The sequence below is a fragment of the Bradyrhizobium sp. CCGE-LA001 genome, from assembly GCF_000296215.2.
GTDB lineage: Bacteria > Pseudomonadota > Alphaproteobacteria > Rhizobiales > Xanthobacteraceae > Bradyrhizobium.
In genome coordinates this window covers 2331712-2389382 of the sequence record NZ_CP013949.1, presented here as the reverse complement: position 1 = coordinate 2389382, position 57671 = coordinate 2331712, and the positions used below count along the sequence as shown (strand labels likewise).

Genomic DNA, 57671 nt, shown 5'->3' with positions numbered 1-57671 from the left:
TCATCCAGGCTGACATCGCCGCCGGTCAGATGCAGCAATGCATAGAGCAGCATCGAGCCATGGCCCGCCGACAGCACGAAGCGGTCACGGTCGGGCCAGTTCGGATGCGCCGAGTCGAATTTGAGGAAGCGCGAGAACAGCACGGTGGCGACGTCGGCCATGCCCATGGGCAGGCCGGGATGGCCGGACTGCGAGGTCTCGATGGCGTCGACCGCGAGGAAGCGGACGGCATTGGCGAGATCGGTGTGGCTGACGGCATAGAGGTCGGCTTCGGCATGAACCGAGATGTTCATCAGATCCTCCAATTGTTGGTCTTGCGGATCACTTCAGGCTCCGCTTGCGCTCGATCAGCTGCATGATCAGCGGCGTCAGGATCAGCTGCATCGCGAGGTCGAGCTTGGCGCCGGGGCAGACGATGGAATTCGCGCGCGACATCCAGCTCTGCGGCAGCATCGAGAGCAGATAGGGGAAGTCGATGCCGCGCGGATTCTTGAAGCGGATCACGACCATCGATTCGTCCGGCGTCGGGATCCAGCGCGCGATGAACGGATTGGAGGTGTCTACCGTCGGCACGCGCTGGAAGTTGATGTCGGTCTCGGTGAATTGCGGGCAGATGTAGTGAATGTAATCCGGCATCCGTCGCAGGATGGTGTCGGTGACGGCCTCGGTGGAATAGCCGCGGGCGCTGCGGTCGCGATGCAGCTTCTGAATCCATTCGAGATTGATCACGGGCACGACGCCGATCTTGAGGTCGGCATAGCGCGCGACGTTGACCTTGTCGGTGACGACGGCGCCGTGCAGACCTTCGTAGAACAGCAGGTCGGAGCTCTCCGGCAGCTTTTCCCAATCGGTGAAGGTGCCGGGAGGCGCGCCATGCAACGCCGATTCCTCGGCGTCATGAACGTAGTGACGCGTCACCGCCGTGCCGGTCTCGCCATAGTCGCGGAACGCGCGCTCCAGCTCCTCGAACAAATTGGTCTCGGGGCTGAAATGGCTGAAATGCTTGTTGCCGCGCTCGGCCTCCTTGGCCATCTGCGCGCGCATCTCGGCGCGGTCGTATCGATGGAAGGCGTCGCCCTCGATGTAGGCGGCGTTGACCTTCTCGCGGAAGAAGATCTGCTCGAAGGTCTTCTTGACCGAGGTGGTGCCGGCGCCGGAGGAACCGGTGATGGAGATGATCGGATGCTTCCTGGACATGCGTCACCTCGCTCAGAGCCGGAAGAATCCGCGCCGCGCGAATAGCGGCGCAGAGACGCTGGCGACCAGCAGCGGATCGCAATGCAATTCCTCGACGCGCCGCACCTCGTTGATCGAGCCCATGATCAGCGGCACGCGCTGGTGCAGGCTTTGCGCCGACAGTTCGAGGATGCGCTCGCGCCCGGTCGAGGCGGAGCCGCCGGCCTGCTCGATGATGTAGGCCATCGGATGCGCCTCGTAGACGAGGCGCAGGCGGCCGTCGCCGTAACCGGAACGTGCGTCCGAGGGGTAGAGGAACACGCCGCCGCGCGTGAGGATGCGATAGGCCTCCGCGACCAGCGAGCCGATCCAGCGCATGTTGAAATCGTGGTTGGCGGGCCCTTCGACACCGGCGAGGCATTCGTCGATGAAGGCACGCACCGGCTGCTCCCAGTGCCGACGGTTCGAGGCGTTGATCGCGAACTCCTCGCAGGCCTCGGAGATCTGCACGCCTCTGCGGCCGAGGCGGAAACAGCCGGCCTTGCGGTCGAGCGTAAAGACGTCGACGCCGTCGCCGAGCGTCAGCACCAGCGAGGTCTGCGGACCGTAGGTGACGAACCCCGCCGCCAGCTGCGCCGAGCCGCGCTGGTGGAAGGCGAGCGAGAGATCGTCGGGCGCGGGCAGGATCGAGAAGATCGTGCCGACGGTCATGTTGATGTCGATGTTGGAGGAGCCGTCGAGCGGATCGATCGCGATGCAGATGCGGCCTTCGCGATCGACGATCTGGGCTTCGCGCATCTCCTCCGATGCCAGCGCCGCGATCGGCAGCCTGCCGATGCAGCGGCGCAGGATCGCGTCGGCCTGCACGTCGAGATCGCGCTGAACGTCGCCGTCGCTGTTGCGGCCCGTCGTCAGACCCGAGGCGTCGGCGAGATCGCCGGAGGCGATAAGATCGGCGATCTCGATCGCCGCTGCCGCGATGGCATCGACGGCGGCCGCCACCGCGAGCGCATGGGGTGCGGTCTCAGAATACCGCTGAAGGAGGTCGTCCAGCCTGAGTTGCCCGATCATCTACGTCCATCCCTTGCAGGCGCCGCATCCGTTTCCCTCCCCAGTGGAGGTCGATGCGGTCAGTCCCAGCACGACGAGATTGACAGGCCCGGCTTAATAAGGAAAATTTCTATTCATAATGAGCGTCAAAGAATTTTCTTATAATAGCCCTAGCCATGGGGCGGCCCAGCTCCGGCATCTGACGATCCGGCAGCTGCGCTCGCTTGCGGCACTCTCGGCCAAGGGCAGCGTGACGGCGGCGTCCAGCCATCTCGGGCTGACGCAGCCCGCCGTGACCCAGCAGTTGCGGCAGCTTCAGGACCTTGCAGGTTTGCCGCTGGTGCAGCGGACCGGCGACGGGATGCTGTTGACCGAGGCGGGCAAGGAGGTCCTAGCGCTGGCCGAGCGGGTCGAGGCCGCCATCATGGACTGCCAGGGCGCGCTTGACCTGCTCGCGGGGCGGACCGGCGGCACCGTGCAGCTTGGCGCCGTCTCGACCGCGAAATACTTCGTGCCGCATGCGATCGCGGCGTTCTCGAAGCGGCATCCCAAGATCGAGATCAAGCTCACCATCGGCAACCGCGAGGAGATCCGCGAGGCCATGCACGGCTACGACCTCGATTTCGCGGTGATGGGTCGGCCGCCGGCCGACGTCACGGTGGACGTCCGCCAGCTCGGACGCAATCCGCACATCATCGTTGCGCGCAAGGGGCACTGGCTGGAGAAGGATTCCGGCCTCAACCTGACCGACCTCGTGCACGAGACCTTCCTCACCCGCGAGCCCGGCTCGGGGACGCGGACGCTGATGGAGGGCATGTTCCAGAAGTCGGATCTCGAGCCGATCATCGGCATGGAGATGAGCAGCAACGAGACCATCAAGCAGGCGGTGATCGCCGGGCTCGGCATTGCCTTCATCTCGGCCCACACCGTGGCGCATGAGCTCGCCGAGGGCCGGCTCATCGTGCTCGACGTCGCCGGCCTGCCGATCGTGCGGCAATGGTACGTGATCCGCCGCAGCGACAAGGTGCTGCTGCCGCCGGCGCAGGCGATGTTCGATTTCCTGGGCTCGGAAGGCTCGAACTATCTGCCCGATGTGCCTGAGCTCGGCGGACGCTAGCCCGCGCGCACTCAGCTCATCAGCTTCATGGCGAGGGTCGCCGCCAGCACCACGATGATCTGGAGCAGGCGCTCCGTCGTGAAGATGCGGTTGAAGGTGGTCATCGCTTGCCCCGGCCGGCGTGAAGGAGATGTGGGTCGGGCCGTGACTAGCACAGGCGGGGGGCGAGACAACTCCGTAATTGCCAGGGGTCTTATCTGCCGTCAGCCTGTTGCAAGCGGACCGCAACTCACGCCCTCCCCGACAGGCGATCGATCCACCACGCGAGAGCCCGCCCGGCGCCCGCCTCGAAGCCGATCATCGGCACGCCCGCGGCCACCTCGCGAAGGCGGCGAATGTCGGTGGCGATGATCGGCTCGGCGTCGACGCCGGTTGCGTCGATGGCCCCGAACCGGACCAGATGCCGCGCCCGGAGGCGATCGGCGACATGCTCGACCACGCTGCGCAGGCTGCGCGGCTCGCCACTGCCGAGATTGACTGCCCGGGTCAGATCGCTGTCGAGCACCGCGGCGATCATCTGCGCGAGGTCCTCGACATAGACGAAGTCGCGCAGCTGCCGGCCATGCGAACAGTCGAAGTTTTGGCCCGCGCGCAGATGCCGGATCAACGAGGGGATAAGACGCGCCTCCGGTTCGCGCGGGCCGAACGGGAAAAATACGCGGCCCCAGGCGGCACCGGCGGCGATGTAGGCTTCGGCTGCGCTGAGCTTGGCCTGTCCATACAGGGTCGTCGGACGGCACTCGCTCGCAAGTTCGTCGCACAAGCCGTTCTGCGGGCCGTATTCGAGACAGCTTCCGATGCCGAGGATGCGGCTGGTATCGCAGGCTCTGGCCCGCGCGAGCAGATCGATGCTCGCCTCCGCCCAGAGCCGATTGACGGGATCGTCGCGGTAACGGCCCGGCCGCGCTTCCCAGGCGAGATGGACCAGATGCGTCGGGCGCGATGCCGACAGCACCTGCACGCGGCCGGCTTCCGTGAGGAGATCAGCAGCGAGCCACTTCATGCCCGCGGTTGACGGTTGAGCCGAGCGCGCGACGCCATGGACCTCGAAGCCGCGATCGGCCAGGACAGGCAGCAGCGCACGGCCGAGGAATCCGGACGCGCCCGTGACCAGCACCCGCTTCATGCGAGAAAAGGCAGCGCGCGGTCGCGCGCGGACAGGATCGGATCGGGAAGCGGCCAGGCGATCGCCAGCGACGGATCGTCCCAGCGAATGCCGGCCGCGCCCTGCGGGTCATAGGGCACGTCGATGAAATACATCAACTCGGTGCCGCCTTCGAGCGTCTGGAAGCCGTGCGCGCATCCGGCGGGAATGAACACTGCATTATGCCGGTTGGCGGCGAGCTCGACCGCGCACCATTGCCCATATGTCGGCAGCGACCGGCGCAGATCGACGACGACATCGAAGGTGCGGCCGGACACGCACCGCACCAGCTTGGCCTCCGGCCGCCCTGCCTGGTAGTGCAGGCCGCGCAAGGTGCCTGCGCGCTCGTTGCAGGACAGGCTGTGTTGCGAAAAATGCGTTGGCAGACCCTGTGCGGCGAAGGCTTCCGCGTCGAACAGCCGGGCGAAAAATCCGCGCGCGTCGGTCTCCGGCTCGATCCCGATTTCGATGACTCCCGGCAGGGTCAATGGCGTGAACTTCATCTCCAAGCCCCCGCGCGGCGAGTTGCACACACCGCCATTGCGAACATCCGTTCACCGGAACGCGTTTTCGGTTGCATCATGCGCAACGTTAACGGAATTTGCGTGGCTTGAGGCAATTCAGTAACAGCCGCGGCACGACGGCACAACGGGGCGATCCGTCCATGGACAGGCATCGATGCCGCTTCTGCGCGGACGAGCTCGACGAGACCTTCATCGATCTCGGCCTGTCGCCTCTCGCAAACTCTTTCGTGCCGCCGGAGCGCGCGGACACGACCGAGCCGATCTATCCGTTGCATGCTCGAGCCTGCCGGGCCTGCGGGCTGGTCCAGCTGCCGCAATTCGAGTCTGTGGCGAGCATCTTCGACCAATATCTCTACTACTCCTCCTATTCCGAGAGCTGGCTGCATCATTGCGAGAGCTACGCCGCAGCGATGATCGCCCGCGCGAAGCTCGGCGTAACGTCCGTGGTGATCGAGATCGCCAGCAACGACGGATATCTCCTGCAATATTTCCGGCGTGCCGGCATCCGCGTGCTCGGCGTCGAGCCCGCCAGCGGCCCCGCGGCGGCCGCCATCGCCAAGGACATCCCGACCCGGACCTGCTATTTCGGCCGCGACGTCGCGCGCGCGCTGCGGGCCGAAGGACACAGGCCCGATCTGGTCGTCGCCAACAACGTGCTGCCCCACGTCACCGACATCAACGACTTCGTCGCGGCGCTGCGCATTCTCCTGCCCGAGACCGGGCGCGCGACGCTGGAGCTGCCGCATCTTCTGCATCTGATCGAAGGCATCCAGTTCGACACGATCTATCACGAGCATCTGTCGTACTTCTTGCTCGCAACCCTCGAGACCGTGTTTCGCGCACACGGCTTGCGCATCTTCGATGTCGAGGAATTGCCGACGCATGGCGGCTCGCTGCGCCTGCACGTCTGCAACCAGGCTGCGCCTGAAGGCCCCTCGCCCGCACTCGAGAGATTGCGCCGGCGCGAAGCTGAAGCGGGCATCCACCAGGCGGCAACCTATCGTGGTTTCCGGGAGAAGGTGGCGGCGAAGCGCGAGATGATCCGCGGCTTTCTCGTCGCGGCGCGACGTGCAGGCAAGACGGTGCTGGCCTATGGCGCGCCCGCGAAGGGCAACACGCTGCTCAATTATTGCGGCGTCACGTGCGAGCTGATTCCGTTCACCGTGGACCGCAATCCGCACAAGCAGGGGCTGCTGCTGCCGGGATCGCATCTGCCGGTCCGCGATCCCGCCGCGCTGATCGCGGCCAAGCCCGATTACGTCTTCATCCTGCCCTGGAATCTCAAGGACGAGGTCATCGCCCAGCTGCCGGAGGTTCGGCGCTGGGGCGGGCAATTCGTCGTGCCCGCGCCCGATCTCACGATCATATCGTGAGCGATGGTTAACGATCAGGCCGCGCGCGGAGCGGCGTAATCCGTGCGCGCCGCGAAATAGGCTTCGAGCTCCGACAGCGCGCGCGCTTCCCAATCCTTCGCCTGCTCCAGCAGCGACCAGCTCTGGCCAGGACGGAATGCAGCGGTCTGGCGATAGAGCGATGCGATGCCGCGGTAGCGACGCACGTTCTCCAAAATGGCGTGACCGGTGATGTGGCCGTTCATGTCCGAATACTCCCTCGTCATTCCCGCGGGAGAAACTGCGGCCAAATCTTTTTTGAAAAGTTAGCGGCGCGCGGCGAGCATGCGGATGGTTGCCGAACTGTTGCGCGCGCGCAACGCGCATGGTCGTGCACGGCCGAACTATTGCGGATTCAATGCCGCACTCTCGCCCGGATGCTTCAACCCGCCACGGCTGACCATCGCTATGGTCGCGCGGCAGAGATCGGCAAGGCCGATCACCAGCACGGCGAGCAGGCAGAACAGGTTGATGGAATCGGCATTCGCGCTGGTCAGCGAATTGAATTCGAAGAAAGGCGGCATGAACGCCCACCACACCAGCGGAACGGTCACCAGCGCAGCCAATGCAGCCAATGGCACGCCAGCGACGAGCGCGAGCACGAAGAGGCCGGGCAGGAATGCCGCGAAATAGAGCTTTGCGCCGAGGGCGACACAGATCCCCTGAAGCACGGCCGACGTCGCAACGACGACCAGCCCAAGCAGAAACGCCTGCCACGACCATGGCCGTACCCGCGGTACGCCAAACAGCCCCGCACGCCTCATCAGCCTCCCCCTGCCGCCCGTTAACCAGGTCCGATTGCAACCAAAGTACTACAGCCGCGCCCGGACCACGAGGCGGAAATTGCGCCCGCGCGACGGGTAGGTAAACGGGCCGCATCGCGCGATTCTCGGCCGTGCCGGGCGGCTACTCGGTCGCCGCATAGAGCAGGCCGGCAACCGGCAGGGCTAGGCCAATGGCCGATGCCAATGTCCAGCCGCCTTGCGCGAAGGCGAAGGCGCCGAGCGCGGACCCGGCTGCGCCGGCGGCGAAGAACGTCGCCATATAGAGGCCGTTGAGGCGGCTGCGGTGCTCGTGCCCGAGCACGAAGATGGCGCGGAAGCCGAGCACGACATTCCCCTGAACGCCGATATCGATGGCGATCGCCGCCACGACCAGGCAGGCCAAGTTCAGCATCGATCCGGGCGCGCCGATATGCGTGATCAGGAATCCGGCGCCAGCGAGCAGCATCGCGACCCGCGTCGCCATGCGGCTGTGGCCGCGATCGGCGAGCCGTCCCGCGATCGGGGCCGCGAACACGCCGGCAACGCCGGCGAGCGCGAACAGCGCAATGCCGCGCTGGGTGAAGCTGAACTCGCTCGCCAGCAGCAGCGGCGCCACGGTCCAGAACAGCGTGAAGCAACCGAACAGGCTCGCCTGGTAGAGCGCGCGGCGGCGCAGCAGCGGCGTGGTGCGCACGAGCTCCGGCATCGACAGCAGCAGCGCGCCATAATGCATGCGCGCGACCGGCTTGCGCTTCGGCAAGGTCATCCAGAGCATGGCTGCGAGCACGATCATCAGCGCGGCCGAGCAGAAGAACACCGCATGCCACGACAGCGCCGCCGTGACGAAGCTCGCCACCGGGCGCGCCAGCATGATGCCGAGCATCAGGCCCGTCGAGACGTTGCCGACGACGCGGCCGCGGCTGGCTTCCGGCGCCAGATGCGCGGCATAGGGAATGATGATCTGCACCGCGACCGAGCCGAGCCCGACGAACAGCGCGGCGAGCAGGAACGGCAGCGCGTGAGTCGCGAACGCGGCCGCGAGCAGAGCCGCGGCGCCGAGCGCAATAACCGAGCAGATCAGCAGGCGATTCTCGACGAGATCGCCGAGCGGCACGATCAGCAGCAGCCCGGTGCCGTAGCCGATCTGGGTCATGGTGACGATCAGCCCGCCGGCTGCATTCGAGAGGCCGAGCGCGGCGCTGATCGGCGCGATCAGCGGCTGGGCGTAATAGATGTTGGCGGCGACCATGCCACAGGCCGCGGCAAGCACGAGGGTCAGGCGCTGCGAGATCGCGTCCGGCTCGGGTGCGGTCTCGATCGTGGCATTCATCGTCATTCGCATCGACTCCAGATAAGATATAGGGAATGACAATTCCCTATTCTGACAAAAAATTCAGGTAAGCAGCTTCATCGCGACGCCGACGAGGCGCAGCGCCTCGAGCCGCAGGCGGGTCTTGCCGACGACGCGCAGACCTTGCATGATGCAGATCATCAGCCGCGCGGTGTCCTCGGCGTCGACATGGCGGGGGACCGAGCCGTCGGCCAATCCTTCGCGAATGAGGCCGGCGATGAAATCTTCGTTGGACTTGAGCTGCGCGTTGACGCGGGCGCCGACCACAGGATCGAGCGCCGACAGCTCGACCGCGCTGCCGACGACGAGACAGCCGCGCCGCCCTTCGCTGCCGCGAGAGTGCTCGACATAGGATAAGAGCACGTTGCGGATTTTCTCGCGGCCGTTTGCGCCGCGCGCCGCGGCCTTCTGCGTCTGCTCCTGGCGGAGATGGGTGTAACGTTCGAAGGCGGCGAGAAATATCGCATGCTTGTCGCGAAATGCCTTGTAGATGCTCCCCGTCGCCAGCCGCATCGCCGCGGCGAGGTCGCCGATCGAGGTCGCATGATAACCGCGCTCGCGAAACACCCGCACCGCCCTGTCGAGGGCGATGTCCATGTCGAACTCCCGGGGGCGGCCGGGCGGGCGAGCAGGTCGAGATCGGCGGGCGGTCTTTTGCATTGCGGGATAATAGGAAATGAACGTTTCCGAATAAAGACACGAGCTTGTGAGTGGAGGAAATGAAGCTGGTACGTCTATCACCAGTTCTCGTGTTCCGGACGCGCTGCGGCGCGCAGTGGTGCTGCGCAGAGCCGAGACTCATCCGATGCGGATTGCTCGGAGAGATGGGCCCCGGCTCTGCAGCGCATCGTCGAAGGGACGCTGCGCTGCGTCCGGGGCACGAGCGGAGTGGGGCGCGATACTCTCTCCACGTCATTGCGAGGAGCCCTTGCGACGAAGCAATCCAGAATCCATCTGTGGAACGACGCTGGATCGCTTCGTTGCTTCGCTCCTTGCAATGACGGCGTTTGAGACGATGGCTGGTTCTCTAACCTCCGCTGTCATTCCCCGCGGCAGGCGAGGAATCCAGTACGCCGCGCGTCTCGACTCAATCGCTACTGTCTCGGAGTACTGGATCGTCCGGTCAAGCCGGACGATGACACCGAGTGCGTGGCTACAGACACACCTTTGCGTTCTCGCGGCGCGTTTCGCCCGAGCTTTGCTTGATCGCTCCACCCTCTTTAGCCAAGAGGGCGCAGGGAAGGCCGGGTGCTGACATCGCACCCGCGGTCCGCTGCGCGAAAAGCACACGCAGGAAGAACCGCACAGCAGCATACAGGTGGTGCCGATCACTCGGCCTTCCCTGCGCGATGGTCGGACGGCTTATGCCGCGCTCTCCCGGGAGCCGAGTTCCTTCTGGCCTCCCTCACCCTCACGGAATTCACCGGCCCTGCGCCGGTTGACGCAGATGCCGCATCCGCAAGAGCTTGACCGTAGCAACGACGGCCAGGACCACACGGTTTTGCCGTACGCACGGCCCGCCATGTCGCCGCAGTATTCCCAGCCCTGTCGACGGAGCCGGAAACTTACAGACGAGACGAACCTGACAGCGCCGTCCGTCCGCGCGATGCGAAGGGTTCACGGAGAGCAATCCGCCCTGCCCCTGGCTTTCGCGCCCGACGCTGCTGCGTCCACCGCAAACCCGGCTCTGCGATCACACGACAACATGACCGCCCCTCAAGGTGAGCCGGGATGGACGACACATACGTCAATTCCGAATTTCGGTAAAGTGGAATATTTTTGCGCGGCGGGATTGACAGCGGGCGACACAGCCGCGCGAAGGATCGTCCGAGCGAGCGCAGCGCAATCCGAGGTTCTCGCGTCCGGACAAACAGATTCTTCAAGGCCAGTTGCTCGGATGAGGCTCCATGGCGCCGCTCCTTCGCTCAGCCGCGGCCCATGGAATAGAACTCCGCATTCGGACGCATGCTCGTCACGTTCGCAAGCCGGTTCGACATGCCGAAAAAGGCGGAGATCGCCGCGATGTCCCAGATGTCTTCCTCGGTGAATCCATGCTCCTTCAGCGCCGCGAAGTCGCTCTCAGACGTCTTGTGCGCTTCCGTCGAGACTCGAACGGCGAAATCCAGCATGGCCTTCTGCCGATCTGTGATGTCGGCCTTGCGGTAGTTGATGGCGACCTGATCGGCGATCAACGGATCCTTGGCGCGGATCCGCAGGATCGCGCCATGCGCCACCACGCAGTACTGGCACTGATTGAGGTTGCTGGTCGCAACGACGATCATCTCGCGCTCGGCCTTGGTCAGGTTGCCAGGCTTGTCCATCAGCGCGTCGTGATAGGCGAAGAATGCGCGGAACTCGTCCGGCCGGTGGGCGAGCACGAGAAAGACGTTCGGAATGAAGCCGGACTTCTCCTGCACGGCCAGGATGCGGCTGCGGATGTCGTCGGGCATATCGGCGAGATCGGGGACAGGGAAGCGGCTGACGGCGCGTGTTTCGGTCATGAGTTGAACTCCCGGGTTACTGCTCGTTGGAGATTGGCAAGATCGTCATTGTCCGTCACTTCGTGTCCGGATCATCGCAAGAAAGCCCGCAGCGAAGACGTCGAGCGCGTCGGGACGCCGTTCCAGCTTGGCGCGCAGCACCGCCCCCTCCCAGCCGGTCCAGAAGAATTGCGCGAGATTCTCGCAGTCGAGATGGTTCGATATCTCGCCCGCCCCTTGCGCCGACCGCAGGCAACGTGACGTTCGCGCTTCCCAATCCCGGAACACGGCGGCGAGGCGCTTGCGGAACGGCTCCGGCAGAACACCCATCTCCTGTCCGAGATTGCCGACGAGGCAGCCGCGCCGGTAGCGGTATCTCGCCATTCCCGAGCGAGCATCTGCGATGAAATCGTTGATACGGTCGAGCGGAGCACGTCCGGTGTCGTCGAACCAACGGTCCAGCTTGCGCGCGAAATAGCCGGCATAGGCGTCGATCAGCTCGAGGCCGAAAGCCTCCTTGCTGTCGAAGTAATGGTAGAATGAGCCTTTCGGCACCTCTGCCGCGTCCAGAATCTCCTCGACCCCGACGGCGCTAAAACCCTTCTCGGTCAGGATCGCGACGCCGGCGCGTATGAGCCGAGCGCGCGGCGCGTCGGGCCGTGTCTGGTCCCTGGGCGGACGGCCACGGCGACGCTGTTCGGCTGATGGCGAAATCGCTTTCACGACGATTTATTAGACCGATCGCCTTGCAAAATCAATCCGTCCATCGAAGCCGCCTCTTCGATGGCATCGCGATCGACCGGCCACCGCGAATCCTACGCGGCCATGAAGATCGCAGGCTCGATTGAGAAGACGGGATGGCTGGCCGGCGAAGCGCGCCGACCGGGAAGTCTCGTTCACGACACCTGGGCACGCGATCCACATCCCGCGCCAAAGCACCTTGACAGATAGCCCGGCTTCGTTGATGTAATGTTATAACATTACATCACGTCATCCGAAATGCCCAATCCCAAGCGCCGCCGCCCTATCCCCTTGAAAAGGCTCTTCGATCTCCATGCACAAACTCCCCGTCACCGTCTTGTCCGGCTTCCTCGGGGCTGGAAAGACCACTTTGCTGAACCACGTCCTGAACAACCGGCACGGCCTGAAGGTCGCGGTGATCGTCAACGACATGAGCGAGGTGAACATCGATGCGGATCTGGTTCGCGATGGCGGTGCGAATCTCTCCCGGACCGATGAGAAGCTCGTCGAGATGACGAACGGCTGCATCTGCTGCACGCTGCGCGACGATCTCCTGAAGGAGGTCCGCGCCCTCGCCGAACACGGTCGCTTCGATTATCTGCTGATCGAATCGACGGGCATCTCCGAGCCGCTGCCGGTCGCGGCGACCTTCGATTTTCGCTCCGAGGACGGCGAAAGCCTGTCCGACGTGGCGCGTCTCGACACCATGGTGACGGTGGTCGACGCCGTGAACCTGCTTAGGGATTATTCGTCGACGGACTTCCTGGAGCAGCGCGGTGAAGCCCTCGACAACGACAAGCGCACGCTGGTCGATCTCCTCGTCGAGCAGATCGAATTCGCCGATGTGATCGTCCTGAACAAGGTCGATGACGCCCCGCCCGAGCAGCGCGAGGCGGCGCGCAAGATCATCCGCGCCCTCAACCCGGAAGCGGACCTGATCGAAGCCAACCACGGCCGGGTCGCTTTCGACCGCATTCTCGACACCGGCCGGTTCGACTTCGAAAAGGCGCAAGCACATCCGCTCTGGTACAAGGAGCTCTACGGCTTCGCCGATCACGTCCCGGAAACGGAAGAGTACGGCGTGAGGAGCTTCGTCTATCGCGCACGCCGGCCGTTCGACCCCGCCAAGTTCGACAGATTCATCAAGGAGCCCTGGCCTGGCGTCATTCGCGCCAAGGGGCACTTCTGGCTCGCGACCCGGCCGCAATGGCTCGGCGAAATCAGCCAGGCAGGTTCTATCATTCGCACCGAAGCCCTTGGTTTCTGGTGGGCCAGCGTGCCGGCCGAACGATGGCCGGACGATCCCTTTTGGCGAAAGAAGCTTCGACAGAACTGGAGCGACATCTACGGCGATCGCCGCCAGGAAATCGTGTTCATCGGCGCCGGCATGGATGAAGACTCGATCCGCGCCCGCCTGGACGCGTGTCTCGTCACCGGAAGGCCTGCGATGGACGTCGCGGAATGGGCACAGCTCGCCGATCCGTTTCCGGTCTGGCGGCGCGCGGACGAAGCAGCCTAGCGGAGGTACACATGGCTGATGTCATTCGATTCGTCCCGAAAGCCGAGCTCGAGCGGCTTCGCCTCATCCAGGAAGCTCGCGCAATCTACGACAGCATCTTCCCGCCCAACGATCTGGACGGTGAGCCGCCGCATGGTTCAGCACGAAGCGCGCAAGGTGCATGCGAGTCCAACGGGAATTCAGTGCGCGAAAGCAACTGACGAAGATCCTTCTGCGCCGGGGAGTGGGATTGCGCTTTTGTCCCGAGGGGGTTGCTGGAGCAATTAGCCCAGTTTAAAGAAGCCCTTATGCGCAAACTCGACCCGATCAAGCACGAGAAAAAGCGGCAAGAGATCCTGGCTGCCGCGATGCGCTGCTTTCTCAGAAGCGGACTGAGCGGCGCCTCGACGGCTCAAATCTGCGCTGAAGCCGGCATCAGCCCTGGCCACCTCTATCATTATTTCGAAAGCAAGGACGCGATCATCGCCGCGATGGCCGACGCCCGGCTCGAGGGCGCTTCCGAGCGATTCAAGCAGGAGGTCCATTGCGGCGGCTCGGTCATCTCCGCGCTGCAGTCGGAATTCGAACAGCCTGCAAATCCAGCCCAGTCGGCGCTTTTCTTCGAAATGCTCGCCGAGAGCCGACGCAATCCCGCGATGGGGAAGATCTTGCACGGCCGTAGTCGAAGCATGCGCAACCTCATCGCCGAGGTGATCCGCCACGGACAAGCGCAGGGGGAGATCCAGCCGGCATTGCACCCCGAGACTGCAGCTATGGCGATTCTCGGTCTGATGGATGCGAGAAAGGCGGTATCGCTGCACGATCCGAAACAGGACGCCAAGAAGGTCACGGCTCTCTTCAAGCTGTTCATCAATGGGCTCCTTTCCTCGGACGAAAAGACAGCAAAGCCCTCGCGGCCACGGACGCCTGCGCAACGATCGCGCTCCGCCTGATCCAGGCTCGAATAGGGACGGAGCTCTCACCGTCACGAGCTCTCACCGTCACGCCGCTTGATAGAGCAACTCATCCGTCAAATGCATCGCCACGATGGGACTACATCTTAATAGATTAAATGGTCTATAACTGGACTTCTGGATGAGGGATGATGGTCCTGTCGGACGCTGACGCGACCCGGCAATGTGCGCGAACATGCCGCCCCCTCGCGCGGCAAGGCCGCCGGATCAATTCGCGGTTCGGTCAGACTGCGTTTGCAGTCCGCGCCTTTTTTCTGCGTGGCGAGGATGTTATACCATCATCCATTGGAACCATATCTTTAGCGGCCGGTTGGCTTGCTGTTGGGCCATCGCCCTCCAGGGCAGCCCGACAACCGGCGCGAGTTCTAGCCGAGCATCCGTCGGGGACCAATCCCATGATGGACCACGGGACTAGGGTTGGAAATCGGTTGTTAGCAGCGTTGCCGCCGGCGGATTTCGCTTTGCTTAAACCTCATTTGCGGAAAGTCGTGCTCGCGCGCGATGCCATATTGGTTCGATCGGGCGATCGGATCGAACACCTTCTCTTCCCCTGTGGTGGCGCGATAGCCTTCATCGTGGACTTGCCCAATGGGCAAACGGTCGCCACGGCGGTGATCGGCCATGAGGGTGCCATCGGTCTGTCGTCTGCGCTTGGCGTATCCCGCTCACCCGTCACAGCGGTCGTCCGCGTCCCAGGGGCAGTGCTGCAGATGCCGGCAGCGCAATTTCTGGCGGCTCTGCGTCGCAGCCCCGCGATCGCATCCATGGTGCAGATTTTCACGCGATCGCTGCTGACGCAATTGCAGTATGTTGCGGCCTGCAATGCCCTGCACTCCGTGGAAGCGCGGATGGCGCGCTGGCTGCTTCACATTCACGACCGGGCAGATGGCAGCAACCTCATCCCGCTCACTCAGGAGACTATATCTGAGCTACTGGGCGTCCGCCGCACCACCGTCACGCACGTCGTGAGTGCGTTGCGGGCGTCAAGGGGATTGAAATCGAATCGGCGCGGCCAGCTCGAGATTGACCGGCCGCGGCTCGAAGCCGTTGCGTGCGAGTGCTACAAGCTGATGAGCCGCAAGATCGATCGGATCGTTTCCCAGGGCGCAGCCGAGCTTCTTCACGCCACGACGGCGCGAGACGCTTGCCAGCTCCCCGGCTGACCATCCGGGGCAGGCTCGTGGACCCAGGCCTCTCTCGCGAACCACTCGTGTGTTGTCGCGCAGATCCGGCAATAGGTGCGCGAAAAGAAAACTGCACTGGATCGGAACCTCTCGCGATTGGTCTCGATACCCGTTGAAATGGCGCTCCCCGTTTCCGGGCACTTGATCATCACCATACCCATATTGATTTCCTGCAATCGTTTGCCGCCCCGGCTACGCGAACCCAGCGTCGGCTGGACCGCACCTCTTCTTCGCGAGATGCCTGTCCAGCCGATCCGCACGGCTGGTAGCCTCGATCAGACAGTCTTATGCGACGGTCCTGTTCAATACCCGGTTGAAGCCGGCCTTAATGGGATCGGTCGTGTCGATCGCGACCCGCTGCGCGAGCTGCCAAAGCTCCCGGTTCTGCGCGGAGGCGACTTCGAAGGCTTTGCGGCTTTGGGCAGTCGAAAGATGTACGACTTCCGGCAACGACCTGGTCTCAGCGAGCCGGGACAAGAATTCCAGACTGGAACTGGTATTGTCCTTGGAAATCTCCATGACCCTGGCGCCGTAATCGACAACACCCTTCACGTTCATGGAACAAGCTTCGCGGAGAACGTCGCTGATCTCCTCGGAAGTCGCCTTCATGCTCTCGATATTTTTCTTGGCCATGGCGGCGCCATGCTCGGCGAAATCGCGGAAAACTTCCTGGAAATTCATGATCGGGAAATCGAACCTCGGCTTTGCTCCATTCGCAATATCATTCACTGGATCAGTATGCGTTCCGACTTTCACATTGGCATCATTCACGAGCTTTCATCCCTTCAAGCGAAACTAGGTGATGGATTGAAGACCCCTACCGCTCCTGGCGTTTGCTGCGTCAGAAGCTCAGTGCCCCTGTTCTTGGCGTAGGGATGCCGCTGCGGATGAACCGCTCGCCCCCCGTACCGGCAACGACTATGATCGATTAAAATCGGGCCATCCGTTCGCTTTCGGACACTCGCCGCGATAATTCGATGGAATTGCGAACAAGCGGCGCAGGCTTGGATTTCAAATATACCAATTTGCAGCGCACGCTCGCTTGCCCTCTGAGCTGAATCGCTTTCCGCACATAGCCCGGCTTACACCGGCCGCGCTGTCGGTCTTCCTCCCGATCAACTCGATCTCTGAGACTCTCGAGTTCTGCGAACTGCGAGGCCAACGCTTCGAGACGTTGCAGAAGAACAGCAGCGGGGTTGTCCGACCGAGCGCGCATGGCAGGCCTCCTCTCGAAATGTCCTGGAAAATTCCCCAGCCTTGACGACCGGGAAAAATATGCAATCGATCGAGATGCCGCGCACTAACATTTGGCATGCTGCGTCGCCTAAACGATGTGGCGGCGCGTCGGGATCGCGCTCGGGTGTCGACGCGGTGCCCTCATGCTAAGATCCGGTTGCGCTCGAAACTCGAGTGGCCGGTCGCTCGCAATCGGGATTGCGCTTGCGCGCATTGTCATCTTCATCTGCACAATCGACGCTTCCGGCTGCGCTCGGATTTCCAGAGCTCCCCTCGGTCGCGACAGGACCGTTACCGCCCGATACCCCTCGACCACCGGATCCACCGCCGGACGTCCCGCCGGCTCTGGCTGACCCGCTCTGACGACCGCCGGACGCTCCACCACCTCCGGATCCGCCGCCACCTCCAGATCCCCCACCACCGGAGCCGGAGCCCCCTGACGATCGATCGTTGTCGAAGAATGACCGCCCGCCGTCATCGCCCCGCGTCGCGCCGCGCAAACCGCCTGAGCGTGCAATGGCTGTTGATGTGAGGGACGTGGACAGGAGTAGGGTCATGACCGGGGGTGTAACAGCCGCGAATCGTCCGCAGGTTTTCAAGAATGTCCGCCGATCGTCATCTTTATCGTCGTCGCGGGTCACAATGCGCACTCCTCTATTTAATAGCTTGCCCCCACAATATTATAAATTAAATAAATGCTCAACAAATATTTAAATGGCGCCGGTACCCGCGTGCAGCTTGGTGGAACCCTCCGGGCGCGCAGCGGCTTGCGGGTAGAGCGACGCCCCGTCCAACAAGGCGCCCGTCCCGGGTAATTCTGCCGCATTGAACCCCAGGGCATGCCCCAGGCGCCGGAAATTCAGCTTGCATCCCAGCTTGATATTATTTAATTATATAATCTCTTCGTCGAATTTAATGCCAACGACGGATCATTGCCACATGCCACTACAATTTCACCGTCCCGCTGCCGAGGGCATTGAGATCTGGAGCGCAAGCAGCGATGGCTTCTCTTTCGTGATCAGTTTCGGGAGCCCCACCGGTCCAGGCTTTCATGGACGCTCCGGCTACTTGGCGAGTTGGCGACCGCTTTTCGAGAATATTGGAGCCATCAAGATCAGCGGCTCGCCGTTTCAAACGCTGGCCGAGGCCGAAGGGGCCTGCCGCAGCATGCTTGAATGTCTGAGCGCGATCGCCGACGCTGACAGCACAAAACAATGACCAATATGAATGGAGCTACGCGCGTGACGCCCACGTCATTTTGCGCCGGCCGGATCTCGCTGTGGTAGGCCGGAAGCGTCGATTTCACGCGCCTCCAAATGCAGCTCGTTCCGCGAAATCGCCAGTGCCGCAAGAACAGTCCGGTTGCTGATATCCAGCTTCTGAAAGATGTGATGGAGATGCACTTTGATCGTACCATCCGTGATTTTCAGGCAACGACCGATTTCCTTGTTCGACAATCCCTCAGATACGAGCCGCATGATCTGCCGCTCTCGGCCCGTCAGCTGCGTCAGTGACTTCTCTTCGCCAGCCTGAGGCTCCTCGCCGAGCTCTCCGGGGCTGGCCGAACGTGATGCAAAGCGTTGGTTTTGGGCTATCTTCCGCAGGGTCGCGACCAACGTCTCCAGCTTGGCATCCTTGCCGACAACGAGACACGAGCCGTCAATAGCCGAGCTTTGCAGTTCGCGAACGCCTGCCGCATCTGCGAAGAGAACCACCTGAGTACCTTGGCCCTCGGCGTTTGCGAGAGCCAGCAAGTCCGGCAGCCTGATATCAGACATTGCAGCATCAACCAGCGCAATGTCCGGCACAAGAAGCCGTATCGACTGGATGCAGCTTGCTGCATCTCCGCAGGAGGCCACGACCGCGAGATCGCTCTGCGTCGAAAGGAGGCTGCTGATCCCCTGCAAGACGATCGGATGTCGATCCGCGATGACAATTCTGATGCGGCGCATGTTTCCTCTGCCCGAAGATCAAAACCCGCACGGCGGCGGTTTATTCCAGCACTGTCCCTGCTGGCTGGTGACGCGCGTTAACCATAGGGCGGGTCCGCAACGCAAAGCTCGGCATCTGCCACAGCACATATCGGCCGGGGCACCGTAACTTGCTTCGAAAATGCCTGCAGCACCGTATGAATGCGGGCTCCGCTCGCTAAGACCAGCCATGAATTCTTGTAAAGTCGGGCCCATTAGACAATTCTAAATAGACGTGCCAAACAAATTCTCGCAACGATATATTTGCGTTGACATCGACTCATCGTCCGCTGCGGATTATTACCAAGGATATATAGTTACGCTCGCGATTCAAATCTAACCTTCAGCAAAGTTTCGCCGAAAGTGAGGCGCAACTGGAAGGCAAGAAGCGTTTACCCATCCGCCGAGACGAGGGTGCGCACGGGTACAAATAGCGGCAATCTTTTGTTTTTGGCCGTAACGCCGGGAGGCTCAAAATGAGGAGCGCAAATTTTCTCAAGTGTCTGACTTTAAAAGAACTAAGCAGACAGACGTTTTTCAAGGAGAAGGGGTTTCAATTCCCATTATAGGACCGTTGAGTGCTGATCGGCAAAATGGATCGGCATCTTCGCCAGGGCAAACTTCGCCAGGCGGTCATCAGTAATCTTTAGTAGCGAGTAGGTGCTCACATGTATTCTGCGGCTATTCTGCGTCAAACTCATGAAGATTTGATCGTTCAATTCACCGAATTGCAAAATCTGCGTAGTCGTGTGTCGAAGGCCGAGCAGCGCATGTTCGGCAGAAGGCGAGCCAGTCGGCAAATCCTCCTTAGGAGACGCCCGCTCGGGCGGAACGTCGTCCCCAGCCGGTAGCGCAAACAAGCTTGCCCGACCGGGCTTGGACCTGATATGCCCCCACTTCCTGCTTTGAGACTGGAAGTAGTGGGGACAGCTTCCAATGGACATCGACAACTGGACGTCCGCCAGTACGGCGGAGCTATGGCGGCTGTACGACGAAGTGACTGCGGTTCTTAGCCGCAGAATGACCGCGGAAAAAGTCAAGCTCGAAGAGCGACTTCGCAGGCTGGAGGGGACTGCCGAAGGCCACGGGCCACGTGCACGCCGCCCCTACCCTCCGGTGCTGCCCAAGTATCGGAATCCCAAGAATCCATCCGAAACTTGGTCGGGCCGCGGCAAACAGCCCCGATGGCTGAAAGCGCAACTTCGCGCCGGCAAGAAGCTGAATGACCTCCTGATCAGCCGCCCATCTGGGCAAAAGCGCCGCCGGGCGGGATGACCACCGACTGCCGCCAGGGCGGCGGTGGCAGGACTGTGCCGCAGGCGTCACTTTAGCGAGTCTGATCCTCTTTCTCGTTAGGGCTGCCGTCGTAGCCACCCTTAACCCTTGCCGTTGCTGCTATGCACAATCTTGCCGCCAGAACGGCGATGGTGAGGTCAGAGACGGCTGAATGCATCAGTACTAGATCGCTTTGGTCAGCGGCCGGCGGGCTGGCTTGCGAACCGCTGATTGCGCCACTGCTTCAAAACCCGGCGATCAGCCCGGCCGGGGCCGCCAGGGCGGTATCCGTCCGCTCGGGCCGAAACGACCGTCGCCATCGCAGCAGCAATGACCGCGAAACGCCCTACCGCCGCGGCGTTGCCGCGGCTTGGCGCTACGCCCGTAAGCTTTCCGGGACGCTCTTCAGCTTCTCATCCTCAGACCACCGCGCCCGCCGGCCCGTGTCCAGCACTCAAGCCGTTCGAATTGAGCACTGCGCCTAATCACTGTCCATAAGGACAGTTCTCAACACTGCGCCTCAGTACGCAAGGCGGCCGCCAACGGATCGTCGCTTCCTCGGACGGAACGGTTGCACTATTTGGCCCGACATCGTGCAGGACATCCGAATGCCTTGGCCCCCGGCGGAATATCTCCATTTACGAATGAATTTGAACCTATAATCGCGTGGTTGCCGATCGTCACACCCATCTGAATGACCGAGTTCGGACCAATGTATACACCATCACCGATCCGAGTGGGCGCGTATTCGATCGGCTCCCTCCCGAGTGATATTGAACGCTTTACTGTGTGATGCGTGTAGATCTGAACGCCCGCCGAGATGGAACACCAATCACCGATCTGTAAATCTCCACCCGATCCATCCAGAATACATCCCGGCCCGATCCACGTATTTCGTCCGACCTTGACAGTCCCCAAGACAAGCACGTTGTCGTACATCGTGGTGCCTTCTCCGAAGCCATACGCTGCAGCGTTCTCGTCGCGCTCGGTAAGGAGGTCACCAATCGAAACCCTCCGATCGAACTGCTTCCTCTTGCGATCTGCCAGGGCTCGCAAGAACTCGCGCGCAAATGCGAGCCATTGGTCCACGCGGTCATCAGACATTCTGAGATCTCTCCGGATTGGAAGCATCTCTCGGTGGAAGCGCGAGCTGCCTCACTCGGCAATCTCGCATGCCGCCTGTTTGATTGCGGCTCGAGAGAAAGCTAAATCGTAGGATTGGAGAACAATTCTAGATCGAGTTGGACGATTCCATCAACACGTCGAAATTCGAGACTTCATTGTGGGCTTCACGATTCAATGACCAGCCTGCTCACACCCGCAACTGTCGCACAGGTGGAACGAATGAGCAATGAGATGAGACGGTGTGCATCGACTGAACGAACCAACGTCGGCTGCTCGTGTCGATCAATATATGACAAGCACTGAAGAGTGCCTCTGAAGGCTGTGCACCCTGGTTCAGCGCGAGCGAATTGCTTGGCTCTGCCACAGCCTCGGTTTTCGCCCGGGATCATTGCACTTTAGAACTGACCGGCTTCGCTTGAGCAATTCAGATGTGCTTAGGGAATAGCGCAAGGAGGGCATAGACGCGCTCACAAACCTACGAACCTTCCCGTCCAATTGCCGCCCATAGTCCATTGCGGCCCGGGCTCTGCACGCGAACCCAGCGATAAGGCATCCTCGACCAGGGCTTAATCTGCGGCGCGAGATTGTCGAGGACGAGGTCGCCACTCCTGGTACGCACGAGAAGCACCATGTGGTGTTCTCCGGAAGCGACGACGACTTCGCTCAATAGCAACACACGAGCGGGCCAGCCGCGCCGAAGCAGCTCGTGACGCTTGCTCACTGCGTAATCGTTGCAATCGCCACGATCGGGGTTGATGGTCCACTCTTCGCCGGCGAGACCGAACTCGTTGCGAGCCGGTTCTATTGCCTGATTGACCGTGCGATTGATCTCCTGCAGGTCTGCCCATCGCGTCTCGGTCAAACGGATCGGACCGCCGCGGAAGGAGCGCCGCGGGCGACATTCGGCCTCATAACGCAGGCAAAACATCGTATATGTGAGAGGCGGAAGTGTCGGGCGTCCGAGTTCAATACGCGCAGGAGCCGGCGGCGCCCTTGGCACGGTCAACAATCCCGCACGAGCCCACTGAACGCCTCCGATCATGACAGCAATGGCTGCCGCAACGGCCGGCCCCGAGGTTCGCTGCATCCGCCGCCCCCTGAGAACGCCAACTAGGTCAGGATTCGCTGCTTCGAGCCTCCCGGTCCGGAAACCGTCCGGTCGCTCACACTATTTGATATTAAATCTATTTAATTTAAATAACAATAATAATCGTACATTAAATCGACGCGAATGCGCACGCAGACGGCCTCTGGGATGTTCGCGACCTGCAGATGCAAACTCAGGACGAGTGAATAGCGGGAAGTTTTGGCCCGGTCGGCCGCCCCACGGAGGGGCCCCATCAAGAACGCCGCGAGGGAGTTGCCCGCGCATCCAGCGGTCTCAGGATTTACCGTCGCATATGCTTCTAGTTCTTGATCTGCTTATTCGAGGCAAATGCTCAAACGGGTAGCCCGGACAGGACAGATGCATATCCGAGATGAGCTGCTCGTGAGGCCAAGCTACGATACTTGGCTTCCGTAACCGCGATGTCCCTTCGCTCCAGGCGAAAGGGCGTGCCGAGCGGATGGCCGCTCGAGCGATCGCGGGCCTCGCGCCAGAGGTAACAGGCGTCCGTTACGGTGATCCACCGAAAGCCGCGCGACCTGGTGCGGCTCATTCGGAGGCGGATGATCTCACGACATTCGCCACGCCAAATCTCCTGCGGCGAACCGCTTGCCCGGCGCGCCGGACGTTCAAACCAGGTCGCTGGCTCCGTCACGAGGCGTGACGCGCTTTCGTCGCCGGCGCCCTGGGGCGCCGGCGGCGAATGCTCGCGCGAAAGATCTCAACGCTCCTTGAACGCGTGCCCCGCCTGATCCTGCAGCGGCTTGAGCAGGTATGACAATGCGGTCCGACCTGCGGTCTTGATGAACACCTCGACCGGCATGCCGGGCAGCAGCTTGGCCGAGCCGAGCTTCGCCAACTCCTCCGGCTTCAGCAGGACGCGGCCCGTATAGTAGCTCGTGCCGGCGCGCTGATCTTGCGTAATATCTGCCGAGACCATGCTGACCTCCCCATCGATTTCGGGCGTGGTCTTCTGGTTGAACGCTGCGAAGCGCATCGTTGCGGTCTGTCCCACATAAACTTGGTCGATATCGCGCGGTGCGATCTTGACCTCGATCGCGAGCGAATCTGCATCAGGTACGATCAGCATGATCTGCTCGCCGGGCGAGATGACGCCGCCAACAGTGTGGACGTTCAGCTCGTGGACGCGGCCGGACTGTGGAGCCCGGATATCGACCCGGTTCAGCTGATCAACCGCGGCAGTCTTGCGCTCGCTCAGTTCGGAGAGTTTCGAACGTGTTTCGATCAGGTCCTTGCCGACTTCCGTCCGCAGGTCCTGGTCGACCTGAATGGTCTGGAGTCCGATTTCCGAGATCTTGCCCTTCGACTGAGCAATCATTCCGGCGAGCTGGCTGCGCTCGCCTTCGATACGGGCGGAGTCGCGTTCGAGGGCATTGAGCCGCGTGATCGGCACCAGATTCTTTTGCCAGAGGCTGCGCACGCCCTCCAGCTCCTGGCGGATGAATTCGACTTCCTTCTGCTTGGCCTCGGTCTGGCCCATATAGCCCTTGATCTCGTTCTCCAGCTGCGCGCTTCTCTCCTGCAACTGCGCTTTCTGGCCGCTCCTTGCCTGACGACGCAGGTCGAACAGCTTCCGCTCCGCGGTGATTGCACGGTTCGCCTCGGAGTTGCTCTCCTTGGCGCGGTCGAGCAGCACCTTGGGGAACACGACCTGGTCGGCGCCATCGCGCTCGGCCTCGAGACGAGCCTGCCGTGCGAACAGCTCATCGATGCTGTTGGTGACGATCGTCGCGTTCGCGAGCGTCTGGGTCTCGTCGAGGCGGATCAAAATGTCGCCTGCCTTGACCCGGTCGCCTTGCCGCACCCGCAACTCTCCCACGATCCCGCCCGTGGCGTGCTGGACCTTCTTGACGCTCGAATCCACAACAACCACGCCTTGGGTGATGACCGCGCCCGACAATTGGGTCGTTGTCGCCCAGCCGCCGACCCCGAAGGTCACCAGAGCCAGCATGATCATTCCGACGACCATGTAACGCTGGATGGATTGCAGCGCCGGCGCCACCTGACCGCTCATCGGCCACCTCCTTGAGCTTCCCCGACAACTTTGAGCGGTACCGGATTTCGCAACACTTTATTGAGAACCTCCTCTTTCTTGCCGAAGGACTGAACCCTGCCGTCTCCGAGACACAAGACATGGTCAACCGCTTCCAGCGCCTTCGGGCGATGGGCGACAACGGCGACAATTCCTCCCCGGCGGCGCACGTTCATGATCGCCTCGGTTAAGGCCTCCTCGCCCTCGGCATCGAGATTGGACGAGGGTTCATCGAGCACGACCAGGAAGGGCTTGCCGTAAAACGCGCGCGCAAGCCCGATGCGCTGCCGCTGCCCGGCGGACAGCGCCAGTCCTCCCTCGCCGATCTTCGTGCTGTATCCGTCCGGAAGGGAGAGGATGAGGTCGTGCGCACCGGCGGAATGTGAGGCTTCAAGAACAGCGGCGGCGGTTGCCTGCTGGTCGAATCTTGCAATGTTCATGGCAATGCTGCCGTCGAACAATTCGACATCCTGGGGCAGATAACCGATGTGCTTGCCGAGGGCGTCCGAAGACCAATGATCGAGGGCGGCATTGTCGAGCCGGATCCGGCCTCGAACGCACGGCCACACCCCAACCAGCGCACGTGCCAGCGTCGACTTGCCGGACCCGCTTGGACCAATGATTCCGACCGCCTGCCCGCTCCGAAGCTGGAATGACACTTCGCTGAGGGTGGGCCTCTCGCAGTTCGGAGCGCCGACATAAAGATGCTCGGCGGTGAGGGTTTCAACGGGCGCAGGCAGCGCCAACCGCTCCTGCTCTTCGGGCAGAAGCTTCAGCAAGTGATCGAGCCGCTGTCCCGACTGCCGTGCAGCGACGAAGCCTTTCCAGTTCGCAATGGCCATCTCGACGGGCGCCAGTGCCCGCGCGGTGAGGATCGATCCGGCAATGATGATGCCGGCAGTCGATTCCTGGTTGATGACGAGGACGGCCCCGACGGCCAGGACCAGCGATTGCAGGATTGCCCGGAAGATCTTCGAGGCGCCACCGAGTCCGTTCGCGACATCGCTGGCCCGCTCTTGCGCCGCGAGGTACTTCGCGTTGGCATCGCGCCAACGCATCGCCGCCTGCTGGCGCATGCCCATGGCCTGCAAGACTTCGGCATTCCGCCGCCCCTCGAGCACAAGGGCAGTTCGCGATACGGCCAGACGCGAGGTTGCCTTTGCCGGCCCTCGGGTTCGAGCTTCGGTGAGGATCGTAATACCGACAAGCACCAGCGCGCCGGCCAGCGCAGTGACGCCGATCCAGAAGTGAAAGAGGAAGCAGACGCCGAGATAGATCGGCATCCAGGGCAGATCAAACAGCGCCGTCGGCCCGCCGCTCGACAGGAAGCTGCGGACCTGATCAAGATCCCGCACCGGCTGCAAGCCGTCGCCATCTGCCCTGGTCTTGAGAGGCAGACGAACAAGCGCGTCGAAAACGCGAGCGCCGAGCATTTCATCGAAATACCGCCCGACCCGGGCACTTATCCTGCTCCTGATGAGGTCGAGCCCACCCTGAAACAGGTAAAGCACCGTCGCCAGGACCATCAAGGCGATCAGTGTCGGTATGCTGCGCCCGGGCAGCACCCGGTCATACACTTGCAGCATGAAGAACGAACCGGTGAGCATGAGGAGATTGCTCATCCCGCTGAAGGCCGCGAGCGCCCAGAAAATCCGGCGGCAAGACCGCAGGAAGGCCGACAGCTCCGACTGCGAATCGTCATAGTCATCCGCCGGCCGCCGTCGACCGGTGAATATTCGCTGCCGCAGAGCTTCGATCGGGCGCTTTGCCCAATCGACCAGTCGCGATGTCCGCAGTTCGGCGTTTTCCGCCCGCTGCCGTCCACCCGCCCAGAGCTCTGATATGTGAAGAAGTGGAATTTTAATGAGATTAGCAGGCGGGGGGAATGCCCCCCGCCGTCCGAAGTCCATCATGGTAGCCGCCCTTGAACCATGCCTTTGTCTGAAGATCCCCCAAGAGATCCCCAAGGCAGTTGTTGAGTACTACTTGGTGTGGGATGCCCACACTTTACGCGAAGTGGAAGTCCTGGCTGGTCAACGAACCGACCTTCATGTTCTTCAGCGTGAGCGTGTCGCCCCCCGTCGCGATGACGACGTCCTGACCCGATTGGGTCGCGTGGGAGAGAACACTCGCAAAGCTGTCGAACACGCTCTTGCTGAACTGGATCGTGTCGTGAGCAGGTCCGCTGGCAGTGAAGTCTCTGATGACATCGTTGCCGAAGTTCGCGGCAAACGAGAACGTGTCGGCCTTGGTGGTGCCAAGGAAGGCGTCATTGCCTGACGTGCTCGTCTGTACGTTGCTGCTCGTCGAGCTCGAAGTCGCAGCGAGCTGGGTGGTGCTCGTGGACGCCGTAGCTACGCTTGACGTACCGACCTGCCCATCGCCGTTGAGATCCTGATGGAAGCTCGTCTCGAGCGATTTAAGGCCGGAGTTCGTGCCCGACACGCCCGATCCAGAATCCTTCAAGGCGCTCACGTGGGAAACGTAGTTGCCGTTGCTGTCGGTATTCCAGGCCGTGTACTTGCCGGTGCTCCCCTCCTTCCAGACGACCTGATAGCCCGTCGCCGTCTTTTCCGCAGCGATAGGAGCCCAGGCACCATCTGAACCATCGATGAAGGCCGCACCGCCATGCTTCAGCGTGGGGCCGGTCCCGGTGCTGCTGTTGAGGTAGAACTTGTCACCACTCTCAACGAGACGCGTCGCACCGGCCGATTCGATCACCGTGCCAGCGGCAGGCGACGTCGGTGAGGTCGGTGACGTAGGAGACGTAGGTGTGGACGTGGTGGAAGTACCGACCTGTCCGTCACCGTTCAGATCCTGGTGGAAGGTGGTCTCGAGCGATTTAAGGCCAGAGTTCGCACCCGACACGGCGCCGCCCGACGTGGAGCCGGTCAGGCTGCTGACGTGGGAGAGATAGTTGCCGTTGCTATCGGTGTTCCAAGCGGTGTACAGGCCGCTGCTCGCCTCCTTCCAGGCGACCAGGTAGCCCGTTGCCGTCTTTTCCGCGGCAATGGGCGCCCAGGTGCCATCCGATCCGTCGACAAACGCCACCCCGCCCTTCTTCAGCGTGGGGCCCGTCCCGGTGCTGGTGTTGAGGTAGAATTTGTCGCCACTCTCAACGAGCCGTGTCGCACCGGCCGACTCGATCACCGTGCCAGCAGTGGGCGACGTCGGCGTGGTGGGGGTTGTCGGGGTGGTGGGTGTCGTCGGTGCGGTTGGCGACGTCGAGGTGACGCTCGCCGTGACAACGGCGGACGCCGCGCTGGTGTTGCCTGCCACGTCCGTCGCCTTCGCCGTGAGGCTGTGCGCACCGACAGCAAGGGCTGCGGACGTATAGGCCCACACACCGCTCGTGTTCGCGGTCGCGGTCCCGATCTGGGTCGTGCCGTCGAACACCTTGACGACACTGCCAGCTTCGGCATTGCCCGACATCACCACCTGATTGGCGCTGTTCACCTTGTTGCTGGCAATGGTCGGCGCGGTCGGCGCCTTGGTATCAACGGTGATTGCCAACGCAGATGACGCCGCGCTGACCTGCCCCGACGAGTTGGTCGCCGTTGCCGTGAGCGTATGCTTGGCGTCCGTCAGGACCTTCGTGATGTAATCCCAGTTTCCGCTCGAATTCGCAGTCGTCGAACCAATCTGGGTGGTACCGTCGTAGAACTTGACCGTGCTGCCGGCGGCGGCAGTGCCCTTGAGCGCGATCGTATTGTCGTTGGTGATCTTGTCACCAGAGGTGCCGCTATCGGTAGAGAACGAGGCGATAACGGGAGCGGATAGCTCCGTCGGCGCCGTCGGCGCAGTCGGCCCTTCGACTGGCAAAGGGGGCGCAATGAGATCACCAGGGACGAGTTGACCATTCACAATGGTCGCGGAGCGCACATTCTCCCACTGCGTGATGTGGATCTTCGCATTGACCTGCTGAAAGAGAAAGTCGCCGCCGTCAAATGGGCCCACAAAATACACGTCCTTGAGGGCGACGTAGCAATCGTCAGCATCCGCCGCAATACGCAGGCCATACGGACCACCCTCGAACACGACATTATTGAAGGTGAACTTGCCACTGTAACCATCTGCAACCCACACTCCAGCGGTTGCGTTAGCGTCATGCGAGACGATCGTGGAGTTCGTGATCGTCAAACTCCCGGTGGCGCCGGGAGCATAGGCCTGAATACCGTCAGCATGATCGCCCGACAGTCCCGTTGTTTCGATGTAGGAATTATTGATCTTTACATCGCCGCCCCCGGCAATACGCACACCTTCCCTCGAACTAATTCGAACTTCGTCGAGGGTGAACGAGCCGCTGCCCACGACGGACGCAACCGAGCCGGTGTCGGTGATGCTCGTGTTCGAAAGCGTTCCGCCATTTCTTAGCGTGACCGACTGCGAAGTAGTCGCGTCGCTAAACCTTGGGTCATTCCAGCTCAGAGGAATGGTCGCCATAAAGTCTTCTCCTAGTAGATTAGATTCACCCCCGCCGCGCGCTCATTTCGATTTCCCCGAGCGACGGCTCCCCATGCGCGGCCCTGCTGGCGCAGCGCCGTTGGGGCTTCTCTTCCAGACGGGGGGAGGCTTTTTTGCGACGACACCACGGCCCACCCAAGGTAATTTCTTAGCTACCCCGTCAAAGTTGCAGCGCGCAGATTTAATCGACTTTAATGTCTTAGTTCGGTCAAGCACTCGTGCACCGTTGAAAGGGGTCACAGAGAACGAACGAAGACATAAGAACGTATGCTTGATTCGAGGGCTGCCGTCACGACCAGTTGGCGGCGCGCCGGAGCGGCCTAAAAAGTAGCAATAAATTAAATTATTTAATATCGCCATTATACCCCTCGGCTGAGGGACTCAAATCGCCGAAAAAGCTGAGGCCTCGCCGCCCCGGAATATGGGCCGCTGACGATCACTTCACCTGTGATGACCGTCGTCGATCTCCGGCTCGATTGCGGCGGGACGATCAGACCGAGGCGGGCCATGCCGGCGGAGGACATTTCAGCAAACTCAAAATTCGCGGCCGGCGCCGAGATGCTGATCGAGATTCTCGCAGATTAATCGAGCCGTTGCGGTTCAAGCGCGACATCCGGCCGCCCTGTCTTGCCTTTGGCGCCGTCGAGCAAACCTAGGAAAGCGATTCTTCCGGCAGACAAGGAGCCTTTGAGCGCGTAGCGCACCACGAACAACAGTCCGACCCCGAAATGGCAGATCCAGCGCGATCCCGCAAAACGCCGCGCAAAGACAATGCCATTGCGCGCAGACAAATAGATCGAAAGATGCGAGCGCTTCTCGGGGACAACGGCCGAGCCGATGGTCGTTCCTCCAATATGGCGGACGATGGCTTTGCTCGCGAAGCCGATGCGATGCTTTCCCCGCCGCCGTCCCCAATCCAGATCCTCCATATAGAGGAAATAATCCTCGGCCATGAGACCGACGTCTTCGACGAACGCTCGCGTTGCCAGAACGCATGCGCCGCTTACCGCATCGATCCGGTCGAGGGCCTCGACCGAGGGTGCACTGCCAATTGCCGCATTCCTTCCTATGGCAACAACACGGCCTGTCGTTCGAGACCAACACAGTCCGTAGTTGATGATCTTGTCGGGAGCATTGTGAAAGACCAGGCTTCCGCCCACCATGCCGAAGCCCTCGGCAGACTTGGCAATCAATTCAGACAGGGCGCGGCGATCCACTTCGGTATCGGGATTCAGGACAAGCACTGCGCCCCAGCCGGGGACGCCAATTAACGGCTCGAGCCACGCGTTGACGCCACCTCCGTAACCCAAGTTGTCAATCGCGAGTCCGACTCGGACAATATTCGTGCGATCCTGAAATCGGCATTTCACTACTGCGGCCAGTCGCTTCTGTGGCTGGTCAAGAGTTTCCGACGCATCCGAATTTCGTTGCAACGTTCGGTCCGGCCCCACAAGCGCACTCAGCAATTCCCTGTAGGCTGCTTCCCCGCCATTTTCGCAAATGAAGACCTCGAACTGATCCCAATCCGAACGAGCGAGCGACTTCAAGCAGCGATCGACGTCATCGGCATTACGGTAGGAGACGATGATAACGACAAGCTTGGCGCTAAAGGTCGACATGGCACAGACGCCTTTTCATTTGCTATCGATGCTCCCGGACAACCATTGCGCACTTGACGGCTTGCACATGCTCGACCGGGGCGTCCGAACAAACGCCGATCTCAGACCAATTGCTGAGATCAACAGGGATGTGCAACCGACGAGTGGTCGTCATTGCAGATAGCAACACGATCTGCTCACGCGCCCACCTGATCTTGAGCGCCAGCAGGCCTGAGACGCGGGACTCCTGCAGGCTGCAACGAAGGACCCTAGCCCGACACTCCGGCGAATAGGCACCGACGTCCTCGGTGAAAGTGAAGCGTATCGCTCGGACGAGCTCGGTAAAATCATTATTGATATTTCATTTTCTATCAAAAGATGCGAAAGTACTATTAGTAGACATTGGTGCAGTTGAGCACAGGGGTCAAATCGGGACAGCTCGAATTATAGCCAACTGCTCGATTATTCCTAGGCGTAAGCATGAATCAATCGCAGCTTCGGCTCAGAGGTGGCACCCCGCGGCAACTGCCTGCATAGGCGCTCCTCGAACCAACGAAGAACCGTTGCCAAAACGTCGCGCTGGTCATTTGGGTGCAGAGATCCGGCAGACGTCCGCTTCAGGAGAGCTTCATGCGCTGCGGCATGACCTTAACTCTGTTGCTAATAGGGATCGTTGTTTCCCAGCCGACCGTCACCTCAACGCGAATTGAAGCTGAGGAATTGACGTGCCTTGGTTCCGCGGGCAAGGCGTTGTCGAGCGCCTCCCAAGCCAATGGCGTGGGGGAGGCCTGCAGAAGCGGCGCCTTGGCGTCTCCAAGGAAAGAGGTCGCAATACAGCCGGACCACTATCGCACCGCAGAAGCGGGGCGTCCAACGATCGTTCCTGTCGCGACGACTGATCCGGCGGCCGACCCGGCCGACGTTCCGTTGGGCTTCAATGATCCCGTTTATGCCAACGTCGCGACCGGCACCAGTCGCATCGCATTGTCGCCGGATTCGTCCCTGGTCGACGCGTCAATAGTTGAGCACTCGGGAGAGCCGACGATCACCTGCGACGGCTCCTGTAACATTACCCGCGTCCGCATTCAGTCCCGAGAAGGAGTTCGGTGCATCAGCGGCAACATCAACCTGACCTGGGTCTATATCGCGGCTACAGGGGTCGGCAGCGATCACGCCGATGGCTTGCAGTGCTATTCGCCGGGCTCTACCGGAACGGTCACGGTCAAGAACTCGACGTTCAAGATGGCCGGAGCCACGACCGCGGGCTACTGGTCGGCCGACAATTGGCGAGGTTCGCACGTCTTCGAGAACGTGCTATTCGAGGGCGGCAATCACGGGCTCCGTATCCCGGCAGACGGCGGCTCGTCGGTAAGCCTGAAGAATGTTTATTTCGTGCTTGGCTCCTTCCGCTATAGCGCATTTCTGTTCGATACGGTCAACGGCCGACGCATCAGGATCACTCAGTGGGAGAACGTGCGATGGGCGAACTGGCAAGGCGATAAACTTGTTCTTGGACAGTTCATCCCGCGGCCGTAGGCCGTCGTTCTGCAGAGCTTCGAACGCTTCCCGACAAAGCCGGCTACACTCGCCAGCCTTTCTTTTATGAAGGACATCGCTGGATAGCAACCGCCGAAGCGCCCCTCCCGTTCTTCCTAGGAGCGGAGGCGATCCGACGTTGGGCGACCACGCCGCCTTCCAGCCGGTCCGCCGTAACGGGCTTCCGGAGTTCCGTACGAACCACCCGACGAAAGTGAATGAGCTTCGCGCGCGGTTGAGAGATGATCCCAATTACGCGGCTCAAACATCCACATGCCGCTGCCGAGCAGGAACACTAACAGTACGTAAGGAGCATCCCATAAATGGACCGTACAACTGGCGAGTGCCAGCCCGCAAAGGGTAATAATAAGACCCTTCCGGCATTGCGCGACGTCGAACGATAGGTTTCTAAGCCGGCCTAGACCAAAGCAAACCGAAAGCAGGCCGCCGGCGATGAACAGGAGACCGGGAAGACCGTACCGCACGGCAGTAACCAACCAGAAATTGTCCATGCTGCCGCCAAGCCACTCTGGACGTTCCCAATCCTTAAAACCAATTCCAAAGATCGGGTGCTGCATCACTGACTGCGTCCCGAAATACCAGATGTGCACGCGCATATAGGAATTATCGGCATTGAAAGTCAGATACGAAATAAAGACGGTGAAAGGGCTTCGATTGGAGTTCAAATCCACTACAACATAAGCAACAGCAAAAGCTGCGGCCAATATTCCCCATCGGCGCGCTACACGTGCTGTCACCTTATCCCAAATGATCAAGATGGTCTGGACGACGACAGATAGGAGAGCACCGGCAGAAAGCGAGGAGGCGACCGCCATTGCCACGAAACCCGTGGTGAGCCGCCCTCCCCGACGGGAGCCCGAACCAAACACATAAAAGCTCAAGGCGAATACGCTCGAACAAACCACACCATATAGAATGAAGTGTTCGAACGGGCCTTGCGCTCTCCTGAGTCCGAACCTTGGTTCGCTGCCTGCCATACTGTAAACGGAGAAAATCTTGCCAAACGATTGGAGCAAGATTGGGTCTCCCGTGATGTTCTCGTAAACAGCGAACGGCAGAAGAAAAAGGACCATAAGCACCAGAGAACTCACCATTCGCTGAAACGCAAAGACATCTCGAATGTAGCGTCTAGCGAAAAGAAATGCCCCGAAAGTCTCGATGACGAATATGCCCGCAGATTGCAGACCTTGCTCAATGCCGTGCACGCCCACCAATATGGCCGCGCCCCATACCGCCGCCAGAAGCATCAAGATATCAGGAAGTCGTACTCGCCCGACAGATCCGGATAACCAAGCTATCAAACACGGAATGAGCGTCGCCACCAGCACCAGCCGGTAGGGCGACAAACGTGTCGGGCCGAGGTAGAATTGCATCGGCATAGCCAAGGCGAAAACGAAGATCGGAATGAGCAGGGAAATCTTGGGGCTCGGCCAAAGCCGCCTCGCCATGGCTCGCTGAACCGCAGAATCCAGCGAGCCTGCAACCTCACGCGACTCACTCGTTACGAGGCTTACCATCCAATCCATCCCTTAGGTGGATGCGCGCCCCACGGGGAGCATGACGCATTTAATTTCATTATTATTAAACACCGCAAGAAGAACAAGCCCCCCCATTTAAATAATTGACGCCGGCCCGTGACAAGGCTGAAACCGCGGGCGTCCCAGAACCCGCAGGTCAGCCCAAATTGAACTAGCCCCTCGGATTCCGGCGATTCCTATCGGGCTTTCAGTTTATTTAATGCGCTATTTATTTGGTTGCCATCTCGTTTATTTTTAAATATAAGACGGGAATTAATTTGCCCTAGTTCCCGAGAGGCATCCATGGACATGTTCGTTGACCGCCGTTCCCAGTCGGCCTGGGGCACCCTCACCTTTGAAAAAGCAGAAGCTAGCCGGGGGAGCACAACCAAATTCAGGATTTGTGTCTTCGGGATCGGTTATGTCGGCACAGTTTCCGCAGCCTGTCTCGCACGAGACGGGCACGATGTAGTGGCAGTCGATATTAATCAAGATAAGGTCGATCTTCTGAACGGAGGGCTACCGCCCATAATCGAGCCAAGGCTCGCTGAACGTATCCGCTCCGCTGTCCGCGCCGGCCGCCTAAAGGCAACCACCCATTCTCTGGACGCCGTCTCATCGACGGACATTTCGTTAGTATGTGTCGGAACACCCTCGCGGGATAATGGCTCTCTGGAAACATCGTTTGTCAGTCGAGTAGCGCACGAGATTGGAGAAGGTATCCGAACCAGTACGAACTTTCATTCCGTTGTAGTGCGCTCAACCCTGCTGCCAGGCACGATGGAGAACATCGTCCTGCCTATCCTGGAGCGCACGTCTGGTAAGAAAGCCGGTCGAGATTTCGGGGTCGCTTATCTGCCCGAATTCTTGCGAGAAGGAACGGCCATTGCCGACTACGATGATCCAGGAACAATTGTCATTGGCGTAGACAACGATACGGTGACGTTACAGCGGCTTCTGGCACTTCATGCACGCTTTTCGGCAAGGCCTCGCATCCTATCAATTCGCGGCGCAGAGGCAGTCAAGTATGCAAACAACGCCTGGCATGCGACAAAGATCAGCTTTGCAAACGAGATGGGACTGCTCTGCAAGGCGATGGGCGTCGATAGCCACCAAGTCATGAACGTTTTGGTAGCCGACAAGAAGCTGAATATCTCACCAGCGTACCTGAAGCCAGGGTTTGCATTTGGTGGGTCCTGCTTGCCAAAGGACTTGAGCGCTCTGCGCCACGCCGGAAGAAACGCCGATATTGATACGCCATTGTTGGACGCGGTGATGCAAGCGAATGAGAACCAAATTCGAAGTGCTTTCCAACTTGTTGCTGCTACCGGGAAACGGCGTATTGGTCTTGTCGGATTGAGCTTTAAGCCGGACACCGACGATCTGCGCTACAGTCCCATGCTTGAGGTTGCTGAAAGATTGATCGGCCGCGGTTATCAGCTCGCGATCTACGATTCGAACATTCGCCTCTCCCGCCTCACGGGCGTCAACAGGGATCACCTGACGAGTCGCTTGCCGCACATTGCTTGTCTGCTTCGAGAGAAAATGAGCGACCTCGCCTCCTTTGCCGAGGTTATCGTTGTGGGAAACCGCAAGGAGTTTCTAAAGAACTCGTCGATTCTGAAAGGCCAAGATAAAATAATCATCGATCTCGTCCGCATCACGCCGGAAAAGGAGACCGGAAGCGAGTATCGCGGGATATGTTGGTAGGTCCCGGGGACGACCATCATGACCTCGGCATCTGTAGTCGACACCACGCGTCGCACGCCCCGGAAACGAATCTTGATGATCGTCGAGAATCTCCCCGTTCCCTTCGATCGCCGCGTTTGGGCTGAGGCGCAATCATTACACCGGGCAGGCTACGAAGTAGCAGTGATTTGTCCCCGCGGTCCGTTCGCACAGGCTGCGTACGAATCGATTGACGGAATCGAGGTCTACCGCCATCCGTTACCAATCGAAGCTCGCGGCAAGCTTGGCTATGTCGCCGAATACAGCAGCGCGCTATGGTGGGAGTTCGCCTATTCGCTCAAGGTGTTTCTCGGGCGGGGCTTCGACGTGATTCACGCCTGCAATCCGCCGGATCTCATTTTTCTGATCGGCGCGTTCTACAAGTATTTGTTCGGCAAGAAGTTCGTATTTGACCATCACGACCTGAATCCCGAGTTATTCGAGGCGAAGTTTGGACATCGCGGACGGGTTTGGAAGGTACTTGTCTTTCTCGAGCGAATGACTTTCAGAGTGGCCGACATCTCGATCGCCACCAACAGATCGTACGCCGACGTCGCCATCCAGCGCGGACGGATGAAGCCCGACCGCGTGTTTGTTGTCCGCTCCGGCCCAAACCTCGCTCGTGTCCGCGAGCTTGCTCATGACAACAAATGGCGCAATGGCCGCTCACATTTGGTTGCCTATGTCGGTGTCATCGGGGAGCAGGAAGGCATTGATCTTCTGCTCGAGGCGGTACGACACATTACGTCCGCATGCCGACGCACCGATATACAATTCGTCATTATGGGCTCGGGACCGAGCCTTGAGCAGCTCAAACAAACCTGTGCGCGAATGCAACTGTCGGAATTTGTCACCTTCACGGGCAGAATCGACGACACGACGCTTTTCACGATCCTCTCGACTGCGGATGTCTGCGTCAATCCGGATCGACCCAATGCTATGAACGACATGTCGACCATGAATAAGATCATGGAGTACATGGCGCTTGGTAAGCCGATCGTTCAGTTCGATCTAGCCGAGGGACGAGTGTCCGCCCTGTCTGCTTCTCTCTATGCACGCAACACCGACACAACTGATTTCGGCGACAAGATCCTTGAACTCATCGATGACCCTTGTCGTCGACGTGATATGGGCATGTACGGAAGCAAACGTGTCCGCGAGGAGCTGTCCTGGGAGCACGAGGAACCGAAGTTGATGGCAGCTTACGACGCTGTTTTCGACAGAGCCGCTCCGGCGCCGGTCGCGATTCGGAATCCCACTTCTCGGCAAGCTAGATAGTCCCGCTTTTCACACTTGAAGTCGGTCGGCCTCACGTCAAAAGTAAGCGTGGCTCTACGGTCTTTTTGATTGGCGCTTGACGTCTATTCTGATCGCTGCTCGCGCGGGCCTCGCAGCCCGCTACCGTCAAAACGCCACAGCTCGCTTTCGAGGCTCCGACTTGCGCGGTCAGCACATCTGACGCGCGTACCTCGGTGAGGGGATTTCGCCGCATGCATCACGCGTGAAATGGATCGTCAGTCTCGGCACTGAAAACATTCGGCAATCAACTGCGTCCCCTAGGACGCTATCGGTAGCGCCAGCGCATCAATTGGCGATAGAGTCTTAGCTTTGTGCTGACCCTCCAGGCAATGCCACGCATCGCATCCGGATCAAGCAAGTGCATGCGCATATACTCCGCATCCATGTTGTTCGTCAGGCACAGGCGGGAATACAGGAAAGGCTCGAACCCACGATGATGTCCAAGCTGAATTGTAAAGAGGTGTGTATAGCCAGCCTTTAGTGCCGCTCCCCAGACCCGTTGAGAGAAGCGCCCGTATGGAAAGGCGAAAAGGGTAACCTCTTGTCCGAGGCGATCCTCAAGCATCAACTTCGATACCCTAAGCTCCCAGTCGAGCTTTGCATCCGGGACAGTTGTCAGATCGACGTGGCTCATGCCATGTGAGCCGATCGCAACGCCGCCTCTCCCGAGCTCCTCGATCATTTCCCAGCTCATTCGTCCGGGCGAGCCTATGAAGTCTACCGGTATGAAAGACATGAAACCTGGAATCCGACCGGTCGTCATGTAACGAGCATAGACATGTGTGTAGTCGGAAAGAAATCCATCGTCGAAAGTGAGGAGAACCGTGCCGGCGCTGCTGGCTCTCTGATCAGTGCAACGCTCCAGAAACCGCTGAGGTGAGATCAGTCTGTCCTCGTAAATTGCAAAATGCGTATCGAACGTATCGCAGGTCAGACACCACGCATTCGAAGGCGAGGCTTTCACCAGCTCATGATAATTCATGACGATCATAGCGTTTGTATCAACTCTGAGACTCGCCGGCCCCACGTTTGCCAGTTCAATCGAGCCTCGAAAGCATCTCGACTTGATCGTCTTAGGCGCGTCAGCCGATCCGGGTTCGAAAATGTCTCCAAGATAATACTCGCATAGTCCGCCTTTTTGGCATTCGGCGGCAGCAAAATGCCAGTCTCCCCGTCGCTGAGAGCACTTGGAACCCCACCGGTGGCCGGCGCGATGCTGGGCACGCCATGCGCCGCAGCTTCACAGAACACGATACCGTAGCAATCCGCCCTGGTCGGCAGCAGAAAAAAATCCGCTTCGAGATAGAGTTGATCCAGCCGGTCGCGCTGATCGCGATCATTCTTGTCGAGGTAAGGGATGATCGTCAGGCCATCCTGCACGACAGGCTTGGGTGGAGTGCATCCGCAGATTACGAGTTCCGCCTCCAAACCCCTGCCTTTTAGTTCGGCGAGAGTCTCGACCGCGATGTCCGCCCCCTTCTCTTCCCAGTTGGCCCCGATAAAGAGGAGCCGGCAGGGACCCGGCTTGCGGCCCCCCAGCACGGATTCCCGCATCGGCGCTTCTATGAGGTTGGCGCCCCAGGGAATGACATGCACCCGCGTGGGGTCGGCACCATAATCTCTAATGGCAGATTCGGCGGCCCATTCCGATGGGTAGAGGATCAGATCCGCACGCGCGATCGTGTCGCGTTCCAGGCGCTCAGCGGTGGCCCGAGCAGCGCGCGACAGGTTTCGATAGTGTGGATGGTAGTTTTCGACGAGCCGATATGTCGCGTCGGACGCATAAACTAGGGGAACGCCCTTTGGCACTCCCCATGCGAAGCTGGAGCCGGCTGGCGCGAAGACGATGTCGGGCAAGGCTGCGCGGATTCTTCGCTCTGAATCAGCTGCATATTGTGCAACCACGGGTCCCGCATGGAATGGAGAAACTCTACGCCGCAGAAAGGTACGGCAAAGCTTTGAATACGCTTTGTACAACGGGAAGATCGGTGCGCTCAGGGGACCGATATGCACCACCTCATGACCTTCGCTCGACAGCGATTTCGACATATGAAACGGGGTGCCGGACCAAAATCTGACCTCGCGCGCATCGCCGATCGTGGCGAATGCAATCCGCCGCGCTGCCCGGCTGCCGGAGACGTGGCTCTGAATCATTTTATCCCCCACAGACGCCGCAATCGGATGGCCGTACAAGCACCGGCCAGCCTGTCTTTCATCATTCCTACTCGATCTATCGACGGAGTTCATGAGCGCGAGCCGGCGGATAACGTTCGACGTGACGAGTCATCTCGTTGCCACACGGCAGCTTGGACACGAGAAGACCTTTTCGCTTGGAATCGAGCACGAAAATTGACATAACAATAAATCAACAAGCCCGGCCACAAGCGCAGTTCCCTGAATAATCGAATGAGCGATCGGTGGTTGGTTTCGCTCCTATTCACAGAGAGCTCGGGAAAGCGGCGCGCAATTTCAAACACCCCGGCATAGGCGCGACTTCTGACCCCGATAAGCTGCGTGATTGTGCGCGCTGGAAATACTGTCGATCTGACGTCGGGAAGTGTCTCGCGTTCCTCCGCCTTGAATTGAAGGCGAACATAGATGTCATCGGCAATGACGTCTGGAAACTGCCCGAACCGCCTGCGTCCCCCCTCAGATAAGAAGTAGACGCCGGAACCGCCGATACCTTCGCGCGAGGAAGGCAGCCGCGATCGAACCGTGTAGTACTTGCGGACCAGCCAAGAACAGCCCGTTAGATCGATATCAGCCGTTGGCGCTACCGCCAAAACGTCGCCCTTCTCAAGACGCCGTGCGAGAGCGCGAATAGCGTCGAGGGTAATAACAATATCGGCATCAGCATACATCCGCGGAAACGCGCCCGAGACCTGATCGCCGACGTTCAGGGCGTGAGTCTTCCTTGCGATATCGGTTTCGACAACCTCGACAGTTGGACCGAAGCGGCGAGCGACTTTCGCGGTGTCGTCCGTGCACCCATTACAGACAACGACCACGCCGATCTCGTCCGAGGCCCGATCGCAGTCCCATTGGCCCAACAACCGAGGGATTACAGAACTCTCGTTGTGAGCTGGGACGATTATCGAGATCATTGCTGGCCAGGTCGGGATGGATCAGATGTGAGGCAGCAGGTTCGGCAAGCCTCATGACGACTTCGTTCGGTCCTCAGCTGCAATGAGCGCAGCGGCGCTGATCCCAAATATTTAAATCAGGCGCAGATTTAAATCAACGGCAAAAAATATCATCTTAACAAATTAATATTAACCACGCGATTCGGGGCGCGGAAAGGAACGCAAATCCCCGCTGATACCGACGATGGCGTGGATTGAGCTTCATCTCAAGCAAAATCGCCGGCATGGAGCGTCGGCGCGTAGGCGGCCGCGGTTTAATATTGACAGACGCATTATATTTAAATCTGGCTTTTCCATTTCAAATGGTTATAATTCCGCATAATGATTTTTTAAAGAGACGGGTGAGTACCTGATGAATAGACCCACGTTCCACGATTTTGATGGCTGTTTCGCAGGGCGCGCGGTCAATCATCGCTCCTCAGAAGAACTTGGCCACTTGGCAAGCAATATTGCGGCGGGCGGGTTTGGCCCGGCACGCGACAGCTACCCCTGCCCCATTCGCCGTCTCAACGATTTCGAAGTCTGATTTTGCCTGAACTCAGATGAGACGCGCTGTCAGCTTTCATAGAGAGAAATGGTACTAGAGATGTCAAATGGATCCGTCGGCGTCGGCGTTATCGGATACGGCTACTGGGGACCAAACCTCGTCCGCAATTTCGCTTCTCACCCTAGAGTGCGCCTGGTCGGCCTCAGTGACCTCGACTCGCATAAGCTCACGGCGAGCAAGCGGCTGTATCCTGGCCTAGTAACGACAACCTCCTATCACGACCTCCTCAAGAATCCAGCCATTGACGCAATCGCCATCGCAACACCCGTTCATACTCACTATGAACTTGCCCTTTCGGCCCTCAAGGCCGGCAAGCACGTGCTGGTGGAAAAGCCGCTTGCACAAAGTTCGGATCAGGCCCGGCGTCTGATTGATGAGGCTGCTCAGCGCAACCTAACGTTGATGGTCGACCATACCTTTCTCTACACGCCTGCCGTGCAGAAGATCCGCGAGCTCTTGCTCAAGCAGGAGCTTGGCAATGTCTATTACTACGACAGCACACGCTCGAGCCTTGGCCTGTTCCAAAGCGACGTTAACGTGATCTGGGACTTGGCGGTGCACGACATTTCGATCATCCACTATATCTTGGACGAAGAGCCCGTCGCGGTTTCAGCGACAGGGTCATGCCATGTGGCCGGCTCTCCGGAAAACATGGCCCACATCACATTGTTTTTCGACAGCGCATGCGTGGCCCACGTGAGCGTCAACTGGCTCTCGCCGATCAAGGTCCGCCAGACGTTCATCGGAGGCAACAAGAAGATGATTGTCTACGACGATCTTGAACCGACCGAAAAGATCAAGGTGTATGATAAGGGTATCACCATCGACGGCCCCTCCGACAATGCCCATCAATTACGGATCGGATATCGAGCTGGCGATATGTGGGCGCCTCACGTCTCCCCCAATGAGGCTCTTCAGATCGAGGTCGACCACTTTGTCGATTGTGTGCATAGCGGAGCGACACCGATTTCCAGCGGCATGTCTGGACTACGAGTGATCGAGGTCCTGGAGGCGGCGTCGCGCTCGATCGCCGAGCACGGAAAGCCAATTTTTCTGAAACGCGAGCCGCGCTGGATCCGGGAGCAGACGAGAGCGATGGCCTAACCCGTTCAATGGGTAGCATTCCACTCGACCCACAGCGACGATCCGCGATGCATCCGGTACAACGCTCCATCCTCTTTTCCGCGGCCGATCGCTACGGCAGCCTCGCGCTGTTCTTTGTCGCCACCGCGGTTCTGTCCCGCTTGCTGTCGCCGGCGGAATTTGGGGTCTATGCGGTCGTTAGTGCCGTCACGGCGGTCATCGGAGCATCCGTCCAAGAGTTCGGGGGCGGCAATTATCTCATTCAAAAGCGCGAATTGTCTGCAGAACACGTCCGCTCTGCCTTTACGATCACACTTGGGATCTCGGCAGCGATCGCCCTTCTCCTGTTTACTCTTGCTGGTACGCTCTCAGATCTTTTCGCCGAGGCCAATCTCAAGACGGGCATCGAGGTATCAGCGCTGAACTTTCTCCTTGTACCTTTTTCCGGGACAATTTCTGCCTTGATGCGTCGAGACATGAAATTCGGCACGCTAGCCATTTGCAACTTCGTAGCCGGAGCCGCGGTTGCCCTGGTCTCGATCGGACTCGCAATGGCAGGATTCAGCTTCATGGCCCCCGTCTGGGGCGCCTTTGCGGGAAACGTCGCTCTGACCTTGACGCTGCTCGCTAGTCATCGTGACTTTGGCGCACTGCGTCCCTCGCTCGCCGAATATCGCGAAGTCGTCGGCTTCGGCCTTTATTCCAGCGGGGTCAGCGTGATCAACGTCTTCTACAACCTCGCCCCTCAACTGTTCCTTGCACGAATTCTTGGGTTCGCATCCGTCGGTCTGTACAGCCGCGCAATCACCTTGACACAAGTTTTCGACAAACTCGTCACGCAGGTGTTAACCCCCGTGATCATGCCGGCGATTGTCGCCAGACGCCGGGCCGGCGAAGACCTCAAGGCTGTTTACCTTGACGCGATTGAGCTGCTTTCCGCCGTGCATTGGCCGTTCCTAATCTTCGTGGCGATCATGGCGCGGCCAATTATCGCAATTTGGCTGGGCGAGACATGGTTGGAAGTCGTACCTCTGGTGCGCCTGCTGTGCATCGCAAACCTGGCATTTTTTGCAGCATGCCTGAGCTATCCCATACTCGTAGCCGTCGGAAGCGTGCGGGACGCATTGATCTCCTCCCTCATCTCACTACCGCCCTCGCTCCTCGTGATTTTCGGGGCATCTTTCTTCGGTGTAGAGGCTGTCGCCGCATCCGCACTCTTGACACTGCCGTTTCAGGCTACGGTCGCGATCTACTTCATCGGGCGGCATCTACACTTCGGCCCAAAGGATGTTTTTCGCGCGTTGACAAGGAGCGGTCTCGTCACGGCGGCGACCACGTTCGGCGTAGCCAGTTGTGCGGCGCTGGCAGAATCCGGGGTGCTGACATCCCTTGCCGGCCTGGTGTTGGGGATGTGTGCTGCGGCGCTTTGCTGGAGCCTTGGGCTGATATTGACCGGACACCCGCTGCTGCGTCAGGTCCATCTCGCCGTAGTTGGCCTCGCGCGTGCCGCACCAAGACTTCGACCGTCGCGTTCGGCCCTATAACGTCATAGACGATATTGGAGATGAGATGTCCGTCACAAAAGACGTAAAGCTCGGCAGGCAAGTCAAACTCTTCCATCCGGAGCTAATCAACCTCTATGGCTGCTCTATCGGAGACGAGACCAGGATCGGGGCCTTCGTTGAAATCCAAATCGGGGCATCGATCGGTGCGCGTTGCAAAATATCATCGCACACTTTCATTTGCGAGGGCGTGACCATCGACGACGAAGTCTTCGTCGGACATGGCGTCATGTTCACGAACGACAAGTATCCCAGGGCGACGACGGCAGAGGGCCGCCCCCAAGCATCCTCCGACTGGGTATTGCAGCGCACATATGTCGGCAAGGGAGCATCCATCGGGTCGAATGCAACTATCCTGTGTGGCGTGACCGTCGGCGCAGGAGCGACGGTCGGCGCCGGCGCGGTGGTGACAAAGGACGTTCCACCAGGAGCGATCGTAACCGGAGTACCCGCTCAAATTCTATCTCGAGCTAAGGTTGAGACGTGAGCAGGTGTCCAGGCGATCCGCTGCGATTAAATATATAATTTTTACCAGTTGATTTAAATCCAACCTTTTTATATTGAATAAATGGCTCGACAAACTGGAAGGTTATACCTTGATACCATTTCTTGATTTGAAAGCTCAGTACCTCAGTATCCGGCCGGAAATCGACGCCACGGTGGCGAGGGTCATCAGCAGCGGGCATTTTGTGCTCGGACCGGAGCTCACAGCCTTCGAGGAGCGCTTTGCGAATTATTGCAAGACCACCCATTGCCGGGCGGTGAACACCGGCACCTCGGCACTTCACCTTGCCTTGCTGGCGGCTGGAGTCGGCGCCGGGGACGAAGTCATCACGGTATCCATGACCTTTGTCGCGACAACGGCGGCCATTCTCTACAGCGGCGCCAAGCCAGTGTTTGTCGACGTTGACCCTGTCACATGGACGATGGATCCCGGCCTGATCGAAGCTGCGATAACGCCGCGAACCAAAGCCATTCTGCCGGTTCACCTCCACGGCCTGATGGCCGACATGAATCCCATCATGGAGATCGCGCGACGTCGCGGCCTCGTGGTCATCGAGGACGCCGCGCAGGCGCACGGCGCGGAATACCGAGGGCGCCGCGCGGGCTCGATCGGCGATCTGGGCTGCTTCAGTTTCTACCCCGGCAAGAATCTCGGCGCATTCGGCGAGGGTGGGGCCGTCGTAACGGATCGGCCCGAGTTCGCGCGCCGCGTGTCACTGCTGCGGGATTGGGGACAGGAAGCGAAATACGACCACGTCATTCCCGGATACAATTATCGCATGGACGAGATCCAGGGCGCGATACTGAACGTCAAGCTGGACTACATCGAGAGCTGGACGGAAGCGCGCCGATCGCTCGCTGAGCGATACGACGCACTGCTTTCCGATCTCCCATTGGCGCGGCCCCGTCCGCCCGAGCATGCTCGCCACGTGTATCACGTCTATGCGGTCAGGTTGGAGCACCGCGACGAAGCGCTGGCCCTGTTGCGTGATGCCGGTATCGGCGTCGGAATTCACTACCCCGTTCCGGTGCATCTGCAGAGAGCTTATGCAGAGCTCGGCTATCGCGCTGGCGATCTTCCGGTGACTGAGATGCTCGCGAAAGAGTTCCTCTCGCTTCCGATCTACCCGGAGCTGCCGCTGGAGCGGACGGACGAAGTTGTAGCGGCATTGAGGAGCGCGGCAGCACCGTCAACAAACGAGCGAAGCATCCGTAAGGCGTCATGACATAGTCGCAAAACAGGAGAGCGTCTTGATCGATCTCAAGGGGAAACGCGTTCTGGTTACCGGCGGGGCGGGATTTATTGGTTCCCACATCGTCGATCTACTCTGCGACGAGGGGTGCATCGAAATCGTGGCCCTCGACAACATGATCAGGGGACGGCCGGAGAATCTTCGGCGCGCGCTCGGGCGTGGGCCGGTGAGACTGGTTCACGGCGATATTTGCGATCGCAAACTGATGGAAGCATTGATCCAGGCCGCCGACATCGTCTTTCACCAAGCCGCACTGCGCATCACACATTGTGCAGCCGAACCTCGCCTTGCCAAGCAGGTCATGGTGGATGCCACCTTCGATCTTCTGGAGATGTGCATCAAGCACGACATTGAGAAGATCGTCGCGGCGTCCTCGGCTTCGGTTTATGGCATGGCGGAGGATTTTCCGACGAGCGAGCGACAAAACTGCTACAACAACAGGACCTTCTATGGGGCCGCGAAGGCGTTTAATGAAGGGCTGCTGCGCGCGTACAATGACATGTACGGTCTCGACTATGTGGCATTTCGATATTTCAATGTCTATGGCAGCCGCATGGACATACACGGACGATACACCGAAGTTCTGATCCGTTGGATGGAGCGCTTGGAGGCCGGGCTGCCTCCGATCATTTTCGGCGACGGCCTACAGACCATGGATTTCGTCCACGTTCGGGATGTCGCACGCGCCAATATTGTGGCCGCAAGGGCGAACGTGACGGACGAGGTATTCAACGTGGGCACCGGAACGGAAACCAGCCTGGTGCAACTTGCGACGGCGCTCGCATCGGTGATGGGACGACAAGGAATGCTCCCGGAGTTTGCGCCGGAGCGTTCCATCAATCCCGTACCGCGCCGGCTGGCCTCAATCGGAAAAGCCGAACGCCTGCTGGGTTTTCGGGCCAGCACCGGGCTTGACCAGGGCCTGCAAGAGCTCGTCAAATGGTGGCGCGCCGAGCGCGAAATCACGGCTGGCCATCAGCGACAGGCGGCTGTGTCGTGATTCCGATCGCATTGCCGCTGCTGGCCCATGAAGAGGCAGAGGCGGCGCGCGCAGCCGTCCTGTCGGGTTGGGTGTCTCAAGGTCCGCAGGTGACTGCCTTCGAGCAGGAATTCGCTGCTCTCGTCGGCGCTCCCTTCGCATGCGCTGTTTCAAATTGCACGACGGCCCTGCAGCTCGCTCTGGCGGCACTCGATATCGGCCCCGGCGACGAGGTCATCACTGCGAGCCATTCGTTCATCGCGACGGCGAACTCGATACGATACCAAGGCGCGACCCCTGTTTTCGTGGATATCGATCCGGAGACCTACAATATCGACCCCACCCAGGTGATGGACGCGATTACCCATCGCACGCGCGCGATTATCGCCGTTCATCAAATGGGCATTCCTTGCGACCTGGCTGCGCTTACGGCGATCGCCAAGCGCAGAGGGATTGCCCTCATCGAGGATGCCGCCTGCGCGGCCGGCAGTGAGATCTCAACAGGCGGCGAATGGGAACGCATAGGCAAGCCGCATGGACGTATCGCCTGCTTCTCGTTTCACCCACGCAAGGTGATCACGACTGGCGAGGGTGGGATGTTGACCACCGCCGATCCGGAGCTTGATCGCAAGTTCCGGCTGCTCCGGCAGCACGGCATGAGCATTCCGGACACGGTGCGGCATGGCTCACCGCGGGTCCTTTTCGAAGACTATCTCGTCGTGGGTTACAATTACCGAATGACTGACATACAGGCCGCCGTCGGCCGCAAGCAATTGGAGCGCCTTCCGGGATTGGTCGCGCGGCGCCGCGCTGTCGCGCTCGGATACGCCGAGCTACTCGGAAACCTAGAGGGACTGCGACTGCCAGCAGAGCCTGCTTGGGCCAGGTCCAACTGGCAGAGTTACTGTGTGCGCCTGCCCGATAGACTTGATCAAAAAGGCGTGATGCAGACGCTGCTCGACCAGGGCATAGCGACCCGACGTGGAATCATGTGCGCGCACCGCGAAGCGCCTTATGCTGCTGAGAAGCACCGCCATCAACTGCGCCGGTCCGAACTCGCGCAGGATCATTCGATCCTGCTTCCAATCTACGCGCAAATGACCGAAGACGATATGCGCTACGTTGCCAACGCTCTCACTAGGGCAATATGCCGGTGACCGCTGCTCATTCCACGAACTCGTCCGAGCGCTGCGATCGCACTTTGCTCAGAGGACCCGATGGCTACCTTTGATCCAAAGCCTAAGCTAGTCTTCTTTCAATACAAGTATGACGACGAGCTGCCTGCCTTTCTTCTGGCGCACAAGAGAGAACACGTCAGGTGTCTCTCAGAGTTCTTCAATGTCGTAGTCGTAGATCACGATTGTGACTATGCGCATATCTGCGATGTTCACCAGCCGGATTTGACCCTTTTCGAAGGCGGGGTTCCGTTTCCTTCTTGCCGTCGCCCAAGGGTAAGCAACGCGCGCGCCAACGCGGACATTCCGAAACTTGGCCTCCTCAATTCAGATGCCTTCTGCTGCGGTCGCGCAGGATTCTTGTCCGACATGGAGCATCTGGGAATCAACACGTATTTCGCCATAGCAACTGCGGCAGCCGAGAATACACCGGCCATTTCGGATTCTCTATTTTTCTGGCCCAATTCCGTCGATCCTGACCTCTATCGTGACTACGGCCTTTGGAAGAGCATCCCAGTGCTCTTCGCCGGAAACAACACAGCTCTTTATCCCTGGCGACAGCGGATGATGCGCCTAATCTCGAAGAATTATTCCTCCTTGATTTGCAATCATCCTGGCTATGCACCTAAGAGGGAGCAGCAACAAATAAGGGTCGGCGAACCGTACGCGCGAATGTTGAACGCGTCCGTGTTCGTACCGTCTTGCGGGACACTGGCAAAGGAAGTCGTCCGCAAGCATTTTGAGATACCCGCCTGCAAATCATGCCTGATCACAGAGCCGTCTCCAGCACTCCAGGCCGCAGGCTTCATCGATATGGTCAATTGCGTGTTTGCCGATGAGCACGACGTGTTGGACAAGCTATCCTTTCTGTTCAACAACCAAGATGCACTCGAAGCGATTGTTCAAGCAGGGTTCGACTTGGTTCACAGCTCGCACACGATGAAGCAACGCAACCAGATCCTCCAATGGTATGAACTCAACAAGGCCGCGCAACCGCACCAGAGGATCGTTCAGCCTGGCCCGTTCGAACCGCTTCGCCTTGTGGATGCTTCGCCCACCAGCAATGTTGCAGGCGTTGTGCCCGGAGGTTTACACCTACGTCTTTTGCAGCAGGGCGACCGACTACTAGCGCAGCGAAACTACGAAGACGCAGAGCGCCTCTACTTGAAGTGCGCACAGTATATCCCGTGGATGCCTGAACCGAAGTTACGACTTACGCTTTGCGACTTGCACAAAGGCAATGCGAGGAGAGCGCTCTCTTGGATATCCGAGCCAATTCAATTCACTCTTTCCGAGTACCGAGCAGCGGATCCTGATCCCGTTGAATGGGCGTATTTCATTATTGCGACACTCTGCTCGAACGATGTCGCCGAAGCCGTCAGATGCGCCAACCAATTTCCCTGGCTCGACCATGAGGAATTGAATCGAGCCCGGCGTGCAGTGGCGATCCTCTCTGGACGAACGATCGCGCCTCCTGCAGACGTTGGCGAGCGGCGAGTACACCGACGGAGCATTCACCAACTGCCACAATGCAATGACCAGGCTTGGTTCACGAGCCTGTCCGACATGCTTACCGCATGCAAGCGAAGTGATCTGGCGGAGCAGATAAGGCACTATTTGAACCGCGGCAGTGCCGTATTAGCAGACCTGAACAATTGCAATGTCGCGGTTCGGCAGGAGAACAACGGCGAACGTTTCAATGCTTCCTGGATCTTACCGCCTCAAGGGAAGACAAGGTACTTTGAGTGGCGGCTTCGCACCTACAAGATGCGGGCTGGCCTCAAGCAGTTGGTCAAGCGTGGTCTCTATGGCGCCGAGGCAAGGTACGGATACTTTATGCCGCATCATCTCTCGAGCAGTAGAAATGACGAGTTCTATGGACTAATCCATGATCTTGTTCGCGGAGAGAAAATTGGCGCGGCCTTGGTCGTAGGCGCTGACCGGCGCTGGCGCGGGACTCAAGCGCTCATAGCGGGATTCAGAGCACGGGAAGAACAATCCCGCCTGGTTTGCTTGAAAATTGGCGGAGGCAGTGGAGGTCCTGTTGTTGGCGCCCCCGGGCTGGAGGAGGATTGTGTAAAATGGTATGGGCCCCTCCACCTTGATCCTGGCGACATGGCAGAGCATTTCCGGAACGCGATAAGGAGCATAAAGGACGACAACAATGTCACAAGCTTTGACCTGTTGATGTTTAATGGCTCTGCTCGTGTTCAGGAGGACGGCTTCTACGAAGCGCTGTATGAATTATTGCGAGAGGCAAAGTACGTGCTGCTCGACGACGTCAGCGATGTTCGCATTCATGCTATCTACCGACGCCTGAAGCGCGAAGGACGGCATCGCGTGACGGACGAAAATCCGGCTCTCCGGAACGGGTATGCCGTGTTCGAGAAGCGCAATGGGGACAATGGCAGAACAAAAGCCCCTTCTCTCGATAGGCCGGCGACGACTCTGTCATGAAAGTGATTCGGACGCTTCTATCGTGACCAAAAGGGGCAATGAGCATTCTGGAGTCATCGAAAAATGGATTATTTCCACTGGGTGCGACGCGAAATTCACCCGCTCTTGCCGAAGGAATGTAGCAGCATATTAGAAGTAGGAGCCGGCGCCGGCGCCACGCTTAAATGGCTGAAGGGCTATTACCCAAACGCTAAAACGACTGGGGTCGAGATCAATCCGGGCTTGTTGGACGAACTGGAGCGGAACGTTGACCGGGCGATTATCGGTCCCGTGGACGACATCATCGTACAGCTCAAGAAGTACGACCTCATCCTCCTGCTCGATGTTCTCGAACATCTTCCTGATCCAAGCGCGACCCTTCAAAGGCTGGCAAAGACACTGAATCCCGGAGGCAGCGTCATCATTTCGGTTCCGAACATAGCTCACTTCAGTGTTTCATTGCCTCTGCTGCTGCAACGCCGTTTCGATTATCAAGAAGCGGGCATCATGGATCGTACTCATCTCAAATTCTTCGTAGAAGATACCGCGATCAAGCTTCTAAGCGATGCAGGCCTGAAAGTCACGGATGCCCTTATCTCCGGAATGGAGCGAAGAGCAAAGATCTTCAACTTCTTCAGCCTAGGCCTGTTACGGCACTACCTGGCACGACAGTACATTATGCTGGGCCAATTGAGCGATCGTCATATGGTACAGCAAGCAATCCGATGGCAGGTCGCGACTGACGATGGAGCAAAAGCGGGCTAGGCGCACCACCCGCTGATAACAGTCACAATGAAAGCTCCGGCCCGTTTGAGCGCTTTTTGCCTCGCATCAACGCGAGATATTCAACAACCTTGGAAGCCGGACGCCAGCAAGCCACATCAGCTTCCGAGCTAAATTGCTGATCTACTCGCGTCTTGGCAAACGGTTTTAGGCGATCCTTCGCGTAGTTGTTGGGCAAGTGATAAACCCAGGACCAAGATGGGGTAATCAGGGCGCTCGGATCGACGGGTGATACGTAACGAGCACGAAAGCCCTCCGGAGGGTTTTCAAAGCACAAGCCCATTGCCGCGCGACAAGCAACATCCCACTCTGGCCGCACCAGCTTGCTGCGCTCGCGATCGAACGAAGGCGTCTCCACATATTCCAGTGCGAGCTCGCGGTCCAAGATGAACATCGCGTTGAATGGATAGTCCAGGTTGACAAAAGCATATCCATCCATATCCACACGATTTCTCGCGTTAAAATCAACCACACCGACCTGATCAACGAGATAGAGATGATTATCGGCGTCGTTGTACTCGATGCGCTGGAAAGATGGTATCAGCCTTCGCTCCTTGAGCATTTCTCGATAATGGGTGAAGTAGCAGAAATTCTCGAAAGACAGCAGAATATCATCTTCGACGTATATGAAATGAGTATAGGCGGACTCGGCGCTTAGAAACCTCTCCGAAACAAGATGCTTATGACTCCAGGGCAAGAGCCATGGATTGGCAAGTTTCGGAAAGCTCTCAATCGAAAGGCTTTTTGTTGACAACGCTGACCGCGCGGGCAAGGACCTGAAAAGCGGTGCACTCAAGTCTCTGATTCGCTTGAGGTCTTCGTCCTGGTCAGCGTTCGTAATGATGACAACATCCAAAGCTTCCACGGGATATTCGCAAAGCGATCGAAGGACTTGAAATAGGTATTGAAGGCGAGACTCTCGGAAATGAAAGGTGACGGCGACAAGTATTCGAAACGGGCTTTCGGTCACACCGGGCATGCTTTTCTACCTTCAGATCTGTATCGTTCGCTACCGCGCTGGCTCCTACTCGCTCAGCTCAATCCTTTAATCTGCGCATGAACCGATCAGAGCGCCCTCGTTAAGGCTCGCGGATGCTTTCATCCAATCCGCGTAGCAATGGGTAGAGGAAATAGGAAATCACGGTGCGCTTGCCGACCTTCAGTTCGGCGGTCACTGCCATACCCGGAATCATTTGAATGCGCTCAGCCGGCAGCCGAAGGTGCGTGTCCGACAAATCGACCAGTACGCGGTAATAGGGTGCGGGCGCACGGCGCGCACCTTCCGCCTTCGTATCCGGCGAGAACGTATCCTGACTGATGACGCGGACTTCCCCCGTTGCAGTTCCATACTTCTGGAAAGGAAACGCTTCAAACTTGATACGGACTGCCTGCCCCAGCGCGACCTGCCCGATATCCCGGCCCTCGACGTTGACTTCCGCCTGAAGCGGCACATCACGGGGAACCAGGACAAATAGCGTCTCTGCCTCGCGGACCACCGAGCCGACCGTTCTGCTCGCGATGTCGAGCACCACCGCATCTGCCGGCGCCTGAAGAACGATCAGCTGTCGACGAAGTTCGGCCTTCTTCAGTTCCTCTGCCGCGCTATTGCGCTTCGGCAATGTCTCCACCAGCTCCTGAAACGTGGTGCGACGAAATTCCTCGGCAAAGACCTTTTGGTCTGCACGGGCCTTCTCCAGCCGATGCGTCGTATCCGCGATACTGCCGCGAACACGCGCCAGATTGCTCTCAACGTCGAGCCGTGCATCACGCGAGAGCAGAAAGTTCAACCTCGAACCGACTTCCTTGTCCATCAAGGCGGTGCGCATGGCTTCGATCGAGCGCATCGTATCGAGCCGCTGAAGGAGTACGCCCTCCTCGTCCTGCGCCGTCTTCAGATTGGCCCGAGCCGACGCGATCTGGGCGTCGTAGTTCTGGATTTGCGCCTCATAGGCGGCTTTCCTCTGCAAGAACAACTTTCCCTGGAGGATCTGATCTGCATTGGTGAGGTCCTTGACTGTATACTCGGCCCCGTTCAGTTCGGCGCCCAGGCGATCGATCGACGCATCGAACCCAGCCACTCTGCCGCGCAATTGGTCGAAATCCGCCTGTGAAAAAGTCGGATCGAGGGTCGCCAGAAGGTCGCCGCGGTTGACGCGATCACCGGCCTTGACGTGGATCTCGCGTATGACCGACGTTTCCAGAGGCTGCACAACCAGGTTGGGACGTGTCGTCGTCAATTTCCCCTGTGCTGTGACGATCATCTCGACTTGCGAAACGGACGCCCAGGCGACCGCGAAGGCAACCAGTGCAAGTAAACCGTAAAGGGTGATCCGAGCGAGCCGCGGGGGCGCTTGCTGCTCGACCTCGGTTGCATCCGATTGAAACTCAGCGACCACTGGCATTCGCCTAGGTGTCGACCTGAATGGCTTTTGCCGTCGCTCGACCGATCTGGCGGGGACCAGACCGTCCGGCTTGCTATCCGTGCGTGTTTGGGTCGTCTCTTTCATGCAATCTGCTTCATCTGTTGATTCCACAAATGCCTGTAGATCGTGCATTTCGACAGGAGGTGATCGTGGCGATCCACGTCGACGATCTGGCCGCGGTCCATCACCAGGATCTGATTCGCTTCGGTCAGCATCGACAGCCGATGCGAGACGATGATCACCGTGCGCCCCGCCGCCAAACGACGCAGATTGCGCTTGATGATCATCTCGCTTTCGGAATCAAGTGCACTCGTCGCTTCGTCGAAGATCAAGATTCGTGGATTGACGATCAGCGCTCTCGCTATCGCGAGCCGCTGCTTCTGCCCGCCGGACAGGTTCGAAGCGTCTTCCTCGAGCTGGGTGTCGAAGCCGCGCGGCAACCGCTCGATGAACTCGTCAGCGCCGGCGAGCTGGGCCGCGGCGACGACCTCGGCAAAGGTCGCATCACGCTTTACGCAAGCGATATTGTCGCGGACCGTTCCGCGGAACAGGAAATTATCTTGCAGGACAATGCCGAGGTTTCGGCGCAGATGTGCCAGATCGAGCTCCCTCGCATCATACCCGTCGATACGCAAGAGTCCCTGCTGCACCGGATACATGCCCGAGATCAGCCGTGTGAGCGTCGTTTTCCCAGAGCCGCTCCGGCCGACGATCCCGAAGATCGAACCCGGCTCGACGGTGAAAGAGACATCTTCGAGCGCCGGCGCCCCTTCAGCTCCATAACGAAAAGAAACACTCTCGAACTCGATTTTCCCGGCGAAGTCAGGCCGCAGCCCATCTTTCTTACCATCACGCTCTGGTGTTTGATTCATGACCTCGCCAAGCATCTTCACGGCGAGAGCAACTTCCTGGTACTCGTGCACCATGGTCACGAGCTGAACCAATGGTCCGGAGACCCTCCCGGCCAACATATTGAAGGCGACCAGCGCTCCGATCGTCATTTCGCCAGCGAAGACATCGAGTGCTCCGAGCGCTATGATTCCAAGCGTCATGAGTTTTTCGAGAAATCCGGTGAGCGCCTGGGCGCCTGCGGAAATCTTCTCGACACCAAAGCGCATGGCCACGGACTGTGCGCAGCGGTTATCCCAGACCCCGCCCTGCACGGGCTCCATTCCAAGCGACTTCACGGTGCGCATACCATGAACTGTTTCGACGAGCAGAGCCTGCCGCGCGCCTTCCGCTTGGTAAAGATCGTAAAGACGTCGCCGGAAAGGCCCCATCAGCAGGCCGACGACAGCACCGCTGGCGGCGGTGAACGCGAGAACCATCAGCGTCAGCTTGACGCTGTAGAGTGCAAGGACCGGCAAGAAGACAAAAAGCGAGAGCGCGTCGAGACTCGTCAGGAATAGTCGCCCGGTCAGAAATTCTCGGATGCGGGCCGCTTGCTGCATGTGCTTGACCAGCACCCCCGCGGCCATGTGCTCGAAGAAGGTGACCGGCAGCCCGAGAAGATGGGCGAAGGTCTTCGTGGCAACTCGAATATCGACCTTGTTCGTCGCATAGAGCAGCAGGTAGCGCCGCAGAAAACCGAATATCGCGTCAAAGACGAGCGCTACGGCCGCTCCTGCCGCAAGTACGTACAGCGTGGTGAAGCTCTCATGAACCAGAACCTTGTCGATAACGAGCTGGAAAAAGATCGGAATAACGAGGCCCAAAGCATAGAGCAGGATGGCGGCGATCGCGACATCCCTGAACAATCGCCATTGACGAAGCAACTCCGGTACGAACCACCGTAGGCCGAAACTCTTCCGACCATCCCGAACCGTCTGCTCGCGTTTGATCAGGATCGTGTCACCGGCCCATCGGGCACAGAATCGCTCCCTGTCAACAACCAAGACCTCGTGCTTGCGGTCGGCGAGCGGATCGAAGACACAGACGACATCAGAGCCCTCAGCGCTCCGTTCCGTACCAAGAACCACGATGCAGTTGCCATTTGCGAGCCGAACCAGCGCCGGATAGGCCTCACCGAGGCGTATCAATGCGCCCCAATCTAGCTTCGTGCTTTTCGCGCGCAGGCCCGCGTCCTGCGCCATGCGCAACAGGAGACGCAACGACGGCGGAGCGGCCACGGCGTAGGCGTGCTTCAGGCGTTCGACCGGCAAGTCGATACCATGATGACCGGCGATCTTAGACAGACATTCTAATGCCGTCTGCGTTGCCTGCCCCGGCGCGCCCGCCACGTGGTCGTTCACGCCGTCGGCGGCGTCGATTTCAGCGGAAATTTGAAGAGACATTCACAGGCCGTGTGTTAGGCGACATCGCATCACGCGATCCCGACGTGGCATTTTGCACCTCAACTGGTGAGTTCCTACGCACTACACCCGCGTCAACCAGCCCCTGCAGTGCCTTCTGCATCACGTCGATCGAATTGGCGAAGGACTCGACCGAAAAGATCAGTCGTTGAGAAAACACTCGCTTGGGGGCATTGCTGTCGTCGCGTTCGGTTGGTGAAAGACTGACTAGATCGACGCGGACGATGGTTCCGCTGACGGTGATTTCCTCAATTCCGTCTGTATAAAGTTCGGCGTGCATACATATCTCCTATGGTGCAAGTTGCGGTCTAGACATCGGGGGCCCCACCGCTATTGGGACGCAAATTGCGGGAGCGCCGTGATTTCGCTGAGATATTTGCCATAGCCGCTCTTCTCCAGCGGTCGCGCCAGCGCGAGAAGTTGATTTCGATTGATGAAGCCAAGCCTGAAGGCAACCTCTTCGAGACAGGCGATCTTCATTCCCTGCCGCTTCTCCAGGGTCTGCACGAACGTACCTGCATCGATGAGAGACTCGACCGTGCCGGTGTCCAGCCAGGCAAAACCCCGCCCCATACGCTCAACGTGAAGCGCACCTGCCGAAAGATAACGCATCTGAAGATCGGTAATCTCGAGCTCGCCGCGCGATGATGGCTCGACGCGGCGAGCGTACCGGACGACGCGATTGTCAAAGAAGTACAACCCCGTGATCGCCCAGTTCGAAGCCGGCCGTTTGGGTTTCTCTTCGATCGATACCGGGCGGTCCGCCGCATCGAACGCGACCACTCCATATCGTTCAGGGTCTCGGACGTGATAGGCAAAAACCGTGGCTCCTTGCTCGCGTCTTGCCGCCCTGGCAAGCAGATCACTCAGACCATCGCCGAAGAAGATATTGTCCCCGAGCACCATCGCGACACGATCATCTCCGATGAAATCGGCACCAACTATGAAGGCGTCAGCGAGACCGGCGGGGCGTGTTTGTTCCGCGTAGCTGAGCCGAATGCCCCATTGGCTGCCGTCACCCAGCAACAGCTCGAACTGACACCGGTCAGAGGGCGTGGTGATGATCAGAATTTCACGAATCCCCGCCAACATCAGCGTCGACAGGGGATAATAGATCATTGGCTTGTCATAGATCGGGAGCAACTGCTTGCTGACCACGCGCGTGATCGGATAAAGGCGCGTTCCGCTGCCGCCGGCCAGCACGATTCCCTTCAGCATCGGTTTCTCCCAGTTGCTCCAGACAAGCTTTCAATGCATGGCGCCACGGCGCCAATCGAACCCCGAACACGCGTTCGGCCTTGGATGAGTCGAGGCGCGAATTCCGAGGTCGGCGGGCAGCGGTCGGAAACTCCTCCGTCGTGATCGCCTCCAGCGTCGGAACTCTCGCTCCAAGACGGGAGCGCTCAGAGAAGATTGCTCGTGCAAAGTCGTGCCAGTTCGTCTCGCCTTGGCCCGCGAGATGAAAGATGCCGGCCGTCGCCCTGCGATCGTTCATTGCCGACCGCTCTGCGATCTGAAGGACAGCCTCCGCGAGATCGAATGCAGAGGTCGGATTGCCATGTTGGTCACTGACCACCCTAACAATCTGCTGCGTCTCACACAGCCGCAGCATCGTTCGGACGAAATTGCCGCCATAGGGGCTGTAAAGCCACGAGCACCTGATCACCGTCGCGAGGGGGTGCGCTGCCAGTACAGCAGCTTCACCGGCCAGCTTCGACGCTCCATAGGCGTTCAAAGGTGCGGGAATGTCGCTTTCATCGTATGCATCTGGCTTCGAGCCGTCGAAGACATAGTCGGTCGAATGATGAATGAGCGGGATATTCATCTGCCATGCAACATCCGCCAATGCCGCCGCACCATCGCGGTTGATGCTGAACGCCTTCGCCGTCTCAGACTCGGCCTGGTCGACCGCCGTATAAGCGGCCGCATTGATGATCGCGGACGGTCCGATTGAAGCAATGAGCTTATCGATCCCCTCGCGGTTCTCCAGATCCAGTTCCGGGCGCCCGAGAGCCACCACGGGCAGACTGCGCATTGCGGCAAGTTCACGAAGACACCTTGCCAACTGACCATTTCGGCCGACAATGAGGATGGGGCGCACCATCGTCTTCACCTCAGTGTTGGGCGGCCAGGAGACCGAGACGCGAGCCGTCATAGGCACCGCGACGGGTACGCTCCCACCACGCACGGTTCTTGAGATACCACCCCACGGTCTCCGCCAGCCCCTGTTCGAAAGTTCTCGTCGGCTTCCAATCGAGCTCACGACGTGCCTTTGACGCATCGATTGCGTAGCGCGCATCATGCCCCGGACGATCCGGCACGAATGTGATGAGAGATCGTCTTATGCTCGTCGATGGAGACAATCGATCCAGCACGTCACAGATTTGGGTGACAACCTCCATGTTGGATCGCTCCGCATCTCCACCGAAATTGTACTTCTCGCCCGGTTTCCCTTCGTGCAGCAGTCTTATCAAGCCAGCCGCATGGTCATCGACGTGAAGCCAATCGCGGATATTTTTGCCGTCGCCGTAAACCGGTAAAGGCTTTCGGTCGATCGCGTTGAGGATCGTCAGCGGGATGAGCTTCTCCGGGAACTGGTACGGTCCATAGTTATTCGAGCAGTTCGACACGATGACCGGCAAGCCATAGGTTCGAAACCACGCGAGCGCGAGATGGTCCGATGCAGCCTTGCTCGCCGAATACGGCGAGCTCGGTCTGTAGGGCGTGTCCTCCCGAAACAAATCGTCCGGGCCCAACGAGCCGTAGACTTCGTCTGTCGACACATGGACGAAGCGAAACTGCTTCCGCCTCGGAAGCGGCAGGCGTTCGTAGTAGGTTCTGGCGGCCTCCAGTAGCGTGTAGGTGCCAACTATGTTGGTGCTGACGAATGCGCCGGGCCCATTGATCGAGCGATCGACGTGGCTCTCTGCCGCCAAATGGATGATCGCATCCGGCTCGTAGTCGGCGAACGCAAGATCGATGACCTCGCGATCGCAGATGTCGGACTGCAGGAACGCATAGGGCTCCAGTCTCTCGACGCTGGCAAGCGATGCCAGATTGGCTGCGTATGTCAGCTTGTCAACGTTGATCACTGCGGCACCGGTCTGCAGCACCAAACGACGACACACCGCAGAACCGATAAAGCCTGCT

Annotated in this window: 49 protein-coding genes and 1 pseudogene (2 of these 50 only partly in view); 19 read left to right on the top strand and 31 right to left on the bottom strand. The window is 59.5% G+C overall.

The genetic code is table 11. The features are described from left to right. The 3 genes in view from tkt to BCCGELA001_RS11225 are tightly spaced (at most 28 nt apart) and all read right to left on the bottom strand, a layout consistent with a single transcriptional unit that may run on beyond the window. Positions 1-293, bottom strand: the beginning of a protein-coding gene (gene tkt / locus BCCGELA001_RS11235) for a transketolase (protein ID WP_008557541.1). Its footprint begins 1726 nt before the window's first position; only the first 293 of its 2019 coding nucleotides appear in the window; the start codon lies at positions 291-293; the stop codon falls past the left edge of the window. A gap of 28 nt (positions 294-321) precedes the next feature. Then, positions 322-1197 carry a phosphoribulokinase gene (locus tag BCCGELA001_RS11230; protein ID WP_008557539.1) on the bottom strand — a complete coding sequence of 292 codons (876 nt, stop codon included), beginning with the start codon at positions 1195-1197 and terminating at the stop codon, positions 322-324. 12 nt (positions 1198-1209) lie between these two features. Continuing rightward, positions 1210-2247, bottom strand: coding sequence for a class 1 fructose-bisphosphatase (locus BCCGELA001_RS11225; RefSeq protein ID WP_008557526.1), 1038 nt, complete (start codon positions 2245-2247; stop codon positions 1210-1212). A gap of 118 nt (positions 2248-2365) precedes the next feature. Between BCCGELA001_RS11225 and BCCGELA001_RS11220 the strand changes: the two genes are divergently transcribed. Then, positions 2366-3343, top strand: coding sequence for a LysR family transcriptional regulator (locus tag BCCGELA001_RS11220; RefSeq protein ID WP_008557524.1), 978 nt, complete (start codon positions 2366-2368; stop codon positions 3341-3343). A gap of 229 nt (positions 3344-3572) precedes the next feature. On the opposite strand, the gene BCCGELA001_RS11215 is transcribed toward BCCGELA001_RS11220, so the two are convergent. Both BCCGELA001_RS11215 and rfbC read right to left on the bottom strand, forming a co-directional pair. Further along, positions 3573-4469 carry an NAD-dependent epimerase/dehydratase family protein gene (locus tag BCCGELA001_RS11215; RefSeq protein WP_008557520.1) on the bottom strand — a complete coding sequence of 299 codons (897 nt, stop codon included), beginning with the start codon at positions 4467-4469 and terminating at the stop codon, positions 3573-3575. Next, positions 4466-4990: a dTDP-4-dehydrorhamnose 3,5-epimerase gene (gene rfbC, locus BCCGELA001_RS11210; RefSeq protein WP_008557519.1), complete on the bottom strand. Its 525-nt coding sequence runs from the start codon at positions 4988-4990 to the stop codon at positions 4466-4468. The genes BCCGELA001_RS11215 and rfbC overlap by 4 nt, the downstream gene beginning before the upstream one ends. A 161-nt stretch (positions 4991-5151) precedes the next feature. Between rfbC and BCCGELA001_RS11205 the strand changes: the two genes are divergently transcribed. Further along, complete coding sequence (locus tag BCCGELA001_RS11205; RefSeq protein WP_008557517.1) at positions 5152-6384, top strand: class I SAM-dependent methyltransferase; 1233 nt, start codon at positions 5152-5154, stop codon at positions 6382-6384. A gap of 14 nt (positions 6385-6398) precedes the next feature. On the opposite strand, the gene BCCGELA001_RS11200 is transcribed toward BCCGELA001_RS11205, so the two are convergent. From BCCGELA001_RS11200 to acuR, 6 genes are all read right to left on the bottom strand, one after another. Next, positions 6399-6608, bottom strand: coding sequence for a hypothetical protein (locus BCCGELA001_RS11200; protein WP_008557515.1), 210 nt, complete (start codon positions 6606-6608; stop codon positions 6399-6401). A 138-nt stretch (positions 6609-6746) separates the two neighbouring features. Next, positions 6747-7166, bottom strand: a complete 420-nt coding sequence (locus BCCGELA001_RS11195) for a hypothetical protein (RefSeq protein ID WP_008557513.1) — start codon at positions 7164-7166, stop codon at positions 6747-6749. A 142-nt stretch (positions 7167-7308) separates the two neighbouring features. Further along, a complete protein-coding gene (locus tag BCCGELA001_RS11190; protein WP_060735310.1) occupies positions 7309-8502 on the bottom strand; it encodes an MFS transporter in 1194 nt (397 codons plus the stop codon). Positions 8503-8559: 57 nt separating this feature from the next. Further along, entirely contained in the window at positions 8560-9114 is a 555-nt protein-coding gene (locus tag BCCGELA001_RS11185) for a TetR/AcrR family transcriptional regulator (RefSeq protein WP_236840855.1), read from the bottom strand. A gap of 1328 nt (positions 9115-10442) precedes the next feature. Beyond that, positions 10443-11018: a peroxidase-related enzyme gene (locus BCCGELA001_RS11180; protein ID WP_060735308.1), complete on the bottom strand. Its 576-nt coding sequence runs from the start codon at positions 11016-11018 to the stop codon at positions 10443-10445. A gap of 45 nt (positions 11019-11063) precedes the next feature. Next, a complete protein-coding gene (gene acuR, locus BCCGELA001_RS11175; protein WP_008557490.1) occupies positions 11064-11720 on the bottom strand; it encodes an acrylate utilization transcriptional regulator AcuR in 657 nt (218 codons plus the stop codon). Positions 11721-12051: 331 nt separating this feature from the next. Here acuR and zigA point away from each other — a divergent pair, with 331 nt between their 5' ends. The 4 genes from zigA (at position 12052) to BCCGELA001_RS11160 (ending at position 15373) form a co-directional block, all read left to right on the top strand. Continuing rightward, a complete protein-coding gene (gene zigA / locus BCCGELA001_RS11170; protein ID WP_060735307.1) occupies positions 12052-13257 on the top strand; it encodes a zinc metallochaperone GTPase ZigA in 1206 nt (401 codons plus the stop codon). An 11-nt stretch (positions 13258-13268) separates the two neighbouring features. Next, on the top strand, positions 13269-13457 hold the full coding sequence (locus BCCGELA001_RS35900) for a hypothetical protein (RefSeq protein ID WP_083543330.1): 189 nt from the start codon (positions 13269-13271) through the stop codon (positions 13455-13457). Positions 13458-13544: 87 nt separating this feature from the next. Continuing rightward, positions 13545-14189 (top strand): TetR/AcrR family transcriptional regulator, encoded by a 645-nt coding sequence (locus BCCGELA001_RS11165; protein ID WP_008557488.1) that lies wholly within the window; start codon positions 13545-13547, stop codon positions 14187-14189. A gap of 416 nt (positions 14190-14605) precedes the next feature. After that, positions 14606-15373 carry a Crp/Fnr family transcriptional regulator gene (locus BCCGELA001_RS11160; protein WP_060735306.1) on the top strand — a complete coding sequence of 256 codons (768 nt, stop codon included), beginning with the start codon at positions 14606-14608 and terminating at the stop codon, positions 15371-15373. Positions 15374-15679: 306 nt separating this feature from the next. On the opposite strand, the gene BCCGELA001_RS11155 is transcribed toward BCCGELA001_RS11160, so the two are convergent. Both BCCGELA001_RS11155 and BCCGELA001_RS38770 read right to left on the bottom strand, forming a co-directional pair. After that, the gene (locus BCCGELA001_RS11155; protein ID WP_060735305.1) at positions 15680-16165 is read right to left on the bottom strand and encodes a phasin family protein; all 486 of its coding nucleotides are present in this window, start codon (positions 16163-16165) and stop codon (positions 15680-15682) included. An 818-nt stretch (positions 16166-16983) separates the two neighbouring features. After that, positions 16984-17280 (bottom strand): annotated as a pseudogene (locus BCCGELA001_RS38770) (hypothetical protein); the annotation flags it as partial. Between the two features lie 289 nt (positions 17281-17569). On the opposite strand from BCCGELA001_RS38770, the gene BCCGELA001_RS11145 reads away from it, so the two are divergent. After that, positions 17570-17848: a hypothetical protein gene (locus BCCGELA001_RS11145; protein ID WP_008557470.1), complete on the top strand. Its 279-nt coding sequence runs from the start codon at positions 17570-17572 to the stop codon at positions 17846-17848. A 35-nt stretch (positions 17849-17883) separates the two neighbouring features. Here BCCGELA001_RS11145 and BCCGELA001_RS11140 read toward each other — a convergent pair whose 3' ends face one another. After that, the gene (locus tag BCCGELA001_RS11140; protein ID WP_063921099.1) at positions 17884-18582 is read right to left on the bottom strand and encodes a response regulator transcription factor; all 699 of its coding nucleotides are present in this window, start codon (positions 18580-18582) and stop codon (positions 17884-17886) included. 954 nt (positions 18583-19536) lie between these two features. Between BCCGELA001_RS11140 and BCCGELA001_RS35885 the strand changes: the two genes are divergently transcribed. Further along, entirely contained in the window at positions 19537-19875 is a 339-nt protein-coding gene (locus BCCGELA001_RS35885; RefSeq protein WP_008557464.1) for an H-NS histone family protein, read from the top strand. A gap of 576 nt (positions 19876-20451) precedes the next feature. Here the strand turns inward: BCCGELA001_RS35885 and BCCGELA001_RS11130 are convergent. From BCCGELA001_RS11130 to BCCGELA001_RS11105, 6 genes are all read right to left on the bottom strand, one after another. Next, positions 20452-20979, bottom strand: coding sequence for an acyltransferase (locus tag BCCGELA001_RS11130; RefSeq protein WP_008557455.1), 528 nt, complete (start codon positions 20977-20979; stop codon positions 20452-20454). A gap of 496 nt (positions 20980-21475) precedes the next feature. Beyond that, positions 21476-21928 carry a transglutaminase-like cysteine peptidase gene (locus BCCGELA001_RS11125; RefSeq protein ID WP_008557453.1) on the bottom strand — a complete coding sequence of 151 codons (453 nt, stop codon included), beginning with the start codon at positions 21926-21928 and terminating at the stop codon, positions 21476-21478. A gap of 898 nt (positions 21929-22826) precedes the next feature. Continuing rightward, positions 22827-24140, bottom strand: a complete 1314-nt coding sequence (locus BCCGELA001_RS11120) for an HlyD family type I secretion periplasmic adaptor subunit (RefSeq protein ID WP_060735301.1) — start codon at positions 24138-24140, stop codon at positions 22827-22829. Continuing rightward, entirely contained in the window at positions 24137-26071 is a 1935-nt protein-coding gene (locus BCCGELA001_RS11115) for a type I secretion system permease/ATPase (protein WP_144441251.1), read from the bottom strand. The genes BCCGELA001_RS11120 and BCCGELA001_RS11115 overlap by 4 nt, the downstream gene beginning before the upstream one ends. A gap of 94 nt (positions 26072-26165) precedes the next feature. After that, positions 26166-28601 carry an Ig-like domain-containing protein gene (locus tag BCCGELA001_RS11110; protein ID WP_083543329.1) on the bottom strand — a complete coding sequence of 812 codons (2436 nt, stop codon included), beginning with the start codon at positions 28599-28601 and terminating at the stop codon, positions 26166-26168. A 602-nt stretch (positions 28602-29203) separates the two neighbouring features. Continuing rightward, on the bottom strand, positions 29204-30241 hold the full coding sequence (locus BCCGELA001_RS11105; RefSeq protein WP_060735300.1) for a glycosyltransferase family 2 protein: 1038 nt from the start codon (positions 30239-30241) through the stop codon (positions 29204-29206). Between the two features lie 609 nt (positions 30242-30850). Between BCCGELA001_RS11105 and BCCGELA001_RS11100 the strand changes: the two genes are divergently transcribed. Continuing rightward, positions 30851-31756 carry a hypothetical protein gene (locus tag BCCGELA001_RS11100; RefSeq protein ID WP_060735299.1) on the top strand — a complete coding sequence of 302 codons (906 nt, stop codon included), beginning with the start codon at positions 30851-30853 and terminating at the stop codon, positions 31754-31756. A 116-nt stretch (positions 31757-31872) separates the two neighbouring features. On the opposite strand, the gene BCCGELA001_RS11095 is transcribed toward BCCGELA001_RS11100, so the two are convergent. Further along, positions 31873-33294 carry an O-antigen ligase family protein gene (locus BCCGELA001_RS11095; RefSeq protein WP_158511615.1) on the bottom strand — a complete coding sequence of 474 codons (1422 nt, stop codon included), beginning with the start codon at positions 33292-33294 and terminating at the stop codon, positions 31873-31875. Between the two features lie 303 nt (positions 33295-33597). Between BCCGELA001_RS11095 and BCCGELA001_RS11090 the strand changes: the two genes are divergently transcribed. Then, positions 33598-35004 (top strand): nucleotide sugar dehydrogenase, encoded by a 1407-nt coding sequence (locus BCCGELA001_RS11090; protein WP_083543328.1) that lies wholly within the window; start codon positions 33598-33600, stop codon positions 35002-35004. A gap of 75 nt (positions 35005-35079) precedes the next feature. Beyond that, positions 35080-36300, top strand: a complete 1221-nt coding sequence (locus BCCGELA001_RS11085; RefSeq protein WP_236840889.1) for a glycosyltransferase family 4 protein — start codon at positions 35080-35082, stop codon at positions 36298-36300. A gap of 286 nt (positions 36301-36586) precedes the next feature. Here BCCGELA001_RS11085 and BCCGELA001_RS11080 read toward each other — a convergent pair whose 3' ends face one another. The 3 genes from BCCGELA001_RS11080 to BCCGELA001_RS11070 form a co-directional block, all read right to left on the bottom strand. Continuing rightward, positions 36587-37312, bottom strand: coding sequence for a polysaccharide deacetylase family protein (locus BCCGELA001_RS11080; RefSeq protein WP_060735296.1), 726 nt, complete (start codon positions 37310-37312; stop codon positions 36587-36589). Beyond that, positions 37309-38475 (bottom strand): glycosyltransferase family 4 protein, encoded by a 1167-nt coding sequence (locus BCCGELA001_RS11075; protein ID WP_008557382.1) that lies wholly within the window; start codon positions 38473-38475, stop codon positions 37309-37311. Before BCCGELA001_RS11075 ends, BCCGELA001_RS11080 begins: the two co-directional genes overlap by 4 nt. An 89-nt stretch (positions 38476-38564) precedes the next feature. Further along, on the bottom strand, positions 38565-39425 hold the full coding sequence (locus tag BCCGELA001_RS11070; RefSeq protein ID WP_008557380.1) for a glycosyltransferase: 861 nt from the start codon (positions 39423-39425) through the stop codon (positions 38565-38567). Positions 39426-40050: 625 nt separating this feature from the next. On the opposite strand from BCCGELA001_RS11070, the gene BCCGELA001_RS11065 reads away from it, so the two are divergent. The 8 genes from BCCGELA001_RS11065 to BCCGELA001_RS11030 all read left to right on the top strand — a co-directional run bounded on the left by BCCGELA001_RS11065 (position 40051) and on the right by BCCGELA001_RS11030 (position 49768). After that, positions 40051-41115 (top strand): Gfo/Idh/MocA family protein, encoded by a 1065-nt coding sequence (locus tag BCCGELA001_RS11065; RefSeq protein ID WP_060737601.1) that lies wholly within the window; start codon positions 40051-40053, stop codon positions 41113-41115. A 47-nt stretch (positions 41116-41162) separates the two neighbouring features. Further along, positions 41163-42638: an oligosaccharide flippase family protein gene (locus BCCGELA001_RS11060; protein WP_008557368.1), complete on the top strand. Its 1476-nt coding sequence runs from the start codon at positions 41163-41165 to the stop codon at positions 42636-42638. Between the two features lie 25 nt (positions 42639-42663). Next, positions 42664-43143 (top strand): acyltransferase, encoded by a 480-nt coding sequence (locus BCCGELA001_RS11055; protein ID WP_008557367.1) that lies wholly within the window; start codon positions 42664-42666, stop codon positions 43141-43143. Positions 43144-43252: 109 nt separating this feature from the next. Then, positions 43253-44386 (top strand): DegT/DnrJ/EryC1/StrS family aminotransferase, encoded by a 1134-nt coding sequence (locus BCCGELA001_RS11050; RefSeq protein ID WP_060737600.1) that lies wholly within the window; start codon positions 43253-43255, stop codon positions 44384-44386. Positions 44387-44411: 25 nt separating this feature from the next. Further along, complete coding sequence (locus BCCGELA001_RS11045; protein WP_008557363.1) at positions 44412-45413, top strand: NAD-dependent epimerase/dehydratase family protein; 1002 nt, start codon at positions 44412-44414, stop codon at positions 45411-45413. Beyond that, positions 45353-46549 carry a DegT/DnrJ/EryC1/StrS family aminotransferase gene (locus BCCGELA001_RS11040; protein ID WP_060735295.1) on the top strand — a complete coding sequence of 399 codons (1197 nt, stop codon included), beginning with the start codon at positions 45353-45355 and terminating at the stop codon, positions 46547-46549. The genes BCCGELA001_RS11045 and BCCGELA001_RS11040 overlap by 61 nt, the downstream gene beginning before the upstream one ends. Before the next feature lie 60 nt (positions 46550-46609). Continuing rightward, the gene (locus BCCGELA001_RS11035; RefSeq protein ID WP_008557360.1) at positions 46610-49024 is read left to right on the top strand and encodes a glycosyltransferase family protein; all 2415 of its coding nucleotides are present in this window, start codon (positions 46610-46612) and stop codon (positions 49022-49024) included. 63 nt (positions 49025-49087) lie between these two features. Next, positions 49088-49768 (top strand): class I SAM-dependent methyltransferase, encoded by a 681-nt coding sequence (locus BCCGELA001_RS11030; protein ID WP_008557358.1) that lies wholly within the window; start codon positions 49088-49090, stop codon positions 49766-49768. Between the two features lie 22 nt (positions 49769-49790). Here the strand turns inward: BCCGELA001_RS11030 and BCCGELA001_RS11025 are convergent, their stop codons facing one another. The 7 genes from BCCGELA001_RS11025 to rfbB all read right to left on the bottom strand — a co-directional run. Beyond that, entirely contained in the window at positions 49791-50765 is a 975-nt protein-coding gene (locus tag BCCGELA001_RS11025; protein ID WP_144441250.1) for a hypothetical protein, read from the bottom strand. 100 nt (positions 50766-50865) lie between these two features. Continuing rightward, a complete protein-coding gene (locus BCCGELA001_RS11020) occupies positions 50866-52182 on the bottom strand; it encodes an HlyD family type I secretion periplasmic adaptor subunit (protein WP_060737599.1) in 1317 nt (438 codons plus the stop codon). Between the two features lie 107 nt (positions 52183-52289). Further along, on the bottom strand, positions 52290-54503 hold the full coding sequence (locus BCCGELA001_RS11015) for a peptidase domain-containing ABC transporter (protein ID WP_236840854.1): 2214 nt from the start codon (positions 54501-54503) through the stop codon (positions 52290-52292). Next, the gene (locus BCCGELA001_RS35880; RefSeq protein WP_083543327.1) at positions 54481-54801 is read right to left on the bottom strand and encodes a hypothetical protein; all 321 of its coding nucleotides are present in this window, start codon (positions 54799-54801) and stop codon (positions 54481-54483) included. The genes BCCGELA001_RS11015 and BCCGELA001_RS35880 overlap by 23 nt, the downstream gene beginning before the upstream one ends. A gap of 50 nt (positions 54802-54851) precedes the next feature. Continuing rightward, entirely contained in the window at positions 54852-55739 is an 888-nt protein-coding gene (rfbA, locus tag BCCGELA001_RS11010) for a glucose-1-phosphate thymidylyltransferase RfbA (protein WP_060735294.1), read from the bottom strand. Then, complete coding sequence (gene rfbD, locus BCCGELA001_RS11005) at positions 55648-56625, bottom strand: dTDP-4-dehydrorhamnose reductase (protein WP_083543506.1); 978 nt, start codon at positions 56623-56625, stop codon at positions 55648-55650. Before rfbD ends, rfbA begins: the two co-directional genes overlap by 92 nt. 10 nt (positions 56626-56635) lie before the next feature. Then, a protein-coding gene (gene rfbB, locus BCCGELA001_RS11000; protein WP_060735292.1) for a dTDP-glucose 4,6-dehydratase crosses the window boundary here: on the bottom strand, positions 56636-57671 show its 3' portion. Its footprint extends 23 nt past the window's final position; only the last 1036 of its 1059 coding nucleotides appear in the window; the start codon falls outside the window, past its right edge; it ends in the stop codon at positions 56636-56638.

Coding starts and splice junctions, on each gene's coding strand:
- BCCGELA001_RS11070 (WP_008557380.1), bottom strand. CDS start 39,425: ATGATCTCGATAATCGTCCCAGCTCACAACGAGAGTTCTGTAATCCCT.
- rfbA (WP_060735294.1), bottom strand. CDS start 55,739: ATGCTGAAGGGAATCGTGCTGGCCGGCGGCAGCGGAACGCGCCTTTAT.
- BCCGELA001_RS35900 (WP_083543330.1), top strand. CDS start 13,269: ATGGCTGATGTCATTCGATTCGTCCCGAAAGCCGAGCTCGAGCGGCTT.
- BCCGELA001_RS11065 (WP_060737601.1), top strand. CDS start 40,051: ATGTCAAATGGATCCGTCGGCGTCGGCGTTATCGGATACGGCTACTGG.
- BCCGELA001_RS11120 (WP_060735301.1), bottom strand. CDS start 24,140: ATGAGCGGTCAGGTGGCGCCGGCGCTGCAATCCATCCAGCGTTACATG.
- BCCGELA001_RS11200 (WP_008557515.1), bottom strand. CDS start 6,608: ATGAACGGCCACATCACCGGTCACGCCATTTTGGAGAACGTGCGTCGC.
- BCCGELA001_RS11060 (WP_008557368.1), top strand. CDS start 41,163: ATGCATCCGGTACAACGCTCCATCCTCTTTTCCGCGGCCGATCGCTAC.
- BCCGELA001_RS11080 (WP_060735296.1), bottom strand. CDS start 37,312: ATGATCGTCATGAATTATCATGAGCTGGTGAAAGCCTCGCCTTCGAAT.
- BCCGELA001_RS11075 (WP_008557382.1), bottom strand. CDS start 38,475: ATGATTCAGAGCCACGTCTCCGGCAGCCGGGCAGCGCGGCGGATTGCA.
- BCCGELA001_RS35880 (WP_083543327.1), bottom strand. CDS start 54,801: ATGCACGCCGAACTTTATACAGACGGAATTGAGGAAATCACCGTCAGC.
- BCCGELA001_RS11030 (WP_008557358.1), top strand. CDS start 49,088: ATGGATTATTTCCACTGGGTGCGACGCGAAATTCACCCGCTCTTGCCG.
- BCCGELA001_RS11220 (WP_008557524.1), top strand. CDS start 2,366: ATGAGCGTCAAAGAATTTTCTTATAATAGCCCTAGCCATGGGGCGGCC.
- BCCGELA001_RS11125 (WP_008557453.1), bottom strand. CDS start 21,928: ATGTTTTGCCTGCGTTATGAGGCCGAATGTCGCCCGCGGCGCTCCTTC.
- BCCGELA001_RS11110 (WP_083543329.1), bottom strand. CDS start 28,601: ATGGCGACCATTCCTCTGAGCTGGAATGACCCAAGGTTTAGCGACGCG.
- BCCGELA001_RS11190 (WP_060735310.1), bottom strand. CDS start 8,502: ATGACGATGAATGCCACGATCGAGACCGCACCCGAGCCGGACGCGATC.
- BCCGELA001_RS11100 (WP_060735299.1), top strand. CDS start 30,851: ATGCGCTGCGGCATGACCTTAACTCTGTTGCTAATAGGGATCGTTGTT.
- BCCGELA001_RS11215 (WP_008557520.1), bottom strand. CDS start 4,469: ATGAAGCGGGTGCTGGTCACGGGCGCGTCCGGATTCCTCGGCCGTGCG.
- BCCGELA001_RS11055 (WP_008557367.1), top strand. CDS start 42,664: ATGTCCGTCACAAAAGACGTAAAGCTCGGCAGGCAAGTCAAACTCTTC.
- BCCGELA001_RS11025 (WP_144441250.1), bottom strand. CDS start 50,765: ATGCCCGGTGTGACCGAAAGCCCGTTTCGAATACTTGTCGCCGTCACC.
- BCCGELA001_RS11205 (WP_008557517.1), top strand. CDS start 5,152: ATGGACAGGCATCGATGCCGCTTCTGCGCGGACGAGCTCGACGAGACC.
- BCCGELA001_RS11035 (WP_008557360.1), top strand. CDS start 46,610: ATGGCTACCTTTGATCCAAAGCCTAAGCTAGTCTTCTTTCAATACAAG.
- BCCGELA001_RS11090 (WP_083543328.1), top strand. CDS start 33,598: ATGGACATGTTCGTTGACCGCCGTTCCCAGTCGGCCTGGGGCACCCTC.
- BCCGELA001_RS11225 (WP_008557526.1), bottom strand. CDS start 2,247: ATGATCGGGCAACTCAGGCTGGACGACCTCCTTCAGCGGTATTCTGAG.
- BCCGELA001_RS35885 (WP_008557464.1), top strand. CDS start 19,537: ATGGACATCGACAACTGGACGTCCGCCAGTACGGCGGAGCTATGGCGG.
- BCCGELA001_RS11015 (WP_236840854.1), bottom strand. CDS start 54,503: ATGTCTCTTCAAATTTCCGCTGAAATCGACGCCGCCGACGGCGTGAAC.
- BCCGELA001_RS11185 (WP_236840855.1), bottom strand. CDS start 9,114: ATGGACATCGCCCTCGACAGGGCGGTGCGGGTGTTTCGCGAGCGCGGT.
- BCCGELA001_RS11140 (WP_063921099.1), bottom strand. CDS start 18,582: ATGCGCCGCATCAGAATTGTCATCGCGGATCGACATCCGATCGTCTTG.
- BCCGELA001_RS11230 (WP_008557539.1), bottom strand. CDS start 1,197: ATGTCCAGGAAGCATCCGATCATCTCCATCACCGGTTCCTCCGGCGCC.
- BCCGELA001_RS11085 (WP_236840889.1), top strand. CDS start 35,080: ATGATCGTCGAGAATCTCCCCGTTCCCTTCGATCGCCGCGTTTGGGCT.
- BCCGELA001_RS11165 (WP_008557488.1), top strand. CDS start 13,545: ATGCGCAAACTCGACCCGATCAAGCACGAGAAAAAGCGGCAAGAGATC.
- BCCGELA001_RS11195 (WP_008557513.1), bottom strand. CDS start 7,166: ATGAGGCGTGCGGGGCTGTTTGGCGTACCGCGGGTACGGCCATGGTCG.
- BCCGELA001_RS11160 (WP_060735306.1), top strand. CDS start 14,606: ATGATGGACCACGGGACTAGGGTTGGAAATCGGTTGTTAGCAGCGTTG.
- BCCGELA001_RS11145 (WP_008557470.1), top strand. CDS start 17,570: ATGCCACTACAATTTCACCGTCCCGCTGCCGAGGGCATTGAGATCTGG.
- zigA (WP_060735307.1), top strand. CDS start 12,052: ATGCACAAACTCCCCGTCACCGTCTTGTCCGGCTTCCTCGGGGCTGGA.
- BCCGELA001_RS11180 (WP_060735308.1), bottom strand. CDS start 11,018: ATGACCGAAACACGCGCCGTCAGCCGCTTCCCTGTCCCCGATCTCGCC.
- BCCGELA001_RS11115 (WP_144441251.1), bottom strand. CDS start 26,071: ATGATGGACTTCGGACGGCGGGGGGCATTCCCCCCGCCTGCTAATCTC.
- rfbC (WP_008557519.1), bottom strand. CDS start 4,990: ATGAAGTTCACGCCATTGACCCTGCCGGGAGTCATCGAAATCGGGATC.
- BCCGELA001_RS11095 (WP_158511615.1), bottom strand. CDS start 33,294: ATGGTAAGCCTCGTAACGAGTGAGTCGCGTGAGGTTGCAGGCTCGCTG.
- BCCGELA001_RS11040 (WP_060735295.1), top strand. CDS start 45,353: ATGGTGGCGCGCCGAGCGCGAAATCACGGCTGGCCATCAGCGACAGGC.
- BCCGELA001_RS11130 (WP_008557455.1), bottom strand. CDS start 20,979: ATGTCTGATGACCGCGTGGACCAATGGCTCGCATTTGCGCGCGAGTTC.
- rfbD (WP_083543506.1), bottom strand. CDS start 56,625: ATGGTGCGCCCCATCCTCATTGTCGGCCGAAATGGTCAGTTGGCAAGG.
- BCCGELA001_RS11105 (WP_060735300.1), bottom strand. CDS start 30,241: ATGTCGACCTTTAGCGCCAAGCTTGTCGTTATCATCGTCTCCTACCGT.